The following is a 57,671-nucleotide window of genomic DNA, read 5'->3' on the forward strand; positions in this document are numbered from 1 at the left end:
CTTACTTTTCAGGAAGTTGTTTGTTGTTTGCGTTCACTGTATGGTTTTTGGATAACAATCCCGTAGGTTTGCGGTGATTATAGCGAGAGGGAAACGCCTGGTTCCATTCCGAACCCAGAAGCTAAGGCTCTTTGCGCCGATGGTACTGCACTTTTGAGGGTGTGGGAGAGTAGGTTATTGCCGCTTTATTGTTCAATAGCCCCGGCTTTGCCGGGGCTATTTTCGTTTGGGGAGGTCTAACGGCCTCCCCATTTGTCTTTAACATCCTATCGGTACGGGTGCACGGAAGGTGCTCTCTATACTAGAATGGTATGGCTTATGTTTAGGCATTAGCGGGTGTATCTAAAGCACCCCTCATAGAGTTGATGCCTCAGGCAGCGGTTCGCCCGAACCGACTGCATACCCTACCCGCCGACACTGGCGGATACCTCCCAAGGAGATTCATGTCTGAGACCCCCCGTCACGAGTCTAACGGCTCCGGCCCCCGCCATCACCGCAAGAACAGCGGAGGAAAGGACATCCGCTCCAAGAAGGGCGGCAAGAACTTTGGCGGTAAGGGCGGTTTCAAGCGTAATGACCGCGGAGGCAAAAAGTTTGACGGTCGTCGCTCCGATTCCCGATCCAAGGCACCTCGCTCCAACGGTCCCGAGGCTGAAGCACCTCGCGAAGAAGTACGCAGCATTGGTGGCCGTGCAGGCTACCGCCCCGCAAAGCCCAAGGCACCGGAAATTGACGATGACATCACCGGTCGCGAGCTGGACGGCGCAACCTTCCGTCAGCTGCGCGCCCTTGAGCCGCGCAACGCAGAAACCGTTGCAAAGCACCTCGCCATGGCAGGTCGCTACCTCGACATCGACCCCGAATTCGCACTAGAACACGCCGTTGCCGCATCCCGTAGCGCAGGCCGTATTGCCGCAGTACGCGAAGCTGTTGGTGTTGCCGCATACGTAGCAGAAGACTTCGAACTGGCACTGCGCGAACTGCGCACCCACCGCCGTATTAGCGGCTCCGTAGACCACCTGGCACTGCTGGCGGACTGCGAACGTGCGCTCGGCCGCCTACCCAAGGCAATGGAAATGATTGCAGAATCCAAGAAGGAAGAACTGCCCGCCAACGTGCGCGTAGAGCTCGCCATCGTTGAATCCGGCATCCTCAGCGATCAGGGCAAGAAGTCCGAGGCTGTCGTAGCACTGCAGATTCCTCAGCTGAACCCTAAGCGTGCCTTCGAATACAGCCCCCGCCTGTTCAGCGCGTACTCCGACGCGCTTGCTAACGCAGACCGTAACCAGGAAGCAGAACGCTGGGCACGCCTCTCATTCATGGCAGAAGCAGCATTGGGTCAGGGTAACTTCGCAGAACCCGAAATCTTCGACATGTTCGGTGAAGCAGGCCTCTTCGAACAGGAAGAGAAGTCCGTAGAACTCACTGAAACCGCAGAAGACGCTGAAAAGACCGCGGATGCTTCCGCAGAAGAGGAAGTAGCGGAGGACGAGAAGACCGAAGCTCCCAAGACTGAAGAAGCAGAAGAAACCTCCGCAGAATAAGACTGCGGAGAATCTAAGAATTCTAAATACGCGACCTAAGTGTCAGCGTGAAACCGCTGGACGCCACACCCAAGCAGGGAAGAGCGTCCAGCGGTTTTCCATATAATCGCCCGAAGGTGCCAACGCTAGAGTGTCTAACAGGTACGATTAATAGCGACAACCGCCAGAGACCCCGAGAGGAACACTCTATGACCAAGAACGCACTCCTATCCCGCTACGATGCCCTCCTCTCCGATCTGGACGGTGTAGTCTACGCAGGCCCCTTCGCCATCGAAGGCGCACCCGAAGCGCTCAACCGTGCCGAAGAAGAACTCAACGTACCGGTCATTTTTGTCACCAACAACGCATCGCGCTCCGTAGAATCCGTAGCAGAGCACCTGCGTGAACTGGGCGTGCACACCCGAGCAGGACGCGTCGTCAGCTCCGCACAGGCAGGCGCAGCACTGCTTGCACAGCATGTACCCGCAGGCTCCAAAGTACTCGTCACCGGCACCGAAGCACTTGCCGACTGTGTTCGTGCAGTAGGCCTCGAAACGGTACGCAAGGAAGAAGAAGGCCCTGTAGCCGTCATCCAGGGATTCGACCCCAAGATCGGATGGGAAGACCTCGCGGAAGCCGCCTACACCCTCGCAAACCCCGACATTCTCTGGATTGCAACTAACACTGACCAGAGCATCCCCAAGGAACGAGGCCAGGCACCCGGTAACGGCACCCTCGTCACAGCCGTAGCAACTGCCTCGCGCCGTACCCCGCTCGTCGCGGGTAAACCCGAAGCACCAATCTTCCACACCGCAGCGCAGGCAGTGAACTCCAGCCACCCCGTCATCGTGGGCGACCGCCTGGACACCGACATTCTCGGAGCCAACAACGCAAAGATGGACGGCGCCCTCGTCCTTACCGGCGTACAGACCTACCAGGACGTCATCGAGGCCGTGCCGAACCAGCGTCCGACCTATATTCTGCGCACCCTCGAGGACTTCTTCGCACCCTACCCCGAAATTGAGGTGCTCTACGAAGGCTACGAAGTCACCGCAACCGGCCCCACCTGGCAGGCACGAGTCCGCGGTGAAAACATGAGCCTGACCGGCCCCGAGATTGCAGATACCGAAGCATTCGCGGGTAGCGAGAGTGAAGCCGAAGCATGGCGCGTAGCCTGCGCGGCATGGTGGGCGGCAAACCCCGAACAGGGCGCACGCCCCAACATCCAGGGGATCCCCGGTGCCTAAAGAACCGGAGACTAACAGCACGGCAGAAGAAACCGCTGAGCTTGACGCCGAATTTGAGCGCCAACTCGCAGCGACCCTCGCCATGGACCCCGTAGAACGCGTCAAGCGCCTCGAAACGATGAGCGAGCAACTGGAGAAGGACCTCGAAAACCTCTCCTAGTTCGCGGCGGTGAACCCTCAGAACAGCAATGCTCTGAGGAGCACTAGATAGCCCGTCACCAGACGACGACAGAAAGAAGACAGAGACACCGTGCGCCTCGATAAATACCTGGTCGAAGCCGGATTCGTGAGCTCACGAACCCTCGCCGCAAAACTCATCGCGGCAGGAGACGTACAAGTCAACGGCAAGGTTGCACGCAAAGCGTCCATGCTCGTGGGCCCGGAGGATACCCTCTACGTGCGCCAGAGCGAACTGACCGAATACGTCAGTCGCGCAGGCCACAAGCTCGCCGGTGCCCTCGACGCATTCCCCGATATTGAGGTGGAAGGTAAGCGCTGCCTGGACGCGGGAGCCTCCACCGGAGGCTTTACCGACGTGCTACTTCGTCGAGGAGCTGCCCACGTAGCCGCCGTTGATGTAGGACACGGGCAGCTTGTGGAAACACTACGCAAAGAACCGCGAGTTGGCGTGTACGAAGGACTCAATGTTCGTTACATGAAGCCCGAAGATATTGGCGGGCAGGTTGAGCTGACGGTTTCTGACCTCTCGTTCATCTCGCTGACCCTGGTCATGGAGTCGCTAGCGAACGCCACCGAAACCGGTGGCGACCTGGTGCTCATGGTCAAGCCGCAGTTCGAGGTTGGCAAACACCGCATCGGACGCGGGGGAGTGGTGCACGAAGAATCCGCCCGCCGTGAAGCAGTGGAAAAAGTCCAGGCATCTGCGGTAAGCCACGGATTGCGCGTGATGGGTATGGAACCCAGCCCGCTCCCCGGACAGGACGGCAACGTAGAGTACTTCCTATGGTGCAAAAAATAAAGGGTCTTCGGAATATATAGTGGAATTACTTTCTTAATAGTTTAAAAACAACTGGTGTTTAAATCGGATTTTCTGGTGGGATGTTAGGATAATCAATAGTATTATATAAAAGTATCAATCACATACGAGTGATACTTTGGGAAAAAAATAAAATAGTCCAATTTACTTGACCGTGTACTATGGTACATGGTTTATAATATTCAGGGGGTGAAATAAGATGATTTATCGCATTAGTGAGTTTGCAGATAAATGTGGAGTTAATAAAGAAGCGATCAGATATTACGAGCGAAAAAATTTATTACAAGAACCTCACCGAACGGAAGCTGGTTATCGGATATATTCATATGATGACGTTAAGCGTGTTGGGTTTATTAAACGAATACAGGAACTTGGTTTCTCTTTAAGTGAGATTTATAAATTACTTGGTGTTGTAGATAAAGATGAAGTTCGTTGTCAAGATATGTTCGAATTTGTTTCTAAAAAACAAAAGGAAGTGCAAAAACAAATAGAGGATTTAAAACGAATTGAAACTATGTTATAATAGAAAAATTAACAAACGAAAGGAGCTTTTTTATGAATAAATTTAAGGTAAACATTTCAGGAATGACTTGTACGGGTTGTGAAAAACACGTAGAATCAGCACTTGAAAAGATAGGTGCTAAAAATATTGAGTCTAGTTATCGTCGTGGTGAAGCAGTATTTGAACTGCCCGATGATATTGAGGTTGAAAGTGCAATAAAGGCGATTGATGAAGCAAATTACCAAGCCGGAGAAATTGAAGAAGTATCATCACTAGAAAACGTGGCGTTAATTAATGAAGACAATTATGACCTTCTTATTATTGGTTCTGGTGCTGCTGCCTTTTCTTCGGTAATTAAAGCTATAGAATACGGTGCAAAAGTTGGAATGATTGAGCGTGGAACGGTTGGGGGAACCTGTGTGAATATTGGCTGTGTTCCGTCAAAAACTCTTCTTAGGGCAGGGGAAATCAATCATTTATCAAAAGACAATCCGTTTATAGGTTTACAAACATCCGCTGGAGAAGTGGATTTAGCTAGTTTAATCACGCAAAAGGATAAATTGGTGAGCGAACTTCGGAATCAAAAATATATGGATTTAATTGATGAATATAATTTTGATTTAATTAAAGGTGAAGCAAAATTCGTTGATGCTAGTACGGTTGAGGTCAATGGGACAAAGTTATCTGCAAAACGCTTTTTAATTGCAACAGGTGCATCGCCTTCGTTGCCCCAAATTTCAGGACTTGAAAAAATGGACTATTTAACTAGTACAACACTTCTTGAGTTAAAGAAAATACCAAAACGATTAACTGTAATTGGTTCAGGATACATTGGAATGGAGCTTGGACAACTATTTCATCATTTAGGTTCAGAAATAACGCTTATGCAAAGAAGTGAGCGACTTTTAAAGGAGTATGATTCTGAGATTTCAGAGTCAGTTGAAAAAGCGTTAATTGAACAGGGTATAAACCTTGTCAAAGGGGCAACTTTTGAGCGTGTTGAACAAAGTGGAGAGATAAAAAGGGTTTACGTAACAGTAAATGGCAGTAGAGAAGTCATTGAATCAGATCAGTTACTTGTTGCCACTGGAAGAAAACCAAATACGGATTCTTTAAATTTAAGTGCAGCAGGTGTTGAAACTGGAAAAAATAATGAAATCCTGATCAATGATTTTGGCCAAACAAGTAATGAAAAGATTTATGCAGCAGGAGATGTGACTTTAGGACCACAATTTGTATATGTAGCAGCCTATGAAGGTGGAATTATTACTGATAATGCTATTGGCGGATTAAACAAAAAAATAGATTTATCGGTAGTTCCTGCTGTTACGTTTACGAATCCGACGGTTGCAACGGTTGGTTTAACAGAAGAACAAGCAAAAGAGAAAGGGTATGATGTGAAGACATCTGTATTACCTTTAGATGCTGTTCCAAGAGCAATTGTAAACCGTGAAACAACCGGTGTATTTAAACTAGTAGCAGATGCAGAAACACTAAAAGTATTAGGGGTTCATATTGTATCTGAAAATGCAGGAGATGTCATCTATGCAGCATCATTAGCTGTTAAATTTGGCTTAACGATAGAAGATTTAACAGAAACCCTAGCACCATATTTAACAATGGCTGAAGGGCTAAAATTAGTTGCACTTACGTTCGATAAAGATATTTCGAAATTATCTTGTTGTGCAGGCTAAGGGAACTTTTTTACAACTCCCTATTCAACGGTGTCGAAAGTAAATTATAGTGCCAAAAATAAATAGTGCTAAGGCAGTCTGAGAAAACCGCTCGATAACGCAGGACGCGTTGAGGGCGGAGCTTTCTCAGGCTGCCGCGCTATTCGCAGGTATTTTTACAGGTATTTTAGAGATACCCCAGTTGTACGCTATTCGAAATAATTTTCTAAAAATATGGTATTTTAGAAAATCTTCGAGAACATATTCGGTATGATAGGTGTAGATACACCATCTCAACACCCAATGGGAGAGAATCCTTATGGCAGAACACGAAAGCCACGCCCCGCAGGAAGCAACCGCACAGGTGGCTGCTGTAGATGCGCGCGATGGTTCCGAACGTCGTGGTTCCGAAGACTCGGTGGAACAACGTCACCGTAAGATTCTCGTCTTCGCCCACGTGGGGCGCAAAGAAGCACGAGATGCCGCCCGACAGGCGTGCACTCAGCTCTACGAAGCGGGACTTGCACCCGTCATGACTCGCTCCGATCTGGAGACCCTGAGTGAAAACTGGGACGAGCCCATCCCCGTGCAGGTCGTCCACGAATCCGTGGCGCTCATTGATATTGAACTCGGCGTGGTGCTCGGCGGTGACGGCTCGATTCTTCGCGCCGCCGAAATGGTGCGCCGAACTAGCGTTCCGCTCATTGGCGTGAACCTGGGACACGTTGGCTTCCTTGCTGAATCCGAAGAGAGTGACCTGACTGAAACCGTTCGCTGCATCGTCAACAACGAATACACCGTTGAAGAACGCATGGCAATCGACGTGGAAGTCTGGAACGACGGCAAGCGAGTGCATAGCGATTGGGCACTGAATGAAGCTAGTGTCGAAAAGGGCAACCGCGAAAAAATGATTGAAGTTATTATCGAGGTGGATTGCCGCCCGCTCAGTAGCTTTGGCTGCGACGGCGTGGTCATGGGAACCCCCACCGGCTCGACTGCCTACGCTTTCTCCGGTGGCGGTCCGGTCGTCTGGCCCGAAGTTGAAGCAATTCTCATGGTGCCACTCTCGGCTCATGCGCTCTTTGCGCGCCCGCTGGTAGCAGCGCCGACCTCCACCTTGGCGGTAGAAATGATGCCAGGAAACGGTGCCTCCGGCGTGCTCTGGTGTGATGGCCGCCGAACCGTAGAGTTGGACCCCGGATCCCGTATTGAGGTGCGACGCTCCGAAAAATCGGTGCTGCTTGCCCGTATCCACCCGGCTCCCTTCTCGGAACGACTGGTGCGTAAATTTGAGCTTCCGATTCGTGGTTGGCGAGGTCCACAGGACGGCGAGAAGCGCTAAAGAAAAGGAATGAACGTTCGTGATTGAGGAAATCCATATTCGAGACCTCGGCATTATTACCGATGCAAGGCTCCCCCTCGAACCCGGATTCTCGGTGCTGACTGGCGAAACCGGCGCAGGTAAAACCATGGTCGTCACCGCCCTCGGCATGCTCCTGGGTGCCCGATCCGACGCATCCAGCGTGCGTAACGGTGCCAAGAGCGCCCTCGCCGAAGCAGTGATTCGCCTGCCCCGCGGACACCGTGCCCTTGAGCTTGCCGAAGAAGCCGGCGGCACTGCTGAAGACATCGACGAACAGACCTCCGAACTGCTTCTGGCACGCACCGTCAACGCTTCGGGGCGCTCCCGCGCCCACGTCGGCGGTTGTTCCGCACCCATCGGAACTCTGTCTCAGATTGGTCAGACTCTTGTTGCAGTCCACGGCCAGTCCGATCAGTTGCGCCTCAAATCAGCTGCAGAGCAGCGCCACTCCCTCGACCTGTACGCCGGTGAAGGGCTCGCCAACTTGCTTGAGAAGTACCGCGAAAACTACGAGCGTTACCGTGCCGCCGCCGCAGAGCTCAAGGAGGTACGCGAAAACTCTCGCGCACGCGCCCTCGAAGCGCAGACCCTGCAGGGCGCCCTCGAAGAAATTAGCACGGTCAACCCGCAGGGTGGGGAAGAAGAAGAGCTCAAAGCCGAAATGGTGAAGCTCATGAACGTTGAAGCGCTACGCATTGCCTCGGCAACCGCCTCCACAGCGCTCAGTGGTAGTGAATACTCTACCGGCGATGAGCAGAGCGTCATGAGCCTGCTCGATGCAAGCCGCTCCGCGCTACAGTCGCAGGCGGACGCTGATGAAGAGCTTGCCTCCCTCGCGGCGCGCGTCAACGAACTGCTGATTCTTGCCACCGATATTTCCTCGGATCTGTCCTCCTACATGGCCTCCCTGGACGTTGAAGGTCCCGAACGTCTGGCACAGGTACAGACTCGCCGCGCCCAACTGGCAACCCTCACCCGCAAGTACGGCGCCGATATTGCCGAGGTGCTCGAATGGGCCGAAGAATCCCGTGCACGCCTTGAGACCCTGGTGGACGACCCCCAGCGACAGGAAACCCTGGAAACCGAACTGGTACAGCTACGCAAGGTGCTCGGTGCCCAGGCAGAAGAGCTAACTGCCCTGCGCCGTGCTGCCGCACAGAAACTGGCGGATGCCGTCAGCGAGGAGCTCACTGCTCTTGCCATGCCGAACGCATCCCTGGTCGTGGAGGTTGCCGAAGCTGAAAAGTTTTCTGTGCACGGTCGAGACACCGTCACCTTCATGTTGGCCCCGCACCGAACCGCCGTGCCGCGCCCGCTCGGTAAGGGTGCCTCCGGTGGTGAGCTCTCCCGCGTGATGCTCGCCTTGGAGGTGGTGCTTGCCGAGGTGGACCCCGTGCCCACCTTCATCTTCGATGAGGTGGACTCCGGCGTGGGTGGTAAGGCAGCTATCGAAATCGGTCGCCGCCTTGCCATGCTCGCCCGACACGTGCAGGTTCTGGTGGTTACCCACCTGCCGCAGGTTGCCGCCTTTGCGGACCAGCACATTCTCGTGCTGAAAAATGATGACGCGTCCCTCTCGAAGGTCAAGGTACTTTCCGAAGAGGAACGCGTGGTGGAACTGGCGCGAATGCTCTCCGGACACGATCAATCAGAATCGGCACGAGAGCACGCCCGCGAGCTGCTGGCAGCCGGTCGAGACGTGCCGTAGGGACGCTGAAAGTAACATGCAAACCTACCGGGAAAAGGATTGGAAAGGTGCTGGTAAAAGCGCCGAAAGATGCCACCTTTCGGCGCTAAAGACCATCAAAGGGACTGAAGAGCGCGAGCATGCTTCGGAAAGTTGTCAGTACAGTCCAAGCCGGTGACCAACAGCGGTGCATGGAGCTCAGAGGATGTGAGATACTCTGTGAATGCTCCTACACCTGCTTCTACACGGCGCGGCGGGGATAATAAATCCCCGGCTCCGTTTACAGTGGTGATAAGGACAAATAGGGGAGGGAAAACCACCTGAGAGAATCCTCTTGTGGCAAAACCCTCTGCTTGGATAGCAGACAAGAAAATGGTAGGCTTAAATTCCGTGGTGAATGAAAAAAATAACGCTCTGAATGCGTCCTCTAACGACAAGGTAACCCGCCAGATTTTCGTGACCGGCGGCGTTGCATCTTCTCTCGGTAAGGGCCTTTCGGCCTCTTCCCTCGGTCAGCTTCTTCGCGCACGTGGCCTCTCTGTGACCATGCAGAAGTTCGACCCTTACCTGAACGTCGACCCCGGTACGATGAACCCCTTCCAGCACGGTGAAGTCTTTGTCACCGACGACGGTGCTGAAACTGACCTCGACATCGGACACTACGAGCGCTTCCTGGACGAAAACCTCGACCAGTCCGCTAACGTGACCACCGGCCAGGTCTACTCCTCCGTCATCGCGAAGGAGCGCCGCGGTGAATACCTTGGTGACACCGTCCAGGTCATCCCTCACATTACCGACGAAATCAAGGCCCGCATGCGTCACGCAGCGGAAATTGACGACGCGCCCGACATTATTATCACCGAAATCGGTGGTACCGTCGGCGATATCGAGTCCCTGCCCTTTATGGAAGCAGCACGCCAGGTACGCCGCGATGTTGGCCGCAAGAACGTCTTCTTCCTGCACGTCTCCCTGGTGCCGTTCATCGGCCCCTCTGGCGAGCTCAAGACCAAGCCGACCCAGCACTCCGTCGCAGCACTGCGCGGCCTGGGCATTCAGCCTGACGGTCTGATCCTGCGCTGTGAGCGTGAGGTTCCCGTATCGCACCGTACCAAGATTGGTAACGCATGCGACGTAGACAGCGACGCAGTTATCTCCTGCGCCGACGCACCCAGCATCTACGACATCCCCAAGACCCTGCACAGCCAGAAGCTCGACGACTACATCCTCGACTACTTCGGCATTGAGGCTTCCGCACCGGACTTCACCCAGTGGAACCGCCTGCTCGACGCAGTGCACCGCCCCGCGGCAGAGGTTAACGTTGGCCTGGTCGGTAAGTACATCGATCTGCCCGACGCATACCTGTCCGTCTCTGAGGCTCTGCGCGCCGGCGGCTTCGCAAACAACGTTAAGGTCAACATCAAGTGGGTTGCAGCCGACCTGTGCGCAACCGATGAAGATGCAGACCACCAGCTGCGCGACATGGACGCAATCCTCGTGCCCGGTGGCTTCGGCATCCGCGGCCTAGACGGCAAGATTGGTGCACTCAAGTACGCACGCGAGCACAAGATCCCGACCCTGGGTATCTGCCTCGGTCTGCAGTCCATGGTCATTGAGTACGCACGCAACGTACTGGGCCTGCGCGAAGCATCATCCACCGAATTCGAGCCCGAAACCTCCGTACCGGTCATCGCAACTATCGAAGAGCAGAAGCAGTTCGTCGAAGGTGCAGGCGACCTGGGCGGCACCATGCGCCTGGGCCTGTACAAGGCAAACCTCGTTCCCGGCTCTCAGGTTGCTAAGGCATACGGTGCAACCGAGGTTGCAGAGCGTCACCGCCACCGTTACGAGGTGAACAACGAGTACCGCGAGCAGCTTGAAGAAGCAGGTCTGCACATCTCCGGTACCTCCCCGGACTCCTCGCTGGTCGAGTATGTGGAACTGCCCGCAGAGACACACCCCTACTACGTGGCAACTCAGGCACACCCCGAGTATCGCTCGCGTCCGACCCGCCCGCACCCGCTCTTCGCCGGCCTGATTAAGGCTGCTCTGGAGCGCCGCGGCGCCTAATATCTAGGCATAAACGTTCAGCATCCCGCTCACCCCGCGCAGGGGAGAGCGGGATGCTCTTGTGTAAACCTGAACGTGCTTTAAACCGTGGCCGTACCTGACGCGCCAAATGTAGCGGGGCTAAGAAGCCGCCTACAATGAAAGAATGAGCAACAACCAGCAGATTATTGATGCACCCTCCGAACGTACCATCCGCACCCGCACCGTGAAGTACAGCGGCTACGTCATCGAAACGACCGTCGAAGAGTACGAACTCAATGAAAACACTGCGCTGACCCGCGATGTCGTGGAAATGCCCGGCGCCGTCGCCGTGGCGGTTCTCAACGACAACAACGAACTGCTGATGCTCAACCAATACCGCCATCCGGTGCGTATGAACCTCTGGGAAGTGCCCGCCGGACTGCTCGACATCGACGGTGAAGATCCCCTGGGCGCCGCGCAGCGCGAACTTGCCGAAGAGACAGACCTGAAAGCATCCACCTGGAACGCTCTGACCGACTACTTCAGCAGCCCCGGCGCAACTAGCGAAGCAGGCCGCGTCTACCTGGCGCGCAACCTCTCGGAACTGCCCGCCGAAGAACGTAGCGAACGCACCGATGAAGAATCCGAAATGACCTATCGCTGGGTACCCCTCGCCGACGCGGTGCAGCTGGTATTAGGCGGAAAGATTCACAACGCGCTCGCTATCCAAGCGGTACTCGCCACCTATGCGGCGGCGCAGAACAATTTTGAAGGCCTGCGCCCTGCCGAGGGTGGCTGGGAGTTCCACCCCTATATGGGGCAGCGCCGCGAAAAGCCGGAGAACTTCCGCAACCACTAAGAACGGAGCATTGGGCGGGGGAGTAGCTCCGCCTACGGCAAACCCACATATCAAGAGAACCGATAGAGGAGATAGCGTGAAGCAGGCAAAAAGTACGGCGAGCAAGACATTCTGCGGCGCGAGTCTGCTCGGCGTGTCCTCTTTTGCCGGTTCCTCCGTGCTGGGTTCTTCTACCTTGGGTTCTTCCCATCAGGAGGGGCAGACCCCGCTACAGAAAGCCATTGACCAGTACCTCATCCACCTGCGCGTGGAGAGAGGAAGCAGCGAACACACCATCGCCTCCTACGGGTGTGACCTGCGACGATACAGCGCCTACATGGCGACCCTCGGAGTCATCGACCCCGAACGCATCACCACCGCGCAGGTGCGTTCCTTCATGCGGGAACTCGCCGCCCCCACCGTGCCTCTTGCCGGATTCGAGGTGGGGGAGAAGAACACCCAAAACGCGCAGGAATCTCAGGAAGCACAGGAAGAAGTCGCAGAATCGCTGGCGCTGATGATTGCCTCCGAATCGGGGCGAGGTACAGGAAACGGGGGCGCTGGAAACGCACGTTCCGGGCAGCCGGAGAAAGCTGGAGCCCCTGAAAAAGAAATGCCAACCGCTGAAGGGGTGCCGAGCCTGCCCCTGCCGCTGGGACCGAACTCCATCGCCCGCACCATGGCGGCAGTCCGCGGAGTACATGCCTTCTGGGTCTCCGCGCTCATCGTGCCCACCGATCCGGCGGCACCGGTCACTCCGCCCAAGAACGTTAAGCGCCTACCCAAAGCAGTGAGTGTAGAAGACATTCAGCGGCTACTCGCCGTACCCGACTGCGAAACCGCCACCGGGCTACGCAACCGAGCCATACTCGAATTCCTCTACGCCACCGGCGCACGCGTGAGCGAAATGCTCAACGCCGATATTGACGACGTACACTTCGAGGGAACCCTCACAGACGAAGACAGCAACCAGATTATCCTGCCCGGCTATGTTCGACTCTTCGGCAAAGGAAACAAAGAACGGCTCGTACCTATCGGAAGTTACGCCCAAAAAGCAATCCAAGACTACCTGGTGCGTGCCCGCCCCACCTTCGTAGCGCACGGTAAAGGCACCGCCGCGCTCTTTGTCAATGGACGAGGCGGCAGACTCGGACGCCAAGGCGCTTGGCTCATCCTCAAAGAAGCCGCCGAAGCTGCCGGGCTCAGCTCAGACTTCTCACCGCACTCCATGCGCCACAGCTTCGCAACGCACCTACTGCAGGGTGGCGCCGATATTCGCGTGGTGCAAGAACTACTCGGGCACGCCTCCATCGCCACCACACAGGTGTACACCAAGGTCACACCCGAGGGGCTCATGGAGGTGTACCGCATGGCGCATCCGCGTGCCCACGAACGGGGATAAAACCCCGTCAAACCGCGGAACAGCCGCTCTTGAGGTAACCTTATAGACAACGCTTAAACTTTAAAACTTCGAATTCATTGATGAAGGTGAACCATTGACTGAAGCTCAGGCTCAAGAACTCGGCCCCACCGGTCGACCCCTGCGCGTATACCCCGACCCGGCTCCGCTGAGCAGCCACGGTCCCGCCCGAATTATCTCTATGGTGAATCAGAAGGGCGGCGTGGGTAAGACCACCTCCACCATTAACCTGGGCGCGGCACTGGCAGAATGCGGCCGTAAGGTGCTCCTGGTCGACTTCGACCCGCAGGGAGCACTTTCCGCCGGTTTCGGCGCGAACCCGCACGAACTGGACCTGACCGTCTACAACGTCATGATGGACCGTAAGGTCGACATCAGGGATGTCATCCTGCCCACCGGCGTGGAGAACATCGACCTGCTGCCCGCGAACATTGACCTCTCCGCAGCTGAAGTTCAGCTGGTCAACGAAGTGGCTCGCGAGCAGGTTCTCGCCTCGGCATTGCGCAAGGTCCGCGACGAATACGATGTCATCCTCATCGACTGCCAACCCTCCCTGGGCCTGCTGACCGTCAACGCACTGACCGCCTCCGAAGGCGTCATCATTCCGCTGATTTGTGAGTTCTTCGCACTGCGCGCCGTTGCACTGCTGGTCGACTCCATCGAGAAGGTTCAGGACCGTCTGAACCCCGACCTCGAAATCTCCGGTGTACTTGCCACTATGTTCGATGCCCGCACTATCCACTCTAAGGAAGTTCTGGCGCGCATCGTGGACGCATTTGGCGACAAGGTCTTCGACACCGTCATCAAGCGCACCGTGAAGTTCCCGGACGCATCGGTGTCCGCTGAGCCGATTCTCAGCTACGCCTCCAGCCACCCCGGTGCGGAAGCATACCGCCAGGTGGCACGCGAACTGATCTATAAGGGCGGCGCACGCTAAAGCCCTCTGCGCACCTATACGCCCTCCGCTGAGGTGACTCTCATCCTTGAGTCACACCGGCAGAGGGCGTATAATTGTGTGGATTCTAAAGACCCCGCACACTGCTTACGCCGAAAAATAGGCGAAATAGAAGCCGCATCTGAGACGGCACCAATAAAGCCGGGGAGAATAAACCTAAGGAGAATAGGTCGTTTATGACCACGAACGTCGCTGCCGTGAGGGTACCGACACCGAACGCAGACACCGCCACGAACGCCCGGACTGAGGGCCGCGGCCTGCAGAATCCGGAACGCGGTTTCACCCTCACCCTCAGTAATTTTGAGGGTCCCTTTGATCTTCTACTGACCCTGATTTCGCGCCGCAAACTCGATATTACCGAGGTGGCGCTCGCAGAGGTTACCGACGAGTTCCTCGCATACTTGCACGCCCTCTACGCTGAAGGCACCGAACGTGCACTCGACGAAGCCAGCGAATTTCTGGTCACCGCCGCAACCCTGCTGGAACTCAAGACCGCACGCCTGCTCCCGCAGCATCGTGAACCCCTCGAAGAGGATGTTGCGCTGTTGGAGGCACGCGACCTGCTCTTTGCCCGTCTATTGCAATACCGCGCCTACCGCGAAGTCGCCGATATTTTTGCTGAACGCTGGGCGCAAGAAGCACAGCGTTTTCCCCGTGCGGTAGCCCTCGAAGAACGATTCGCCCAGGCGCTACCCGAGCTGGTCTTTACCGGAGGCGCCGAAGAGTTCGCCCGCATCGCCGCAGCAGCGCTGAGCCGAACCCCCAAAGAACCCGAACCGGAACCCGAAGAAATCGTTGAACAACTCAACGAGCACCTGCACGTTCCGCTCACCACCATCGCGGCTGAAGAACACTATATTCTGCACAGCCTGCTCGATACCGCGGCTCGGGAACTGAGCTTTGCCGAACTGGTTCAAGGATCCGGCGAACTAGAAATCGCGGTGGTTCGTTTTCTCGCCCTGCTTGAGCTCTACAAAGAAGGCGCCCTGCACGTAGAACAGGACGCACTACTCGGAGCCATTCGGGTACGTGCGAGCGCGAGCGCGGCACAGTTCGTAATTCGTGAAGAAACAGACACTCAGGATGCGCACGAAACCAGTGAAGCGCCTGAATCACCCGAAGTGAACGAATCTGAAGCTAAAACGGAACCGGTAGAGGAGGATTATGAGTAACCACGGCTCACGCTTTGACCGTGAATTTACCCCTGACGACCTTGCCATCGTGAACATGGGCTACTGGGATCCGAACGCGGATGAGGGTTCGGAACAGGCTGACTCGGCGCCGGTAGAGGCTGAGAGCTCAAAGCCTGCTGGGGCGGACGCTGAGCCGGCTGAGCATGAGGTAGCTGCAACGCCTCTGAGTACTGAGGTTGCCGAAGAAGCTGAGGCCGCTGAAACGGTAGAGGACTCCGACAGCTCTGAGGAATCGCAGGAAACTGCGCCCCGCGAGTCGAAGAAACCGGAAGCGAAACCGGTAAAGATTCCGGAGGGAGGCCCCTCCACCGCACCCAGTGTAGCGGTCGATGCCGAAGCCGAATTCTCCAAGGTCGAGGTAATCCCAGGCGGCGTCAAAAGCGCCATCGAAGCAATCCTCGCCGTTGCCGAAGCACCCGTGAGCGTCAAAGAACTCTCCGCCGCTCTCATCGTTAGCGAACGAGCTGTTGAGCACGCGCTCGACCAGCTGTACAGCGAGTACAACGGCGAAGAAAGCGGCTACGGAGAAGAGGGGGTGGCACCGGAACCGCGCGGATTCCAGTTGCGGAACATCGCAGGAGGCTGGAAGCTCTACGCCCGCGACGACTTCGCCCCCTGGGTGGCACGCTTCGTGACCCGTTCCAAGAGCGCGACGCTGAGCAATCCCGCCTACGAGACACTGGCCGTGATTGCCTACCAGCAGCCGGTGACCAGGGCGAGGGTGGCCTCCATTCGAGGCGTGAATGCGGACGCAGCAATCCGTCAGCTACTCCAACGGCAGCTGATTCGTGAGGCTGGTCGCGAAGCCGGAAGCGGCGCGACCCTCTACGAAACCACGGAGTTGCTACTGACAAAGCTCGGGTTGAACTCCCTGAAGGAGCTGCCGGCGCTTGCGCCCTTCCTCCCCGATGATACGGAGGCGGCGGTCCTCGCCGAAGGTAACGACTAACCCGCCCGCTACAGCCGTTACGGCAATAACGAAACTTTCAACGGTTCTGCTGAAAACCTGCTGCAGAACTACCCCGGATAAGCGCCCCTGGCGCTGATATAAACACCACACATTCGGTGCTGGGGCACAAAGACTAACAAATACTACAACGATAGAAAAGAGAAGAATACCATGGCATATGGAAACTCCTCCCGCGGCGGCCGCTCTGCATCCGGTCGCCCCCAGAGCTCCCGCGGTGGCCGTCCCAGCGCCGGTCGTCCCGGTCAGGGTGGTAAGCCCGGCGCTAAGGGTGCATCCGCACGCGGCGGTCGTCCCGGTGCACCGAAGAGCGGCGCTGGTAAGGGCGGCGCAAAGGGCTTCGGCGAGAAGAAGTTCGGCGCAGGCCGCGCAGGTTCCGGCCGAGGCCGCGGCACCGAACTGCCCAAGCGCGAACGCCGCGCACCGGGCCGCCCCTACCGCTCCGGCGAAGCCTTCGCGAATGAGCGCGGTGAATACCGCGTCAGCAACTACGCTGGCCCTCACCGTCCCCGCCGCCCACGTAACGCCCCGGTAGACCACTACGAGTTCTACGACCACGACGGTGTGCGCCTGCAGAAGCTGCTGGCTCAGGCCGGTGTGGCATCCCGTCGCGTCTGCGAAGAAATGATTACTGAAGGTCGCGTCACCGTCAACGGTGAGGTCGTGACCGAGCTGGGTGTACGCGTGGACCCCTCCAAGGTGACTGTGCAGGTGGACGGCATGACCGTTCAAACCAACGACAAGCTCGTCTACATGGCATTCAACAAGCCCGCCGGCGTGGTCTCCACCATGGAAGACCCCGAGGGTCGCCCCTGCATCTCTGACTTCCTGCGTTCCTCCATGAGCGAGCGTGTGTTCCACGTGGGCCGCCTGGATGTTGAAACTGAGGGTCTGCTGCTGCTGACCAACGACGGTGAACTGGCGAACCGACTCACCCACCCCTCCTACGAGGTGCCCAAGACCTATCTGGTGCAGGTTCCCGGCCCGATGGAGCCCGGTGTCGGCGCAGCCATGAAGAAGGGCATTCGCCTGGAAGACGGCGTGACTCGTGTGGACGAGTTTAAGCTGGTGGACTCTACCCCCGGCCATGTGCTCGTTGAGGTGACCATCCACTCCGGTAAGAACCGTATTGTGCGCCGCCTCTTCGACGCTGTCGGATACCCGGTTGAGCGCCTGGTTCGCGTTGAGATGGGGCCGATCCGTATTGGTTCGCAGAAGCAGGGCACTGTCCGTAACCTCTCCAAGGTCGAGATTGGACATCTGCTCGCTTCGGTGGATATGTAATAACGCTAAGGAGTTGTCATGAGCTCGCCCGCTGAGCTTTCCGCATCTGAGCTGCACATGGACTCAACGCTGACCGGGCCGGTACTCATTATCGGCTCGGGTCTGCTGGGCGCCTCCATTGGTTTGGGATTGCGCGCGGAAGGATGCGAGGACGTGTACGTCCAAGATATTTCACCCACCGCCGAGGCTGTGGCGCAGGATATCGGTGCTGGTACAAGCTTCTCCACCCTGTCGGAGCAGGAGCGTGCCTCCCTCGCCCCGCAGCTGGTGGTGGTGGCTGCGCCTCCGGATAGTGCCGGTGCCGTGTGCGCTCGCGCACTGAACACCTATGCACCTCGGCCGGAGGTAGGATACCCAGGCGCCGTGGTGACGGATGTTGCCTCCGTGAAGGTGCAACCGCTAGCTGATGTGCTTGCCTCGGGTGCGGATGCGTCCCGTTATGTGGGTTCGCATCCGATGGCTGGGCGTGAGAAGTCCGGCCCGGTGGCTGCTCGCGGTGAGCTGTTCCAAGCGCGTCCGTGGATCATCTGCGAGCACGATTCGGTTCGTCCCGAGTGTGTGCGTCTGGTGCGTTCTGTGGCGGTTGAGCTGGGCGCGATTGTGACTTCTCTGAGCATTGAGGAGCATGATCAGACGGTTGCTCTGATCTCTCATGTACCGCAGGCGATGAGTTCGCTTCTGGCTTCGCGTCTGCAGGACACTCCGCTGTATGCGCTGTCCCTGGCGGGTCAGGGTTTGCGCGATACGGTGCGTATTGCAGCTTCGGACCCGACGCTGTGGGTACAGATTTTTGCAGCAAACGCTGACCCGATTGTGAAGACCCTCTACGGGGTGCGTGATGACCTGAATCGCCTCATCGCAACGCTGGAGAACCCAACGGCCTCCGGTGCTCGCCTGGATTTGGCGCAGCTGATGAGCGAAGGCAACGCGGGCGTTAACCGTATTCCGGGTAAGCACGGTACGGCCCCCGCCGCGTTCGCAAAGATGACGGTGCTGGTGGATGACACCCCCGGCACGCTGGCTCGTTTGCTTGCCGAGATTGGTGAGCTGGGCGCGAACCTTGAGGATTTGCGTCTGGAGCACTCGACGGGCGCCCCGGTGGGTATGGCTGAAATCTCGGTCAATCCGTCTATTCATGAGGCGTTGGTCCGCGATTTGTCGGCTCGCGGTTGGCGTGTTGTGAAGTAGAGTTAAAGCTATATTTTCCGGCATAAAGTTTGAGACGAATTTGAAGGAGTGCTGATGCACGAGAACCCTAAACTGACGATTGCTATTGACGGTCCCTCCGGTTCCGGTAAGTCGTCTGTGTCTAAGGAAGTTGCACGCCACTTTGGTCTGGCGTACCTGGACACCGGTGCAATGTACCGTGCCGCAACCTACCGTGTGCTGGAACTTGGCATTGACCTGAACGACACTGAGGCGATAGCGAAGGCTGTCGAAGAGATGCCCCTGGTGTTCGGTACGAACATTAAGGAAGAAGAGATTCTGATGGGCTTGACCGATATCCGTGAGGAGATTCGTAGCGAGCGCATTTCTTCGGCTGTTTCTGCTGTGGCTTCGGTTCCGGCGGTTCGTGAGCACCTGATTGGCCTGCAGCGTTGGATGATTGACCACGCTATTAACGGCATGGTCGCTGAGGGCCGTGACATCACCACCGTGGTCGCGCCCGACGCTGATGCGCGCATCCTGCTGACTGCTTCTGAAGAGGTGCGCATGGCGCGCCGCGGCCTGGAAAACGCGGAGAAGTCCGGCGCTTCGGGTGACTTGAGCAAGCAGATCGCTGAGCGTGATGCGAAGGATTCGAAGGTCAATAACTTTATGGAAGCTGCCGAGGGCGTGACCCGGGTGGACAGCTCGGATCTTGATTTTAATGCGACGGTCTCTGCAGTGATTAACGCTGTGAATGACCAGTTGAAGGCGAAGCGCGCGGGTTAGGCCCGCCGAAACGCTGGGGGAGTGGCGTATCCGCTCCTGAGAAGACGTTGAGCCGCGTTCGCGCGCTGACCATTGGGTTGGGCGCGGGGGCGGGTAGAGAAAGGAATGCGCATGGCTGAGGACGCTATCCGCGACGATTACGAAGATAAGTACCTGGGCGGTGGCGAGGACGACGTTACCGAGCGCCTCGCTGAGATTGATGATGAGACCGCTGAACAGCGTGCTCAGGCTCTGCTTGAAGGTCTTGAGGACTATGACCTGGATGAAGAGGACCGCGCCCTGCTGGGTGCCTGGGGCTTCGACATTGAGGAAGAAGAAGAGCAGCTCGCTGATCCGGTAGTGGCGATTGTTGGCCGCCCGAATGTGGGTAAGTCGACCATTATTAACCGTATTCTGGGCCGCCGTGAAGCGGTGGTTGAGGATAAGCCGGGTGTGACTCGTGACCGCGTGTCCTATAAAGCCGAGTGGCTGGGTAAGAGCTTCACCCTGGTTGATACCGGTGGTTGGGAGTCTGACGCCCGCGGTATTGATGCTCAGGTGGCTGAGCAGGCTGAGATTGCTGTGGAGCAGGCCGATGTTGTGGTCCTGGTGGTGGATGCCCGTGTGGGTGTGACCGCTTCGGACGAGCAGATTGTTCGTATGCTGCGCCGTGTGAAGAAGCCGATCATTCTGATCGCTAATAAGATTGATGACGCTCACCTGGAGCCGGAGATTTATAACCTCTGGTCGCTGGGTATGGGTCAGCCGTTCCCGGTGTCGGGTCTGCACGGCCGTGGCCTGGCGGATGCTCTGGACGAGATTCTTGAGGTCATGCCGAAGCACTCGCAGTTTGCTCAGCCGGAGGCGCTGGGCGGCCCGCGTCGTGTGGCTCTGGTGGGTCGCCCGAACGTGGGTAAGTCGTCGCTGCTGAACAAGTTGGCTGGTTCTGAGCGTGCCGTGGTGAACGACCTGGCTGGTACGACTCGTGACCCGATTGATGAGATTATTGAGCTGGGCGGCTACCCCTGGCGTTTTGTGGATACCGCGGGCATTCGCCGTCGTCAGCACATGGCTAAGGGCGCGGAGTTCTACTCTTCGCTGCGTACTCAGACTGCTCTGGAACGTTCTGAGGTTGCCGTGGTGCTGCTGGATGTTTCCGAGCCGATCTCTGAGCAGGATGTGCGTATCGTACAGACTGTGATTGATTCGGGCCGTGCGATGGTTCTGGCATTCAATAAGTGGGATACCCTCGATGAGGATCGCCGCGACATGCTCGAGCGAGAGATTGAGCGCGACCTGGCGCACGTGCAGTGGGCACCTCGCGTGAACATTTCGGCGAAGACCGGCTGGCACAAGGACAAATTGGTTCCCGCTCTGGAGTACTCGCTGGAGTCGTGGGATTCGCGCATTCCGACCGGTCGTCTGAACGCGTTCCTGGGCGAGATTGTGGCCGCGCATCCGCACCCGCTGCGTGGCGGTAAGCAGCCGCGTATTCTTTTTGGTACTCAGGTATCTTCGCGTCCGCCGAAGTTCGTGCTGTTTACTACCGGTTTCTTGGATCCGGGCTACCGCCGCTTCATTATGCGTCGTCTGCGTGAGACTTTTGATTTCACGGGTACTCCGATTGAGATTTCGATGCGTGTGCGTGAGCGCCGCTCTCTGGGTGAGCGTCAGAGCGCGAAGGCTAAGAAGGGCAAGGGCAGCCGCCGCTAGTAGCGGGACATATCTGCTTGATGCTGTGTTGCGGGGCTCGGCCCCCACGCGCTGGATTCTGTGCAGAAAATCTGCGCGAAAAAGATTTTTAAGATTTTTTCTAAAAACGGGGATTCTGGCTTGCGTGGGGGTTGAAAGCCCGGTATAGTTATTCGAGTGTTCGAGGGAAACCTTGAAAATAATATCGTGAATAACGAATCGGGTTGTGGCGCAGCTTGGTAGCGCACTTGACTGGGGGTCAAGGGGTCGCAGGTTCAAATCCTGTCAACCCGACAGATAAAGCTCCGGAAGGTTTTTCCTTCCGGAGCTTTTTGTGTTGTCTGTTGTTTTGGTGTCTATATATCAATTCAATGGTTTCTTGAATCTTCAGTGGATGTGAAGGATGGATGTAGAGATGGCGCGGGGTAGTAGAGTTTAGGTTAGCGTGCAATTATGAGCTTCGATTTAAATGTTGGAATATGACCGAATTTGTGGGGGACGAGTGGTACATTTGTAATCGAGGAACTGTGTTTTAGGAATCAGAAGCGTCGACTTTGGTACTGATTTTTTCCTTGATAAATCAAGGAATAATTAGGTTTCTATGACTAAAACACAGCTTCAAGCACACCAAATTTCATAGTCGTAAAATCAACACGAACCCAAGTAAAGGTAAATATTCCCGTGGGGTAGCCTCCCCAACGCATAAAGCAACGAGAAAATATACCTGAAGCATGCGGCATACACATGGCTACGCGCACCATTGGGCAGGCTTTACGGCACAACACAATCCCGTCCTTCATGGGCGCGGAAAGGAACACAAAACATCATGTGGCAGCAAGTCTACGACCCGCTGAACTCGAGCGCGCTCTCGGCACTCGTGGCAGCAGTCCCGATTATTTTCTTCCTTCTGGGCCTCACCGTCCTGAAGCTCAGCGGTATTAAATCTGCCGTTATCTCCCTCGTCCTAGCTCTCCTCATCGGTTGCGCTATCTTCGGAATGCCCGTCACCGCAGGTGCAGGCTCCATCCTCCACGGTTTCCTCTCGGGCATGTGGCCCATCGGCTGGATTGTTCTCATGGCAGTGTGGCTCTACCGCATTTCCGTGCGTTCGGGCGGCTTCGAAATTGTTCGCTCCTCCATCTCCTCCATCTCTACCGACCAGCGCATCCAGATGCTGCTGATCGCATTCTGCTTCGGTGGCTTCCTTGAAGGCGCTGCAGGCTTCGGTATTCCGATCGCTATCTGTGCTGCACTGCTTGTGTCCCTGGGCTTCAACCCGCTCAAGGCCGCAATGTTCGCACTGATCGCTAACGTGAGCTCCGGTGCATACGGCGCTATCGGTATCCCCGTGACCACCGCAGCAACCCGCGGTGGCGTGGACCTGCACGCACTGTCCATCGAAATGATCCTGGTACTCCAGATCATGGCGGCTCTCATCCCCGTACTGCTCGTCGCTATTCAGGACGGTCTGCGCGGTATCCGCGAGGTCGGTCTGGTAGCTCTCATGGTCGGCGTGATTTACTCCGGCGGACAGTCCGTTCTGCTCGCAGGCCTCGGTAACCCCGAGCTTGTCGACATCATCCCGCCGCTGCTGGCCCTCGTTGCTCTGGCACTCATCATGCAGAAGTGGCAGCCCAAGCACATCTTCCGCGAGCCCACCGCTCCCTCCCTGGAGGAAGTTGAGGCTCAGCAGAGCGTCAAGCACACCGGTAGCGAAATCCTCAAGGCATGGAGCCCCTTCATCTACCTGTCCGTCGTGATTCTGCTCTGGTCCACCGTGATGAAGCCGCTCTTCGCTAAGGGTGGTCTGCTCGCCTTCAGTAACTTGAGCTTCAACATTCCGTGGGTGCACCAGAGCATCCAGCAGACGGCACCGATTGTTCCTACCCCCAAGGCATTTGACGCGGTCTTCACCTGGAACATCATTGGTGCTTCCGGTACCGCAATTCTGGTGGCAGCACTTATTACCATCTTGACCTCCTCCATTAGCTGGGGTGAGGCTATTGAGGAACTCGGTGCAACCTGGAAGCAGCTGCAGACCCCGATTATCATGATCTGCCTGGTCATGTCCGTTGCTAACGTCATGAACTACGCAGGTATGATTACCTCCATCGCGCTGGCTGTTGCTGCTGTGGGTGCAATCTTCCCGCTGCTGTCCCCGATTATCGGTTGGATTGGCGTGTTCGTGACCGGCTCGGTGGTGAACAACAACATCCTCTTCGCTGGCCTGCAGGCTACCACCGCACAGCAGATTGGCGTCAGCCCGACCTTGCTAGTTGCATCGAACACCGCCGGTGGTGTGATGGCGAAGATTGTTTCTCCGCAGTCCATCGCAATTGCAGCTGCTGCTGTGAACAGCTCTGGTCAGGAATCCAAGATTACCTCCATGGCTATCAAATACAGTGCAGCACTGTTGGCTATCACCTGTGTTTGGGTTTACGTCCTGTCCCTGGTTGTTTCCTAAACAGCGTAAAGCTCCGATGCGCGTCACCTACCTTCTCTGAAAGGTGAGGTACCCGCGAGGCGGTTTACCAAAAGCCCCCTTCTACTTCGGTAGGAGGGGGCTTTCGCATTATGCACCAATATGTAACTTATCGGCTTGAAATAGTGCTAGAAGTGGGAATATCAGGACAGCTGCTGGTGCCGATAGGGAGTGCATCATAATGACTCTTAACTGTCGTTTCACACTGTAAAAACACTCAATGCAGGATAAAAGATTCATAAAGTGTAGTGATAAAATTTCCAGCGGGCATTGGCGCCGTAGGTGAGAGCACGAGCTTAAGGATTTTTAGCTTCTAGGCCTCCAACGAGAGAACCAACGCCCCGCACCGTGGAAACATCCTTCCCGCGCTCCTGCCTTCAGCCAAGGCTCCAACATATATTCATGATGTTGCTACGCCTTTCACGTTCAGAGATTCTTAGCGATAGAGGCGTCGTGAGGCTACGCCTCGTGCTACCCCATAGGGCAGGCGGACGCACCCTACAGCGGCATCCAAACCGCTGTAGGTACACCCTGCTGCGGGGAAGGACAAACTACTCTCATGTGGTCGCAAACCTACGATCCCCTTAACGCCTCAGTACTTTCTGCACTTGTCGCGGTATCCCCTATAATTCTTTTTCTGCTCTGTCTCACGGTTTTCAAGCTCAGCGGTATTAAATCAGCGCTGATTACCCTGGTCCTTACCCTGGCTATTGCAATGGGCGTCTTCCACTTGCCGTGGACGGCAGCAGCCGGGTCCATTCTCTACGGATTCCTCTCAGCGCTCTGGCCTATTGCATGGATTGTGCTCATGGCAGTGTGGCTCTACCGCATCGCGGTACGTAGTGGAAAATTTGCCATCGTGAGGGCCTCTGTCTCATCTATCTCTGCCGATCAGCGTATCCAGGTGCTACTCATCGCTCTCTGCTTTGCCGGCTTCATTGAGGGTGCGGCGGGCTTCGGCATTCCGATTGCTATTTCCGTGGCGTTACTTGCTGCCCTAGGCTTCAACCCGCTCAAAGCTGCGATGCTTTCACTGGTTGCTAACGCCACCGTGGGCGCATACGGTGCGGTCGGTATCCCCGTCACCACTGGTGCTGCTATTGGTAACGTAGATTTGGGCCATCTATCCAATCAGATGGTGTGGGTTCTACAGATTTTTGCAGCGCTAGTACCTGTTCTCGTGGTCGCTATTCAGGATGGCCTGCGCGGTATCCGCGAAGTTGGTCTGGTGGCTCTAGCTACCGGTATCGTGATTTCTGGTCTGCAGAGCATCATGCTGTGGGTTTTGCAAACCCCTGAGCTGATTGGTATTTTGCCTCCGCTGGTTGGCTTAGTATTCCTGGCCGTTGTTATGCGTTTCTGGCAGCCGAAGACTATCTACCGTGAACCCACTGCCCCCACGCTGGAGGAGCTGTCAGAGCAAGAAGAACCGACGTACAGCCTGCGTGAAATCGCGGATGCCTGGAGCCCCTTTATCTTCCTCTCCATCACCATTTTGCTCTGGTCTACTGTACTGCACCCTGTCTTTGATGTTGACGGACCGCTGGGCTTTATGAATTTGAGTTTCCATGTGCCCGGTATACACCACCAGATTGGTGACGGTGAAGGTTTGGCTATTCACGCGGTCTTCAATTGGAATATTCTGGGTGCTGCCGGTACAGCTATTCTGGTTGCTGCTCTGCTCTCGGCCGTGACCTCGAAGATTACTGCGCGTGCGGCTCTTGAGGAGCTCAACGGTGCGTGGCAACAGCTGAAGAAGCCCATTTATATGATTTGCCTGGTGATGTCTGTTGCAAACCTCATGAACTATGCAGGTATGACCTCGTCTATTGCTTTGGCAGTGGCTACGGCTGGTGCGCTCTTCCCGCTCTTCTCGCCCATCATTGGCTGGATTGGTGTGTTTGTGACCGGTTCGGTGACCAACAACAATGTGCTCTTTGCGGGGCTGCAGGCAAGCACTGCGCACCAGATTGGTGTGGATCCAGCGATGCTAGTGGCTGCCAATACTTCCGGTGGCGTGATGGGTAAGATCGTCTCCCCGCAGTCGATTGCGGTGGCGGTTGCCGCTGTTAATGAGGCGGGTCAGGAATCGAAGGTTACCTCTATGGCAATCAAGTACAGCCTCTTCTTGCTGGTGTTGCTGTGCATTTGGACGTATATGCTCACGCTTATCGTGCACTAGCTGTTTTCGCCTAGTTGCTTTCCTTATTGGGGGAAGAACCAAACAGATGTGTTGAACGCTCGTTGCGATGTCTTGTTGTGACGAGCGTTCAACCTATCTGCGGTATCCAACGTCATACGATGCGGATAATCCACGGGGCTGGAGTAGAATTAGTGTTTGTTCCCACACGCCGGATACGTAGATAGGAGAGGCTATCCGGCTGCTACTCGTGTGTTGCCGGCTGACCTGTTGGTGAGCCACACAGCTAACAGATGACCTACTACTCAAGGAGAAACAATGCAGACGCTCGCAACGGTCACCACCGTTTTTGCCTTTGTAGCAATCGCTATTCATGTGTACATCTGGATTATCGAGTCGTTCCTCTGGACTAAGCCTAGAGGCCGCGAAACCTTCGGAATGACCGAAGAGTTTGCCGAGTCCACCAAGGAAATGGCTGCAAACCAGGGCCTGTACAACCTGATGCTCGCCTGGATTGCCGCAACCGGTCTGCTCGCATTCTGGTTCGGCTCCCCGCAGGTGGGCGTGGCGCTCCTATTCGCAGGCCTGGGCTCCATGGCGGTTGCCGGTGCCTACCTGTTCCTCACCTCCCCGGATAAGCGCAAGCCGGCGCTGATTCAGCTGACCCCGCCGCTGCTGGCGCTAATTTTCCTCTTTGCGACGAATTTAATTCAGATTGGAACCTCTCAACGTATAGAAGCCGCGTGTTACTTCTACGAAGTACCACGCGGCTTTTCTCTGCCCGGGCACACCTTCGCGCCAGAGGCTCAAAGGCTTAGCTGAAAAGACCCGAACAGCCTCGTCTGTAGGCGCTAGAAGAGCCGCGCCTCCCGCACCTCTTCCGGCTCCTCCAAGTCAAGGAGGAACTGCTTACGCTCAACCCCGCCAGCGTAGCCGGTCAAGCTACCGTCAGCACCAATAACACGGTGGCACGGAATCATAATAGAAACCTTATTACGGCCGACCGCCTGACCCACAGCCTGTGCCGGAGCGCCGGGACCAACCGCACGCGAAATATCGCCGTAAGTGGTGGTGTACCCGGCAGGAACAGTCTTCAAATGCTCCCACACAATCAGCTGAAAATCGGTACCCTCAGGATCTAACGGCAGTGTAAAAGAAGTGCGCTTGCGCGCAAAGTACTCAGACAGCTGCACCGTAGCCAACTCAAGAAGCTGCGCCGCCGCATACTCGCCGGCAGGCTCATCATCTTCCGGCGTGCCGTGGTCCCGCAGGTAAGCCCCGGGATTCTCAACCAGTCCACCAAGCTCATGGGGGAGCGGAAAATGCGCCTGATCCTCGTACCAGATGCCAACAATCGCGTTCGCTCGGGCAGCAATATAGAGCACGCCGACGGGACTCGAATAGCGAGTGTACCAGCGCGTAAGTGCTTCCGGTGGCTGCGGCGAATCGGTCGCTTTGGTCATGCTCTTCCTCATTGGCTCGTGGGCGTGTACTGCAGATGGTATTAGGTGCAAATATTCCTTTCAACCATCATAGGGGAGGGGCACCTCCGTACCGTACCCGCAGCTGGTTTTTTCTATAACTGACCACTATGTATGAGATGTATATGCACCGTCGTTGAAATATTTCAGGATGCCCGGCAATTTTGATTGAGCCCGAAGAGCTGGCATTCTGTGAAGTACACACCGATACATCGCAATTCAATACTCCGGCTTCTCCACTTTATAGTGATGCCTTCCATAGTGGTACCAATCCTTCTGCTGTGGGAGCTCACAGCGCTGAGCACCTCAGACCACACCCGCGACCCGAGAGCCCTTATCTACCTGATTCCTATTGTTCTCATTACAGCGGTGCTCCTTCTGGGTAGGATGGCTTGTTGAACGACCCCCCAGCTGGAAATATAACGCTTTTGTAGTCCATGAGAACACAAAGGCAGAACTAGCCAGAGCCGAAGCACGTCAAAGTACTGGTTCAAACTGTTGAGAAATGGTTGCAGAACCGGGCTCTGAACCACGATTTAATATAAATGTGCCGCCTCACTGACACCGGTGAGGCGGCACATTTTATATTGTCTAGGGGAAAAGAAGCCCACTACTTAGCAACTACTCCGTCAGTGTTGCCCCCCGTGTGGTGCAGATGCGGCAGGCGGGTTGAGTGCAGGTCGTGGCCGAGTACATCGTGCGCATCCGGGTCCTCGTTCGGGAGCACATGCGAGTACTTGGAGTAGTCGCGGTACAGCGCGTAGGCACCAATTACGGTCAGTACGATAGCAATACCCAGAGCCCACGGCACAGCGGCGGCTGAATACAGGATAGAGAAGAGCACCAACAACCAGGAAAGAGCAGCAGCAAGAATTGAAATGTTCATAGCAATAATTGCATGCCTGCGGAGACGGACATCAACCATAATCGGTGCGGGATAACCCGCTTCCTCTTTCCGGGAGCGTATGCTCTGGTCTCATGCACACCAGTAGGTGCTAGAGGCGTAACCAACCACCATCTGCGGCGGCCAGAATAGAATCAATAAGCCTATATATCTATGATATGGCGCGTGAAATAGAGATAAAAGGCGTATATACGCCATAAGAGTAATCCCACATAACAGATGAATTGTTATCTCAACAAGAAGCATGAAATGAGTGCTTTTTACAGTAAGAACTGCCGCAAAAAAGCCACGGCTGCTTCAACCCCATAGCGGGGGAGAAGTAGCCGGGGCTTCGTTAGTACGCGGGCCGTGCCGTCAGGCAACGGTGCTGCGATTAGGCGGTCGGAACGTCCTCGTCGACCCACTCGAGGGTGCGCGAGACAGCCTTCTTCCAGAGGCGGTACTGGCGGTCAACCTCTGCGGGTTCCATGGAGGGCAGCCAGCGCTTGTCCTCAACCCAGTTGTCCACAACGTCCTGCTCCCCGGCCCAGAAACCAACAGCGATACCTGCAGCGTATGCTGCGCCCAGAGCGGTGGTCTCAACAACCTTCGGGCGGATCACGGGGACACCGAGGATGTCAGCCTGGAATTGCATGAGGAACTCGTTAGCGGTCATGCCGCCGTCCACGCGCAGCTCGGAGAGCTTAACACCGGAGTCAGCGTTCATTGCGTCCAGAACCTCGCGGGTCTGGAATGCGGTTGCTTCCAGTGCCGCACGCACGATGTGTGCACGGTTCACATAGCGGGTCAGACCAACGATGACGCCGCGAGCGTCGGAACGCCAGTGAGGCGCGAACAGGCCGGAGAACGCGGGAACAACGTAGCAGCCACCGGAGTCCTCAACGGAGGTAGCCAGTTCCTCAGACTCTGCAGCGTTCTCAATCATGCGCAGGTTGTCGCGCAGCCACTGAATCAGGGAGCCGCTCATCGCGACCGAGCCTTCCAGAGCGTAGACGGGAGCTGCGTCGCCAATCTTGTAGGCGACGGTGGTCAGCAGACCGTTGTTGGAGAAGACGGGCTCGTTGCCGGTGTTCATGAGCATGAAGTTACCGGTACCGTAGGTGTTCTTCGCCATGCCCTTCTCGAAGCAAGCCTGACCGAAGGTTGCAGCCTGCTGGTCGCCCAGGATACCCGCGATGGGGGTGCCTCTGAGTAGACCAGTCGCGCGGCCGAAGCCGTACACCTCGGAGGAGGACTTGATTTCGGGCAGCATGCTCATGGGGATGCCCATGTCTGCAGCAATCTGCGGATCCCATTCGAGGGTGCGGATGTCCATCAGCAGGGTACGGGATGCGTTGGTTACGTCGGTGACGTGAACGCCGCCGTCAACACCACCGGTCAGGTTCCAGACCAGCCAGGTGTCGGTGTTGCCGAAGAGCAGGTCGCCGCGCTCTGCGCGCTCGCGTGCGCCTTCAACGTTGTCCAGGATCCACTTGATCTTGGGACCGGAGAAGTAGGTGGAGAGGTTCAGGCCAACGATGTCGTGGTACTTACCAACGCCCTCTTCGCCTGCGAGTTCTTCAACGATTTCCTGGGTGCGGGTGTCCTGCCAGACGATTGCGTTGTAGACGGGCTCGCCGGTGTTCTTGTCCCACACGACGGTGGTTTCACGCTGGTTGGTGATGCCGACTGCAGCGATTTCGTGGTGGTTGACGTCGCCGTTTGCCATTGCGGTTGCTACGACCTTGCGGACGTTCTGCCAAATCTCGGTTGCGTTGTGCTCGACCCAGCCGGCCTTGGGGAAGATCTGCTCGTGCTCGAGCTGGCCTTGAGCCACGTTCTCGCCCGCCTTGTTGAACAGGATCGCGCGGGAGCTGGTGGTGCCCTGGTCGATGGAGAGGATGTACTTGCGCTCGACGTTGAGGGTTGCGGAGTGCAGAGAAGTCGTCATTGATTTTTCCTTAGAACTAAAAAGACGGGGTTTTGGAGAGGTTTAGAGGGGCAGGACTGCCGGAACGATTAGGCCGGCGAGGATAGCGCCGATGATCGGGCCAACAACCGGAACCCATGCGTAAGACCAGTTGGAGCCGGTCTTACCGGGGATGGGCAGGAAGGTGTAGGCGATACGGGGGCCGAGGTCACGTGCGGGGTTGATAGCGGAACCGGTTGCGCCACCAAGGCTCATACTGATAGAAACAACAACCAGGGCAACAGCCAAGGGGCCAGTCTGGGCGGGGGTCTTACCGGATGCGATGATCCAGCCAATCAGGACGAAGGTGCCGATAATCTCGGTGAGCAAGTTCCAGCCGTAGGACTTGATGGCGGGGCCGGTTGCGAAGATGCCGAGGCGGTCGCCCGGGTCCTCATCGAAGTGCTTCTTGTAGGTGAGGTACGCTCCGGTTGCGCCGGCCATTGCGCCGAGCATCTGAGCGACGATGTACAGGGCAATGTTGCCGGGGGTTGCGGGAACGCCGGTTGCCAGGTCCTTGCCTGCGGTTGCCAGGCCAACGGTCACAGCGGGGTTCAGGTGTGCACCGGAATGGAAGGAGAGGTACACGGCGGTGAACACTGCCAGACCCCATCCGAAGGTGATAACACCCCAGCCTGCGTCCTTAGCGTAGGACTTCTTGAGGGTCACTGCGGCACATACGCCGGCACCGAGCAGAATCAGGATGAAGGTGCCGAAGAATTCGGAAGCGAAGATTCCGAGGGTGGTGGGGGCACCGGATGCATCCACGAGAGCGGATGAACCGGCTGCAAGTACAGTTCCTGCGGAAGCAAGAAGAGACATTGATGCTCCTTGAAGACGAAGCGTCTGGAAGGCAAGCGAACCTTTGCTTGCGTGTTCCCGTGCGTCCTCACCGCACTGGCGGATCGGGGCACAACGCTGTGCTGAAATGTGTAGCGGTTGCTACGAAAAATTGATAGATGTTTTTGGATGAGAAGCAGATCGTACCAGTGGGTTAACCCTGTATTTAGCTCGCTGCTTCTTATGCAGGGGATTATCGTAAACGGTTATTTAACCTCTCGTCCACCCCTCACCGAAAATATGAGATAATCCATGCTCGGTGAGGGGTGAACGGTCGGTTCGTACCGGATAACCGGTCACGAAAGGTGCGTGGAATCTCTACGGATTAGAGCTTCACACGGGGTGCCACGGGGGTGACAGCCTCAATCTTTGCCGATGCCTCAGCGTCGGTGGAGGTGGACTCTGCCTCGCGCATTGCTGCAACGCGTGCTGCGTAGAGGTTGAGTTCTTCCTTGACCTTCTTGTCATCCCAGCCGAGCTCGGCACGCATGATGTCGAGGATCTCGTCTGCTGCCGCCAGCCCGCGGTCGCGCTGCTCGAGGTCGAGGCGTACACGGCGGACCAGAACGTCCTCCAGGTGTAGGGCACCTTCGTAGCGGATAGCGAAGACGACGTCTGCACGCAGGAACTGGGGTGCCTTAGCCAGGGGAGTGCCGAGGGAGGGGTCAGCGTCGATGAGAGCGCCGAGGTCCTCAATCTGTGCGCCGTAACGCTCCAGCAGGTGGGTGATGCGGTCCTCATCCCAGCCGTAACGCTCTGCGTAGCGTGCACGGTTAGCAGCGATTGCATGGTAGCCGTCTGCACCGACCAGACCGATAGTTGCGGTCACGGAGGGGTTCTGCTTAGCCTGCTCACCCAGTGCGAAGTCGACAGCGTCTGCAGCCATGACACGGTAGGTGGTGAGCTTGCCGCCTGCGATTGCGCTCATGCCGGGTGCAACCTCGGTCACGGTGTGCTCGCGGGAAACCTTGGTGGATGCTGCGCCGTCCTTGACCTTGGGCTGCAGTAGCGGGCGCAGACCGGTGTAGGTGCCGATGATATCCTCGCGAGTCAGCGGGTTAGCGATCAGCTTGTTAGCCTGCATCAGGACGTAGTCGATGTCCTTACTGGTTGCGACGGGGCGCTCGCGGTCCTCGGCGTAGGGGGTGTCGGTGGTGCCGATAATCCAGTAACGCTGCCAGGGAATGATGAAGAGAACGGATTTCTCGGTCTTGGTGAAGATACCGCTGGTTGCGTTGATACGGTCACGGGGAACAACGATGTGGATACCCTTGGAAGCCAGAACCTCCAGGCCAGCATTGGGGTTAGCCAGGGACTCGGACTCTTCGGTCCACACGCCGGTTGCGTTGATGACGTGCTTTGCACGGACGTTCAGGCGCTCGCCGGTCTCCAGATCGGCCAGCTCTGCGCCGATGACGCGGCCGGATGCGTCCTTGGTGAAGCCGACAACCTGGGTGCGGGATGCAGCCAGTGCACCGTAGCCTGCAGCGGTGCGGATGACGTCGATGACGAGGCGTGCGTCGTCAACACGTGCATCGTAGAACTGGATTGCGCCGCTGAACGCGGAGTCCTTGATGTCGGGGAAGACGGTCTTGGTGCCGGTCTTGGAGAAGTGACGCTGGGAGGGGACGCCCTTGTTGCCGCGGGAGCCGAGGAATGCGAGGGTGTCGTACATGCCGATGCCGATTGCCGAGTATGCACGCTCAATGACAGGCATCTTCAGCGGCCATAGGAAGGGCTGTGCGTGCACCAGGTGGGGTGCAATCTTGTTCAGCAGCAGGCCACGCTCGGTCAGTGCTTCAGTCACGAGCTTGAAGTCGAGGTTGTAGAGGTAACGCAGACCGCCGTGGACGAGCTTGGAGGACCATGCGCTGGTGCCTGCAGCCCAGTCACCTGCTTCGACGATGCCGGTGCGCAGACCGCGGGTCGCTGCGTCGAGGGCAATGCCTGCGCCGGTAATGCCGCCACCTACAACCAGGATGTCAAGTTCTTCATTGACCATGCTCTTGAGGGCCTGGGTGCGGGATTCGGCAGTCAGCTGAGACTGCTGTGCAAAGTGTTGGGAGCTCATGTAGTGCTCTTTCTGCTCGTGCCGCGTGTGCGGCATGGGGTTTCATCTTGCATTTAGTAAAACCCAATGGTGAAATAATAACCAAGTAGCATGAACGGATTTTCACTAGGGGTCTGTAGTCAATGAACGAACGCACTAATCACACCTATGAAGCGGCGCAGCTTTACTACATCCACAACATGACAATGGACGCTATCGCGGCCCGTCTAGGGGTTTCGCGCGCCACTGTCTCACGCCTGCTTAAAAGCGCTCGCGAGAGCGGAATGGTGCAGATTCGTCTGGACGAGTCCTTCCGTACCCGTAGTGAGCTGGAGCGACGTATTGGTGAGCGCTATAAGGTGCGTGTCACCCTCGTGAATGTGCGACCCGACGCAACCCCCATTGCCCGCATGAGCCAGGTATCTCGCACTGCGGCGGCGCTACTTGATTCCCTGGTTGACAACGGAACGAGTCTGGGTGTGGCGTGGGGTTCAACCATGACTGAGATTTCTCGCCACCTACCTCGCCGCCCGCTTACCGGTGTGACTGTGGTTCAGCTGAACGGCGCGGGTAACGCCCACCATTCCGGTATTCCGTACCTGGGTTCTCTGCTGGGGCATCTGGTGAACGCTTACGATGCGCACACGATTCACTTCCCGGTTCCTGCGTTCTTTGACTATGCGGACACCAAGACCGCCATGTGGCGTGAGCGTAGCGTGCAGAAGAATCTGCATGCCCAGCAGAATGTTGACCTCGCTATTTTTGGCGTGGGTGCTTTTGGCGGACCTATTCCTTCTCACGTGTATTCGGGCGGCTATTTTGAGGTGCAGGAGCAGCGTCAGCTGCGTGAGCTGGGCGTTGTGGGGGATATGTGCACGATTCTTCTGCGTGAGGACGGCTCGTGGGCTGATCTTGAGTTGAATAAGCGTGCGTCCGGTCCGACTCCGAAGGAGCTGGCTCGTATTCCGCGCCGTATTTGCGTTGCGTCCGGTACTCACCGTGTGCGTGCTTTGCGCGGCGCGTTGCGTACGGGTGCGATTACTGACTTGGTTCTTGATGATGCCCTGGCAAAGGCGCTCATGGAGAAATAGCTAAAAATAATCGCCGCGGGCATGAGGGCCCGTGAGTATGAAGGTCCGTGGTGATGGGTTAAAGGGGCACCTTGATCTGAAAGGGTAGTGCTGAGGGGTTTCCTGGTGAAGCTCTCAAGTGTCGCCTGAACAATGTTTCAAGGCGCCCTTTAGTGTCGTCAAAAACTGCACCGATAATGGCGTGAAGGTCGGTAGCGCCGGCCTGTTTACTACCGGTACCTCTGGCACTGAGAATTCCATATGGGTGGGGGTAACACGATGGTTGGTGTGAGCACCTACGGCTACCCCTACCCGAGGTACCCGGAGGGTGCCGTGCCGGTCCGTCGGTTCCTGAGAACACGCTTTTTGCTCCCGGTATGGAGCGTTGGGATATGACTGACCGCGGCCTACGTAAGATTTGGGACCGTAATGATGTGTACTCTTCGGCTGTTATTCGCTATTGCTCCGCTGATGGCCTGATGTACACCTGTGAGCGTTGCCGCGCTTCGGCTTTGGTGGCTCCTGTGGATGCTCTGAATCTTGATGCGCTGCGCTGTTGCGCGCAGACCGGTCAGGCTGGTACTGGCGACGAGAATGTTCTGGAGTTGAGTACCCCTATTCCTCGCGGTCATCGTCTGGATATTCAGCTGAATTATCAGGTGGCTTCGGGTGTTACCGGTTCTGCGTTGAAGCAGGTTCATCTGAGCGCTGTGCTGGATATGACGGCGGCTGGTTTGTCCTCTTCGTGCTACGAGGTGCAGAGCCGGACTGTGGTTGCTTCGCTGAACTAGCAGTTGAGCTGGCCCCGTGACGGATGTGCACGGGGGGGGGTGGCTCCACTGTTGCGTGCTTTTATAGCTCTACATATAGGCGCCTGTTGAAAAAGACATATTGAAAGGTCGAGGCCGTTTGTGGGAACGGCCCCGACCTTTGCGTTGGTCGGCTTATCGAGATGGGCGGCAACCAATTTTTCCTATGCGGTTTCGGTCTTGTTGTGTTCACTGAATGCCACCTGCACGGCGTGGTGTAGCGCTTGACGCACCATGGCAATGGCGGGGTTGGCGGCGGACTCTCGGCGTACCGCGGTAAAGATTTTGCGGGAGGGTTTACCGGGGAGCTCTACGATGCGTAGTCCCTCGGTGGTGGAAAGAGAGGAAAGGATGAAACCGGGCACGATGGTGACGGCGAATCCTGCCTTGACGAGGTTGGAGTTCGTGATCATGTCGTTGGCGCTGTAGCGGATGACCGGCTCGAATCCTGCGGTGCGGCACTGGTTGAGTGCCCAGCTGCGGGAGGTGTTCTGCTCCATCTCGAGGACCCATGGCAGTGCGTGCGCCTCCTCGATTGAGGTGATGGTGGAGGTACTGGGCACGATGAGGCTGAGCGGGTCTTCGGTGAGTAGCTCGGAATGCAGTTCGGGGTATTCGGGGATGTGGTGGTGCGGGTAGGCTTCGGAGAGCACCATGTCGTATTCGCGGCTTCGGGTCAGGGAGGTGCCGGTTTCGGGGTCGATTTGCAGTACCTGCAGGGTGAGTGAGGGGGCATGCTCGGCAAGGTAGGTGAGAGTTTCCGGTAGCAGCGCGAAGGCCGCGGACTGGAAGATGGCGAGGCGGACCATGCCTGCCGGTTCGCCGGTGAGGTTGGCGACGGAGGTTTGCATGCGGTCGAGTTCACGCAGGATGCTTCGGGCGCTGTCGACGATGATGAGTCCGGCGCTGGTGAGCTGTACGCGCCTGCCGATGCGCTGCAGCAAGGGGGTGCCGGTTTCTTTTTCGAGGGTGGCAATCTGCTGGGAGACGGCGGAGGGGGTGAGACTGAGTGCTTCAGCGGCGGCGATGACGGTGCCGCGTTCTTGGATTTCAAGGAGCATTTGCATGCGTCGGATGTCGTAGATTGACACGTTTTTCCTCCCTGGTGCACTCGGTTATTCGGGTAGGCTGCGCTTCCGAACTCTTCCGTGGTGTGTCTCTTATCGTGGACCCTTATCTATGGTACCGTGCGGGCTTCTGGCCGGTTCTTTTTGAGGCGCATGAAGTGGGGTGATGGCATGTTGGCTTGTGTAGCGAGTATTTTCGCGTTGATGGGACGATTCTTGGGTGTGAAGACTCCTCTGGGAATGGTTTTGAGGTGTTCGTTTGTTACGAAATTAGTTCGATATTTGCGCGCTGAAAGTGCTAGCCTGAGAGAGATGGATAGCAATGTCGCTACAAACCTTACCTTTGTCTCTTCGAACAGTAGGTTCGGAGGGGGCGCAGGGTGAAAACCTCACCACACAATCATTAAGAAAATCTAAATGAATTTTGGAAAAAACATTCAGTTTTTCTAATGAGGTATTTATTACCCTTTTGTGGTGAAATAGAGACATCGCTAAACGTGGTGTGCGCCGCACACAGTAAGATAGTTAGGAGTCAAGGATGACCCATCCTTTCGCATCTGAGCACTACCAGAAGATGGCTCTGGAAGCTCGTCAGCTTGTTCGTCAGTGGGTAAACGAGTCCCAGTCGATCAAGCCCACTTTCGCAGCTGAGCAGCTCGCCGGTGTTCTGAAGGACCCCAATGGTCTTCCCTTCACCGTCGGCTTTGTTGATGGCGTTATTCGCCCCGAAGACGACAACGTCTCCGGCCGCAACCTCTCCCGCATTTCCGGTCTGGCACCTTCCTTCCTGCCCTGGTACATGAAGTCCGCTGTTGGCTTCGGTGGCAAGCTAGCTGGCAAGGTTGCGTGGCCCACCGTTCCCGTTGCACGTCGCGTGCTGCGCGAGATGGTCGGTCACCTGATCGTTGACGCTTCTGAAGAGAAGCTGGGCGACGCTATCGCAGAGCTGACCAAGACCGGTAACCGCCTGAACGTTAACCTGCTCGGTGAAGCAGTTCTGGGTGACAAGGAGGCAGAGCACCGCCTGGCTGAGACCAAGCGCCTGCTGGCACGTGACGACGTTGACTACGTCTCCATCAAGGTGTCCGCTGTTTCCGGCCCCCACCAGCACTGGGCATTCGACGAGGTCGTTGAGACCGCTGTTCGCCGCCTGACCCCCCTGTATGAGCTGGCTGCATCCACCTCCCCCAAGAAGTTCATCAACCTGGACATGGAGGAGTACAAGGACCTGGACCTCACCATTGAGGTGTTCACCAAGATCCTGGACCAGCCCCACCTGAAGGACCTGGAAGCCGGTATCGTGCTCCAGGCATACCTGCCCGACACCCTGGCTGCAATGCAGCACCTGCAGGAGTGGTCCGCAAAGCGCGTTGCTGCTGGCGGCGCAGGCATCAAGGTCCGCCTGGTTAAGGGTGCAAACCTCTCCATGGAAATCGTGGAAGCTGTTATGCACGGCTGGCCGCTGACCACCTGGGACACCAAGCAGGCTGCTGACACCAACTACAAGCGCGTTCTGGACTACGCACTGCGTCCCGAGCACGTGAAGAACGTTCGCCTCGGTATTGCAGGCCACAACCTCTTCGACGTTGCTTTCGCTCTGCTGCTGTCCGAGGACCGCGGTGTTAAGGACCGCGTCGAGTTCGAGATGCTGATCGGTATGGCTGAGCAGCAGGCTGAGATTATCCGCCGCCGCGTTGGTCACCTGCTCCTGTACGTGCCCGTCGTGAACCCCAAGGAATTCGACGTTGCAATCGCATACCTGATTCGTCGTCTCGAGGAGAACGCATCCTCCGAGAACTTCATGTCCGGTATCTTCGACCTGGCAACCGACGAGTCTATCTTCAAGCGTGAAGAGGACCGCTTCATGCGTGCACTGAACTCCGTCACCGACGAGGTTCCCGCATCCAAGCGCACCCAGAACCGTCTGACCGAGAATGAGGACGACGTCTTCGTACCGGCTGGCCGTTTCGAGAACACCCCCGACACCGACCCCGCACTGGCTGGTAACCGTGAGTGGGGCCGCGCAATCCTTGAGCGCTCCAAGACCACTAAGCTGGGTATCGACACCCTCAAGGCTAACGAGCTGACCAGCGAGGCTGAGGCTGAGAAGCTGATCAAGGAAACCGAGGAAGCTGGCAAGGCTTGGGGCAAGCTCTCCGGTCACGAGCGTGCAGAGATTCTGCGCAAGGTCGGTAAGGCTATTGCACTGCGCCGCGGTGACCTGCTGGAGGTTATGGCAGCTGAGGCTGGCAAGACCCTGGAGCAGGGCGACACCGAGGTCTCCGAGGCGATTGACTTCGCATACTACTACGCAATGCTGGCTGAGGACCTCGAGAAGATCGACGGCGCAAAGCCCAAGTCTGTTGACCTGACCCTGGTTGTTCCCCCGTGGAACTTCCCGACCGCTATCCCCGCCGGTGGTGTTCTGGCTGGTCTGGCAGCAGGTTCTGCTGTCATCTTCAAGCCCGCAACCATTACCGCACGTACCGGTGCCCTGATCGCAGAGATCATGTGGGATGCAGGCGTCCCCAAGGAAGTTCTGAAGCTCGTCAAGGTTGTTGACCGCGCTGCAGGCAAGTTGCTCATCTCGCACCCCGAGGTTGACCGCCTGATTCTGACCGGTGGTTACGAGACTGCTGAGCTCTTCCGCTCATGGCGTGATGACCTGCCCCTGTTCGGTGAGACCTCGGGTAAGAACTCGATTATTGTCACCCCGAACGCTGACATCGACCTTGCCGTCAAGGATGTTGTTTACTCGGCATTCGGTCACGCAGGTCAGAAGTGCTCCGCTGGTTCGACCGTTATCCTGGTTGGCTCCGTGGCACAGTCCGAGCGTTTCCGCCGTCAGCTGATTGACTCCGTCAGCTCGCTGCACGTAGCACACCCGCAGGACATTGAGTCCGAGATGGGCCCCGTTGTTCAGAAACCGGAAGAGAAGCTGTTGCGCGGTCTGACCACCCTCGGCCCGGGCGAGCGTTGGCTTATCCAGCCGAAGGAACTGGACGAGACGGGCCGCCTGTGGAGCCCCGGTGTTCGTGAAGGTGTCAAGCCCGGTTCCGAGTACCACATGACTGAGTACTTCGGCCCCATCCTGGGCATCATGACCGCTGACACCCTGGAAGAAGCAATCGAGCTGCAGAACGCACCCGATTACGGCCTGACCGCAGGTCTGCACTCGCTGGATGCTGACGAGCTCGAGCTGTGGCTCTCCAAGGTCCAGGCAGGTAACCTGTACGTCAACCGTGCAATTACCGGTGCAATCGTTCAGCGTCAGCCCTTCGGTGGTTGGAAGAAGTCCACCGTGGGTTCCGGTACCAAGGCTGGTGGCCCCAGCTACCTGATTGCTCTGTCCGATTGGGAGCCCGCACAGGCAACCGCAACCGCTGTCACCCAGTCCGTGACCGTCCGCGAGACCCTGGCCACCATCGAGAACTCCGAGCTGGGTAAGCGTGAGGACTTCGGCTTCATCAAGCGCGGTGTCTCCTCTGACGCACACGCTTGGGATACCGAGTTCGGCTTCGGTCACGATCCCTCGAAGCTGGGCGTGGAGCGCAACATTCTGCGCTACGTACCCACCCAGGTTCTGGTTCGTGCTGACGAGTCCGCATCCGCAGCAGAGACCCTGCGTGTTGTGCTCGCCGGTCTGGCAGCTAACGCACCGGTCGCTCTGTCCGTCGGTAAGGACCTGCCGGTCGACGTCCGTGGTGTCCTCGAGAACAAGGGTATCAAGTACGAAGTCAAGTCGGACGCTCAGTTCCGTGAGTACCTGGCTTCGAACGCTAAGACCCCGGTTCGCGCACTGGCTGGTACCCCGCTGGAAGGCACCCGTATCCGCTACATCGGTAACGATGAGAAGTCCATCTACTCGGCACTGGGTGGTCGCCCGGACGTTGCAGTGTATTTCGCACCCGTCACCGAGGCTGGCCGTATCGAGATGCTGCCCTTCCTCCGCGAGCAGGCTGTTTCGATTACCGCACACCGTTTCGGTAACCCGAACCGCTTCTCCGAGCGCGTCATTTCTTCCCGCTAAGGCGCTGTGAGAGTTTAGCTCTCTAGTCTTAGGCTCAGGGCCCTACACCTTTATGGTGTGGGGTCCTGAGCCTTTTTGCGTACCCTGCACCTTTTACGCACTGTGCTGTACCCCTTTGTATACGCTGTATCCATTCCGTAGGTTCCATAACCTACGGGAGGTGCCCGGTAATCGGGGGAGTGGCTTGTAGAGTATGCGCGGCGGGGTGATTGATAAATAGTGGGACTATTCGGCTCTTGAGAATGGTTGGAGGGGGTGGGCACAGTATAGTAGATGAAAAATAGTGTCTTAGAAGTAGTACGGGAGTGTTTAGGCATGCCCCGCATTACTTCTTATGTGATAATTGGTGTAGGACGTTTCGCTATCCCACACGCGGAACGACACCGTGCGCGGGATAGTCCGCGCTACGCAAAATCACACTGAAAGGACACCGCTGCTATGAGCAACGTTCCCGCAGAACTCTCGTACACTTCTGAGCATGAGTGGGTTTCCGCTCTCACCGCTGAGGGCACTGTCCGTGTTGGTATTACCGACCACGCTCAGGATGCACTGGGTGATGTCGTCTACGTCGATCTTCCCTCTGTCGGCGACTCTGTAGTTGCTGAGGATAGCTTCGGCGAGATTGAGTCCACCAAGTCCGTCTCTGATCTTTTCGCTCCTATTGCCGGCGAGATTGTTGCAGTGAATGAGGGTCTGGAAGATGATCCCGCACTGGTTAACTCGGACCCCTACGGAGAGGGCTGGATTGTTGAGATTCGCCCCGAGAACGCTGATGATCTGGCAAATCTGCTGGATGCAGAGGCATACAAGGCTGAGCTAGATAAGCTCTAAGTCGGATAGATTCTAAGACCTTCTATAGGCCTCAGATAAGAGGTATGTAGTGGTGAAACGGCGAGACCTATTGGTCTCGCCGTTTTTCTTTTAAAATGCACACAAACGCAAGTAGCGGGGTGCATTTAAGGTTCTTCTTGAGGGTGTCTAAACCTGCTGAAGAGGCTTGAAAGATGGCTAAACCCTAAGTGGGAATTTCTTTCAAGTTAAATGTGATGAAAACTTCTACTACCGAGAGAAGATAAAATTTTCCTTGTAAAGCGGTCCAATGTGGGAAAAGCATGTTCACAACAGTGGAATTTTGTTAAAATTGGTACTGTCACTACTGGAAACTGCCTGAATCCGTGATTATTTTTGGGTTCAAAACGCCCCCGAAAAGGGCTATTTGAATAGCAAAATACCTTGTGAAACTATAAGATTGTCTCGAAGGTTTGCGGTTTATCATTTTGTGATAAACAACTAAATTTATCTATCACACTCTCAACACTAAGCAAAGATGTTCGGTACGCTGCGATAACCCCCTCACCAGGGGGAACGAGCCACTCATTCAAATTTCGGCTCGTATCGACATTGTCTGAACAAGTACCCGAAAGACGTAGATGACCTCACGCATCGATAAGAACCTCACTAACTCTGAGGTCCAACTAGAGGATGTGGAGAACGGTGACTCTGACCGTAACCCGCGTGACGTTAAAAGCCGGACCATTGGTCAGGTTCTTAGCCAGCTTGATTTGGAGTTCCCCGGAATTAGCGCATCCAAAATCCGCTTCCTGGAGGAACGCGGTCTCGTGCACCCCAGTCGTACCGAAACCGGTTATCGCAAGTACTCCCAGACGGATATTGAGCGCCTGCGCTACGTCCTCACCATGCAGCGCGACCACTACATGCCGCTGAAGGTAATCCGTCAGCACCTGGAGGACCTGGAAACCGGTCGCGTACTGAACTCCATGCCTGCCACCGTAGGCGAAGACGTGCTAGACACCGTCCTCGGCCCGAACGAGCAGGAAGGTCGCACCTACACTCTCCGCGAGCTGGCAGGATATGCTAACACCACCCCCGAACAGATTCGCGAGCTGATTGACTTTGGGCTGCTCGAAGATGGCTCAGGCGTGAAGTACACCGATTACGATGTGCTGATTGCCCGCGTTAGTGCAGAACTGACCAAGCACGGCATTCAGCCCCGTCACCTGCGCGCATTCAAGTCTGCGGCAGACCGCGAAATTTCCCTCGTGGAAATTGCGGTGGCTCCGCTGGCATCACGCCGCGACGCAGCCTCCCAGGCTCAGGCGCAGGAACGAGCCGACAAGATTCGCAAGCTGTGCCTGCAGCTGCACGCAACTCTCGTCGAATCGGCGATGCCTACCTACGAGTAGGCGCACGAAGATACAGGCTACCGATAGTCTGCCCCTCGTAAACTCCCAGCGGTTCTATCGCACCGCAAACGGGGATTTCCCTCAGGAAACCACCACTGACCATGGTGATCCCTCTATAGTCTCTGCCCCTTACCAACGGGTAGCGGTCTGTAGCAGTCTCTAAACTTGGACGAAGCCGACGCTGGCACGCTCGGATTTTCTGCCCTGTCGTCCAACACGAAGAGCTTTCTAGCCAGGGGGCTCCCGCCCTGCCAAGGCTGCTCAGTCAACTCAGCTGTAAATGCGTATGGACTACCTATCCGTACGCATTTACTTTTTAAACTCCCCATGGGGTCGATACCCAGGAAAAGCGAGGAGAATAGCGGGGGAGGAACGCATCTACAGGACGTTAAAGAGGTACAAATGAATTTGAAAAGATCATTCGCTTCGGTGGGTTCAATTTTAAGTAGAGCCCTCTATCAGATAAAATAGATTGAACAACCGCGCCTATCGCGCATCGGTCGCACTATCGAATCATGTTCTACGAACCGAATAGCCGGGCCAATGTGTAGTATTGAAAACCGCGTAGCCAACCTCGCAGAGGGAAGCCGCGCGAATCATAGATACAGATTCTAAGGTCTAGCCTTAGAATCTCACCCCGAAAATTGGGGCTGCACCGGAACGAAGTCGACCACATTGGATAGGGCGCGGTGAATCGCATTAAACGGGTTAACGAAAAGGAGGGACCGTGCTAGAGCAGCAGGTAGCCGAAAATGCAGGCGAGGCCGCAGGCACCCATGAGGCATCCCAGGGCTTCGACCAGCCCCTGGACGGCTTCGACACCCTCTTCCCCGTAGCGCCGCCTCCGCGCGGTGAACAAGGTGTACTCTTCACCGACCCGGTCTCTGTCGTCGAGGAAAACCTCGGTTACCGTGGCGCCGTCGCCTGCAAAGCAGTCGGCATCACCTACCGTCAGCTCGACTACTGGGCACGCACCGACCTGGTTGTACCCACCGTGCGTGGCGCCTCCGGATCCGGTACCCAGCGCCTCTACAGCTTCCGCGATGTGCTCGTACTCAAGATTGTGAAGCGACTGCTCGACACCGGCGTGTCCCTGCAGCAGATTCGCACCTCCATCGAGCATCTGCGTACCCGCGGCATTGACGACCTTGCGAACATCACCCTGATGAGTGACGGTACCACCGTCTACGAATGTACCTCCCCGAGCGAGGTTATCGACCTGGTTCAGGCTGGCCAGGGCGTCTTTGGTATCGCGATTGGCCGCGTCTGGCGCGAAATCGAAATGAACCTCAACGGTCAGCCCGGCGAAGAAATGCACGAAAGTTTCGAAGGCGACGAACTCGCCGCCCGCCGTGCCCGCCGTGCACAGGCATAAAGCATAGGTGTAAAACACACATCTTGAATCTGCCCGCGTTCACTACCTACCAGGTGGCGAGCGCGGGCAGAACTTTTAAATCTGAAGGAATATTCATTGCTTACTTGAGAAAAAACTCAAGATACACCCCTGTAAGACCCGGAAGAAAAGCGAAGATTCGCTAAAATAAAGGGGCATTACACCTCACTCAAAAAGGGATCTGCATGCCCCGTATCGTCAGTATCAGCAGTCTCAAAGGTGGCGTTGGCAAAACGTCCATCACTTTGGGGCTAGCCTCCGCGGCATTACACAGCGGACTCTCCACACTCGTTATTGACCTCGACCCCCACGGTGACGCCAGCACCGGCCTGGCAGTGGATGAAACCATCCCCGACGTCGCCTCTCTAATCGCTAGCTCCAATGAACGTGCCTTCACGGAAGAAGCTGGTAGCTCCTCCTGGAATGCTCTCGTCGGCAAACCCACCCTGCTGACCAATAACCCCGTGACCACAGGTAGCGTGAAGGTAGCACGCGGTTCGGCTCGTTCCACCCTCGTGGACCGCCAGGAAGCCGCACCGTTCATCCGCCGCTTCAAGCGCATGGTGGAGTCAGCAGCAGACGTCTACGACGTCATCCTAATCGACTGCCCGCCGTTCCTCGGAACCCTGTCTTCCATGGGCTGGGCGGTTAGCGAGCGCATCCTCTCGGTCGCAGAGCCCTCCCTCTTCTCCGTGGCGGGCACCGAACGAACCCTGCGTGCCATCGTGCGCTTTCAGCAGGAAAGCGGCATCAGTATTGACGGTGCGGGAGTAGTTATCAACAAGATGCGCCCCAACGACAGCGAACACCGCTACCGACGCGACGAAATGCGTTCCCTCTTCGGCGAGCTCGTGGCAGAACCCGTGCTCGCTGAAAGCCCCGTGCTGCAGCGCGCCCAGGGTGCCGCGTACCCGATTCATTTTTGGCCCGACGAAGAATCGGTTGATCCCGCCATTGACTTCACCCGCCTGCTGGCTGGACTTATGGCAGACTTCTAATCGCTGACCTCTAAGCGCAGACATCTACGCGTCACTAATCCGCGGGTTCACATAGTTTCAACGCTTAAGTGCGTCTTCTCAAAGAACCGCTGTGTTCTCAGTGCTGTGGTTCTTTGGGACCGCGCACTTTCGCTTATCTGTCAACATTGATGCCAGATAGCGGGAATAGCGTGCCGCCCGTACACGTTATAGTGGCAGTAACAGAAATATCCCCGCGATCGAGGGGCACGCTGGGAACGAGACCAGCCTCAACACTAACAACGAGAGGACCACATGAGCATCGAGAACGTAGAACGCATTGATGGCGTAGCACAATACGACCTCATCGTCATCGGCTCCGGATCCGGCAATAGCCTCATCGGCCCCGAATGGGACGATAAGAAAGTTGCCCTCATCGACGGCGGTATCTTCGGTGGCACCTGCCTGAATGTTGGGTGCATCCCAACCAAGATGTACGTCTACCCGGCGACTATCGCGCAGAAGACCCGCGAGGTCAAGCACCTGGGTGTCGACGCACACGTAGACGCCGTGCACTGGGCACAGATTCGTGACCGCATCTTTGCTTCCCGCATTGACCAGATCTCTGCAGGTGGTCGCGACTGGCGTGCCGGCCTGCCCAACGTCGACTTCTACGACCAGTACGCACGCTTCGTAGGCTCCCACACCGTTGAGCTGACCGACGGCACCCGCCTGCAGGGCCGCCAGATCGTCGTTGCGGCAGGTTCGCGCGCCGTGCTGCCTCCCGTGCCCGGTATCGACTCCTCCAAGGTCTACACCAACGACAACGTCATGCGCCTGGACGAACTGCCCGCCCGCATGGTCGTCATCGGCGGCGGCGTGATTGCGGCAGAATTCTCCCACGTTTTCTCCGCATTCGGCACCGAAGTAACCCAGCTGAACCGCTCCTCCCGCCTGCTGCGCGGCATGGACGAAGAGGCCGTGGCACGTTTTGAAGAAGCCGCAAGCAAGCAGTGGAACATCGTCAAGAATGCTGGTCTCTCCGAAATCCGTGAAAACGCCGACGGCAGCGTAACCGTCGTAGCGAAGCGCACCACCGAGAACGGTGAAGAACTGCTCGAAATCCCGGCAGACGCTGTGCTCGTAGCAACCGGTCGCCGCCCCAACACCGACACCCTCAACGCAAAGAACTACTTCGACGTGCAGGACGGCGGTCAGCTTAGCGTCGATAAGTACCAGCGCGTGCTCTACAACGGCGCACCCGTACCCGGCGTCTTCGCCCTCGGGGACGTGTCCAGCCGCTACCAGCTCAAGCACGTGGCAAACCACGAGGCACGCGTTGTGCAGCATAACCTCAGCCACCCCGAGGACCTGCGTGCTAGCGACCACCGCTACGTGCCCGGCGCGGTCTTCAGCAACCCGCAGATTGCCGTAGTCGGCATGACCGAAGAGCAGGCGCGCCAGGCGGCTGAGCGTGAAGGCTTTGAGATTACCGTCAAGGTACAGAACTTTGGCGACACCGCTTACGGCTGGGCAATGGAAGACAAGACCGGCCTGTGCAAGCTCATTGCTCGCAAGGACAACGGCGAGCTGCTCGGTGCACACCTGGTCGGTGAAGAGTCCTCCGTGCTCATTCAGCCGCTACTGCAGGCAATGAGCTTCGGCATGGATGCGCGTACTCTCGCACGCGGCCAGTACTGGATTCACCCGGCGCTGACCGAAATCGTTGAGAATGCGCTGCTCGGTCTGGAATTCGACGAGCCCGCAAACTAAGAATCTGCCATCTAACGACGGCTAGATAACGTCCGGAAACCGAGGTCTCTGGCGAACAAACAGAGAGGAGGGGGTCGTACCTAAGTGGTACGACCCCCTCCTCTCGTTAATAGTGGCCAGAGCCGGTTATACCTTGTCGCTGTCAGACTTCTGAGGGCTCTGCTCTGCAGTCTTCTTCTCAGCCTGCGCGGGCTTCTCAATGGGAGTCTCGGCGGAAGAAACCTCAGCGGAGGAATCCCCAGCCTTCTCGTCATGAGGCTTCTGCATCATTTCGGCGGTCTGCTCACGCAGCTCCTCAAACTTCTCAGCCGCCTGCTCACGCAGCTCGGCAAGACGCTCCGCCTGATGATCCGCGTATTCTTGCAGACGCTCGGCAGCCTGCTCACGCAGCTCAGCGAACTTCTCAGACTGCTCCGCCGCGTACTCCTGTAGACGAGCCAAAGAATCCGACGTACTATCGGAAACCTTGCCGTACATCTCATCCACGTAGGAGGAGAAGTCCTGCAGAATCTTCGCGCGGCGCAGCTTCTGCGAAGGAGTCAGATAGCCGTCCGCCTCGGTCAGGTCGCGGTTCATAATGCGGAACTCGCGAATACCCTCAGCACGGGAAACTAACTGATTCGCCTCGTCCACGAGCTTCTGAACCGCAGCACGAACCGCCGGGTGAACAGCAGCCTCCGGGATGGAGAGCGAACGTGGCAGACCCAGGTGCTCCAACTGCTCGGGCAGGGTATCCGGATCCAGGGTCACCAGAGCCGCAATGAATGGCTTCTCATCGCCTACCAGCATCGCCTGAGAAACCAGGGGAGAGGTACGCAGATGAGTCTCTGCAATACCCGGAATCACGTTCTTACCGCCGGCGGTGACAATGATTTCCTTCTTGCGGCCCACAATCTTCAGGTAGCCGCGCTCATCGAAACGAGCCAGGTCACCGGTACGGAACCAACCATCCTTAGTGAACGCCTGAGCGTCCTCTTCGGGGTTCTTGTAGTAGCTGCTAATCACGCCTACACCACGAACCAGAAGCTCGCCATCCTCAGCAATATAGCCTTCGGAACCGGGGATGAGCGGGCCAATCATGCCAATCTGGTACGGGTTGATACGGCCAGCCGCAATCGGGGCGCAGGTCTCGGTCAGACCGTAACCCTCAACCACCTGAACACCTACCGCGTGGAAGAAGTGCGCCGTGCGCTCGCCGAGGGGTCCACCGCCCGAAACCGCGTAACGTAGCTCGCCGCCCAGAGCCGCACGCAGCTTCGAGTAGACCAGCTTGTCGTATAGAGCGTACTGTGCCGCCAGCTTGACGGGTATGCGGCCTTCAACCTTCGCCTGCGACCAGCGCACCGCAATGTCAGTGGAACGCTCAAAGAGCGACTTATTGAACTTACCGCCCTTAGCCGCCTTCGCCATGGCGCCCTCGTATACCTTCTCAAAGACGCGAGGAACCACCAGCAGCATGGTCGGCTTGAAGCTATCCAAGTCAGCAGCCAGGTTCTTAATATTGGGGGAGTGGCCGATAACCAGGCCAGCGTCCAGCGCCAGTACCTGAATCAGACGCGCCAGAACGTGCGCCAACGGCAAGAAAAGAATAGAGGAGTTGCGGGAATTCGCAATCTCGGGTTCGACCATTTTGGTGTTGACACTTAGGTTTAGGAAGTGGCCGTGAGTCAGTGCGCAACCCTTGGGACGGCCGGTCGTGCCGGAGGTATACACAATGGTCGCGAGGTCATCACAACCGGCAGCGGAACGTACCTGCTCCAGTTGCTCCTCGCTCACCTCGGACGCGCGAGCGCTCAAAACGTCAAGATCGCCGTTCTCAATGACCCAGCGGTGCTTGAGTTGGCATGGCTCAGGAGTAGAAGCGGCGTAATCTTCAGCCTCAGCCACACGATTCAGGAGCTTCTCATCCTCAACAAAAATAGCAACAGCCTCAGAATGGGACAGTGCCCACGCCGCCTGGGCGGCAGCGTTCGTTTCATACACCGGCACGGAGACAGCGCCGGCATACCAAATCGCAAAGTCAATGACAGTCCACTCAAAACGGGTACGGCTCATAATACCCACACGGTCACCCGGGCGGATACCAGCGGCAATCATACCCTTAGCCAGGTCGGTCACCATCTGGTGGAACTGTTGGGCTCGAACCGGCTGCCAGTTACCTGGAGACATCTGACGGCGGTACAGCACCGGATTGGAGCTATCGGCACGGTGGCGCTCAACAATGCTTGTCAGATTCAGTGAGGGGTCGACAATAACCTCAGCGGGAGTGGAGAAGACTTTCATAATGCGCCTTTCAAATCAGGGCGTGAGCCCGTGGCGGATTCGGTGCCGCGGGCTGTCCTCGATGGCTCGAGGTGCCGTGATGGCTTTCTGAATGTTCTGCCCACCGCGGCGGGTGATGCATTCGCCAACGGGTGGAACCTTCAGAATTTAATGGTTTAGGGATGCGACAAAAGCTTGAACAGTGGAGAGAAGATACTCGGCGTCGTAGTCGAGCGTTGCCACATGGTAGCTGCGGGTCAGCCACCTAAATTCTACAGGAGCTGAACAATGTTCGAGAAAATATTTGTGAGAGCTATCTGACACAGTATGATCACCCAGTGAACGCAAATATAGAACCGGTGACTTCAATTGCGGAATCAGAGCACGAGTCTCTGCACCCAAAAGATGCAACTGATACACCGCCGCCGTCGGAACGATAGAATACGCGCCCTCACTCACGCCTGGAACCGCAATATCGGAACCGATTGCCTTGAGTATCGGCAGAACCTTAGCCACTTTGCCAGTATGGCGCATCATCGGGTTCACATTTACCATGTAGGGGTTAATCAGCACCGTGCCCACCACCGGCAGATGCGCCGATAGATGAGTTGCCACCGTGCCACCCATCGACATACCAATGACCACCACCTGCAGACCCTGATCAGTCAGGCGGCGGTACCCCTGCTCGGCAGAAGCCAGCCACTGCTGGTACGTACTATCACGCAAATCTTGCCAACGGGTCGCGTGACCAGTCAGTACAGGCATCTCCACCGCATACCCGAGCTCCATAAAATGCTGCGCCACCGGGCGCATACTGTGCGGTGAACCCGTAAAGCCATGCACCAGCAAAATACCCACAGAATGCTGCGCCAAATCAGGGGTAAAAGAAACAGGAGAATGGTCGAAGGCATCCTGCTCTTCCCCGAGCCAACGCGCCAAAGATTCCTTAACATTTTGGGTCGCAAGAAGCCTGCGCTCGCGAGCCTTACACCGAATTCTTTTAACCGGTTCCAGCGAATTATCGAAAATGCTCATGGTCCTCCTTCGCCTACCTGCGGTGCTATTAGCGCAGGTGCAGGCTCTATAGCGCACCCGCTCAGAACACCTGAGGTGCAGCAACTCACGGTCTTATCGCCTCAAGTGCATCGATACACCGGTGCGCAGAAAAATCGTTCTCTTTCTTTTATTATCTCGCTACGCTCCAGACAGGATAGAATTGACCCGGGAATATTCAGAGAGGAGACCCCAATGCCAAACACCGCCCTCTATTCAACGCTCAAGGTTCTTGGCTCACCCCTGCTACAGGGACTGTACCACCACGACGTGGATGGCCTGGAAAACCTGCCCGAGGGACCCTACATTGTCGCCAGCAACCACCTGGCATTCTGCGACTCCATTTTTATTCCTCTCGCCATGCCTCGCACCGTGAACTTCCTCGCCAAGAGCGACTACTTCACCACCCCCGGCGTGAAGGGTCGTGCCATGGCGGCATTCTTCCGCGGTGTTGGCCAGCTTCCCATGGACCGCTCCGGCGGCCAAAAGAGCCAGGAATCCCTCAACGCCGGCGGGCAGGTCCTCAAGGATGGCGGTATCATCGGCATCTACCCCGAAGGCACCCGTAGCCCCGACGGACGCGGCTACCGCCCCAAGGTCGGCGTAGCCCGCCTCGCCCTAGAAACCGGCGTACCCGTAGTACCCGTCGGCCAGATCGGTACCGACCTGATTCAGCCCTCCGGCTCAAACCGTGTCCGTCTGCGCCACGACGGCAAGCCCATTCAGGTGCGCACGATTATCGGCAAGCCCCTCAGCTTCGAAGAATACACCGACGGCTCAGACATGAGCCACCGAGTTCAGCGTGAAATCGCCGACCGTATCGGCTCCGAGATCCGTGCTCTGAGCGGCCAGGAATACGTGGACGTGTATGCCGACCGCGTCAAGAAGATCATGACTGATAAGAACATGAGTGCTGATGCGGCAGTCGCACACCTGCAGCACTAAACAATAAGACAGCACCCCCGGGTGCACACCTACGACAGAGGGCGGGATGCGGTACATGCCGTATCCTGCCCTTTCGTATGGCGTTCTGCAACGGTGCTCATCAACCCTCCTATCGCCGACACCTGGGGCGCTATCTAAACATGTGAGATATACCTGAGTGCAGGGTTAGGTGTTGAAGCAAGCAAGAGTACAATTAGGTCTATTCAGCTTGAAAAATCGCAAGCCAGCACGCCGTACGCTGCGCGCCGGGCGCCCGAAACGGGGCTGAACCAGAAAACGCACAAGACCATCCCGATGGAGTGAAGATGAGCAATCAAAACCTCGGCACCTCGCAGACCCCCGACCACGGCCTGGACACCTGGCGTCAGCTGAACATTGACCAGCAGCCCACCTGGAGCGAACACGAAGATTTTGAAAGCACCATCGCCGAACTGAACTCGGTACCGCCGCTCGTCTTCGCCGGTGAGGTCGACGCCATGCGCCAGGCACTCGGTGAGGTTGCTGAAGGCCGCGCATTCCTGTTGCAGGGCGGGGACTGCGCAGAAACCTTCGCGGGCGCAACCGCTGATAAGATCTCCGGCCGTGTCAAGACTATCCTGCAGATGTCTGCAGTGCTCACTTACGGCGCCTCCATGCCCGTGGTGAAGATGGGCCGTATGGCGGGTCAGTTCTCCAAGCCGCGTTCCGCAGACATGGAAACCCGCGGCGACGTTACCCTGCCCTCCTTCCGCGGTGAAACTGTCAACGGCTTCGAATTCACCCCCGAAGCCCGCGTACACGACCCCAAGCGCATGTTACAGGGCTACCACACCAGCGCCTCCACCCTGAACCTGATTCGTGCCTTCACCAAGGGCGGCTTCGCAGACCTGCGCGCCGTACACCAGTGGAACCGCGGCTTCACCTCCAACCCCGCGCATGAGCGCTACGAGAAGACCGCCCGCGAAATCGGTCGCGCCCTCAAGTTCATGGAAGCCTGCGGCGTTAACTTCGAAGCACTCAAGACCACCGATATGTACGTCGGCCACGAAGCCCTGGTAATGGACTACGAGCGTGCCCTCACCCGCATCGACTCGCGTACCCAGCTGCCCTACGACACCTCCGCACACTTCCTGTGGGTTGGTGAGCGCACCCGCGGCATCGACGATGCACACGTGGACTTCCTCTCCAAGGTCCGCAACCCCATCGGCGTGAAGCTGGGCCCGACCACCACCGCGGAGGATGCACTCGCACTGATCGATAAGCTCGACCCGAACCGCGAACCCGGCCGACTGACCTTCATCACCCGCATGGGCGCAAAGAACATCCGCGAGAAGCTACCCGCAATCGTTGAGGGCGTGCAGGCTGAAGGCGCAAAGGTTGTCTGGGTTACCGATCCGATGCACGGCAACACTATCTCTGTGCCTTCCGGCTACAAGACCCGCCGCTTCGACGACGTACTCGACGAGGTTCGAGGCTTCTTCGAGGTGCACGAGGTGCTGGGCACATTCCCCGGCGGTATTCATGTGGAGATGACCGGTGACGACGTGACTGAATGCCTGGGTGGCTCCGACGCCATCGACGAGGCAGCGCTGGCAAGCCGCTACGAGTCCCTGTGCGACCCTCGTCTGAACCACTCGCAGTCCCTGGAAATCGCGTTCCTGGTCTCCGAGTACCTCAAGAACCGCGCATAAAAACGCTCATGCTTTTCGCCGCTAGAGTTGGCGGTGAGCAGCAGACACAACAATGCCCGGGTCTTCACCTGACAAAGATGAAGACCAGGGCATTGTGTTTAACCTACGCTCGGCAGAAGAGTGACGCGGCAGGTGCTAGGTACCGCAGATGTTAAGCACAGCAGACGCTAGAAGGTCAGGAACGCCTCAATATTACGCCACCACGCCGACTGCACCAACGAAGTAGCAAGCCACCAGCCGGTAAAGCTCGCGCCCATACCCATCAGAATCAAGGCCAGAGCCCAACCGCCCACCGCCATACCGGAAGGCGGAGTCCTAAACTGCTTAGCAGGCAGACGAGGATTCTTCTTCGAAGACTGAGCGGAATCATTAGAAATACCCGTAGACTCCTCAGCCTCAGAATCGCTCCCCGCCCCCTTAACCCTTGAACGGCGCGAACCCGAGGGGCTCAACGAACGTTCCGCCTGAATCGGGGCGTACTCGCCGTTAGCTGAGATAAACTCCTGCTCCGTCTGCGGACCAATACCAACGGACTGAGTCTGCGGGACCTTCGCGCCCGCACGGTGGTCAAGGAAAGAACCCAAACCGAGCTTAGCGGACTTTTGGCCCTTCTCCGGCTCGCTCTCAGAATCCTCGTTATAGGGAGCGGAACTGACCAGAGGCGGAATACCTTGGCAGTTCAGCACCGAGTCCTCAGCGTCAACGTCGGCAAGGTGCACACCCTGACCAGCCTCCGATGTATCGTACACGAGGCTGTCGGGGGAGTAGACATCGTAGACCAGCAGATCGCGGGCATCGCTAAAAGCACTAATCGGGGTGTTACGCACCATCTGTGCAGCGCCGCTACGCTCCGCAATATCGGCAACAGCCTCCCAGAGGGGAAGCTCCGGCTCTGGGTACGAGGGGGCACGCCAAGCGCGCTCGGACTCACCCAATGACTCAGAAATCTCCAGCAGAGCAGTGAACAGGTCAGTTGCATCCTCGGGACGGGCATGAGGCTGCTTGCGGGTACACCACGAAACCAGCCCCGCAATATCGCGGTCCGCACCCGGCGCAACATCGGTCAGCGCGGGCATCTCAATGTTGGCGTTATGGTAGAGCACCTGCTGGTCATTCTCCAGACCCACAAAGGGTAGACGACCCGAAAGCATGCGGTACATCATCACGCCGAGCGCAAAAATATCAGCCTGCGCGCCGACCTTCACCTCCGGATCAAGGACCTCCGGTGCAACGTAGACGGGGGTGCCCATGGGTGCGCCCGCATCCACCTGATCATCACGACGGGAAAGACCAAAGTCCGTGAGCTTCACCTGACCGTTAGCGTCGAGAAGAATATTGCCCGGCTTAATATCGCCGTGCAGGTAGCGGTTCGCATGCACCTCCGAGAGTGCCTCCACCACTGGAATGAGGATATCCAGAGCCTCACCCAGGGACAGAGCCTCACGCACACGCAGCAGCTGGCTCAGTGTACAACCGTGCACGTACTCGAGCACGATATACATGACCATCTGACCCAAAAAATATTCGGTACCCGAAGAGATCACACCCACCGTATGTCCGCCACCACCTACCTGACGCATTGAACGCTCTTCACGGTGGAACTTCTGGCGGTTTGCCGCGTCTTCAGCCAGAGCGGGGGAGAGGACCTTGAGCGCAACCGGGTTATTTGACCACAGGTCCAGCGCATAATAGACCTCGCTCATGCCGCCGCGGCCAATGAGTGAACCCACCTGGTAGTGACCCTCAATAATGGCGCTACTAAGCCACTGCGAAGAACCGATAGCGGTATCCGGGGCAGCGGGACGAGTGGCGGGAGGAACAGAAGTCTTTGAAGATGAGAAAGCTTGGGGGTTCACGGGAGAAGTTTGGCGTGTGCTGGGAGTATTCATACGTTTCCTCATTTTAGCCCGCCCACCTGGATAGAAGCGATGCCAAAGAGAACCGAGCAGGTGAACACTCAGCGAATTCTTAAGAAGCACCGAGGGCTCCGCACCCAACTCAAGAACCGTAGACAACGAACAAAAACGAAAGGTGCGTAGGAGAGCTCCCGTGCCAGATACGGGTCAAAAGTGGTAAATACGTGCCAGCTCTGGCACTCTTAAAAGGTGACTAACGAAAATATTGCTCAGACCTTCGCCCTCGTTGGCGATTGGGTAACTATCCCCGAAATTGCGCACGCCCTCGACCTGAAGGTGACCCGCGTGCACAACCTGATTTCTGACGGTACGCTTATCGCGCTGCGCGACCCGGAAACCAACGTGCGCAAGGTACCCGCACTGTTCATGAACGGTTCGCGAGTTCTGGAATCCCTCAAGGGCACCCTCGCTGTCCTGAAGGACTCCGGCTTTAGCGATGAAGAAGCCATTACCTGGCTGTACACTAACGACGAGTCCCTGCCCGGCCGTCCCATCGACGCACTGATTGACGGTCGTAAGACTGAAATCCGTCGCCGTGCGCAGGCACTGGCTTGGTAATACTAGCTTGGTAACGCCGGTCCGGTAACATCTGCTTGGTGACACCTGTCCGGAACGATAGCTCAATACGTTGAGGCGGCATACCGGAGTATGCCGCCTCAACTTGTTTAACGTTTATAACTGCATTGAACCCCTACGCCTTACGAAGCAGCGCACGGCCCACAATATCGGTCAGCGCCGCATGCGTCAGCTCGTCCAAGTTCATTGCCTCCAGAGCCTCAAACACAGCCTGAGACTTCTGCTCAATTAGCTGCTCATGCTTGGCGAAAGCACCCGAAGAAACCATTAGCTCACGGATGCGCTCCACCTGCTCATCGCTCAGCTCGGACTCGCCTAAGCTATTATGCAGAAGTGCCGCATCCTTCTCGTCGAGGGCGGCGGAGGTGAGTGCCACCAGCACGGTACGTTTCCCCTCACGCAGGTCATCGCCGGCGGGCTTACCAGTCACCTCGGGCTGACCGAAGACACCCAGCTCGTCATCACGCAGCTGGAAGCCCTCGCCCAGGGGCAGACCGAACGCGCGGTAACCGGTAAGTACCGGGTGCTGCTCGCTCACGGCACTGGTGCTGTTCTCCAGTGCGGTAGCCTGCAGAGCCAAAGCACCACCAATCGTGAAGGGATGCTCGCACGAGTACTTGGCGGACTTGAAACGAATTACGTTCAGGGCACGTTGCAGAGCCGCTTGAGCGTCCTCGGTTTCGAGAACCTCGGAGTAGACGTCCAGGTATTGACCCGCCAGAACCTCGGTGCGCATCCGGTCAAAAATAGTACGTGCAGGGGCGCCATAGATTGCCCCCTCACCCAGGGAAGTAAAAACCTCGGCAGACCAAGCCAGGGTCAGATCGCCAGCAAGAATGCCGCCGGTCAGCCCGTAGTTGAAAGCATCACCGCGCCAACTATTCTGCTCGTGTGCCGCTTCGAAACGCTTGTGTACGGAGGGGGCACCGCGGCGGGTATCGGACCGGTCGATAATGTCGTCGTGAATCAGCGCGGAGGTCTGGAACAGCTCCACCGCCATGCCAGCCTTCACAATGGACCAGGATGCGCGGTTCTCGGTTACGGGTGCGCCACCCGCACCGCGCCAGCCCCAGTAGCTCAGCAAGGCACGTAGACGCTTGCCGCCGGTGGAGAGGGACTCAATAGCCTCAAGTAGGGGTAGAGTTTCGGTAGAAATGCCCTCGAGTAGCTTGCGCTGGCTTGCAAAAAACTCAGCCATGAGAGTGTCAAAAGCGTGCAGGTAGGCTCGCTGCTCTTCAGCAATGCGCTCAGCGAGGTGCGCAGAATCCGCCGGGATATTCGGTGCCGCTACGGTGAGGCTCTCGGTCGCTCGGGGAGTGGGTGCTCCGGAAGGAGAAGGGGGAGTCATACTATCCTCGCTGATGGTCGCTGTGTACGGTCCTGATACGGTGCGGTGTGCACTTCTTCTAGCTTAGTGGAGAAAAGTCCAAGAGAATGCATTTGCGAACACGTTTACGATAGGATGCCTCTGTTTTTCGTAGAAATATGCTATATTTTTCGGTAGGTGGGTGTAGAAGCTATAAGAGGAGGCGACATGGGGCAGACGCGAACCGGTAAGAATAGTGGCGCAAGGAACGGTCGCGTCATGATGCACCTGGACATGGATGCCTTCTTCGTCAACGTCGAACTCCTCGAAAACCCCGCTCTGCGCGGTGAACCCATCATCGTGGCGCCCCTGGGCCCCCGCTCGGTCGTCTGTTCCGCCTCCTACGAGGCGCGCGCCCACGGAGTGCGTTCCGGTATGCCGCTTAGTCGCGCTCGAAACCTCAGCCCCAATGCCACCGTCCTGCCGCTACGTGGTGACTACCGGCACTACTCCCGCGCCGTCATGGCAATCCTGAACGATCTGAGCCCCTACGTTGAGCAGGTTAGCGTGGATGAAGCCTTTGTGGACCTAACCGGCGCCTATCTGCACGGCCAAGATCCCGTCGCCCTGGCGCAGCATGCTCGCGACCGCATCGCCCAGGAACTTTCCCTACCCTCCTCCGCGGGGGTTGCGCCCAATAAACTACTCGCCAAAATGGCGTCCACCGGTAGCAAGCCGAACGGGCTGTGGGTTATTCCGCCCGAGCGCGTTCAAGAATTTCTTGACCCGAGAAAAGTCTCCGACCTGTGGGGAGTGGGTGCGAAAAGTACCGAGCAGCTCTCCCGATACGGTATTCACACCATCGCCCAGATGAGGGCCATGAGCCTGGACTGGCTCAAAGAACGCTTCGGCACAGCCCAAGGTGAGCACCTCTGGGCTATGGCGCGCGGCATTGATGAACGCCCCGTGACGATCGAACGTGAAGAAAAAAGCATGGGGGGCGAGCATACCTTCGAGGTGGATGCGACCGATGCCCAGGAGATTAGCGCTGCTATTCGGGAGCTGAGCCTCAAACTGGGCAAGCGCCTGCGCACAGCCGGGAAACTCGCCGGAGGGCTCAGCCTCAAAATCCGCTACAGCACCTTCGAAACGCACACCCGCGCTATTGCCCTGAACGTGCCTGTAGACTCCGGCATGCAGATTGCCTCCCTGGCATTGGAAGCCCTGCATGCAGATGGAATCTTGGTAGGGCAGGCGGCGCCCCGCCCCCTGCGACTCATTGGAGTGCGCGCTGAGAAACTAACCCGTGCAGAAGACGGGGTGCAACAGACTCTCTTCGACTCCATTGAGAACAGGGCAAGCTCACGCTCCATGCAAACTGGCTCCGCAAGAATCCTCTCCGCAAAAACCATCTCCATACAATGGGGCGGTGGGGGAGCCGGTAATAGTCAGCGGAACGGTACTCACACAGGGTCTGGTATTCGCTTGGGGTCTGGCGCTCGCCTCATGAAAA

General features: G+C 57.0%; 43 protein-coding genes, 1 tRNA gene and 1 rRNA gene (1 of these 45 running past the window's edge). 35 read left to right on the plus strand and 10 right to left on the minus strand.

Going from position 1 to position 57,671, the window contains the following annotated elements:
• Nucleotides 1-69 precede the first annotated feature (69 nt).
• The 23 genes from rrf to QFX05_RS01760 all read left to right on the plus strand — a co-directional run bounded on the left by rrf (nucleotide 70) and on the right by QFX05_RS01760 (nucleotide 26,727).
• A 5S ribosomal RNA gene (gene rrf, locus QFX05_RS01650) occupies nucleotides 70-186 on the plus strand.
• 257 nt (nucleotides 187-443) lie between these two features.
• The gene (locus QFX05_RS01655; RefSeq protein WP_279740368.1) at nucleotides 444-1,544 is read left to right on the plus strand and encodes a tetratricopeptide repeat protein; all 1,101 of its coding nucleotides are present in this window, start codon (nucleotides 444-446) and stop codon (nucleotides 1,542-1,544) included.
• 188 nt (nucleotides 1,545-1,732) lie between these two features.
• Nucleotides 1,733-2,770 (plus strand): HAD-IIA family hydrolase, encoded by a 1,038-nt coding sequence (locus tag QFX05_RS01660; protein ID WP_279740370.1) that lies wholly within the window; start codon nucleotides 1,733-1,735, stop codon nucleotides 2,768-2,770.
• Nucleotides 2,763-2,930, plus strand: coding sequence for a hypothetical protein (locus QFX05_RS01665; RefSeq protein WP_005506658.1), 168 nt, complete (start codon nucleotides 2,763-2,765; stop codon nucleotides 2,928-2,930). The genes QFX05_RS01660 and QFX05_RS01665 overlap by 8 nt, the downstream gene beginning before the upstream one ends.
• Before the next feature lie 90 nt (nucleotides 2,931-3,020).
• Nucleotides 3,021-3,749: a TlyA family RNA methyltransferase gene (locus QFX05_RS01670; RefSeq protein WP_279740376.1), complete on the plus strand. Its 729-nt coding sequence runs from the start codon at nucleotides 3,021-3,023 to the stop codon at nucleotides 3,747-3,749.
• A gap of 217 nt (nucleotides 3,750-3,966) precedes the next feature.
• Nucleotides 3,967-4,290 (plus strand): Hg(II)-responsive transcriptional regulator, encoded by a 324-nt coding sequence (gene merR / locus QFX05_RS01675; RefSeq protein WP_458391021.1) that lies wholly within the window; start codon nucleotides 3,967-3,969, stop codon nucleotides 4,288-4,290.
• Between the two features lie 32 nt (nucleotides 4,291-4,322).
• Nucleotides 4,323-5,963: a mercury(II) reductase gene (gene merA / locus QFX05_RS01680; protein ID WP_279740377.1), complete on the plus strand. Its 1,641-nt coding sequence runs from the start codon at nucleotides 4,323-4,325 to the stop codon at nucleotides 5,961-5,963.
• A 298-nt stretch (nucleotides 5,964-6,261) separates the two neighbouring features.
• Entirely contained in the window at nucleotides 6,262-7,284 is a 1,023-nt protein-coding gene (locus QFX05_RS01685; RefSeq protein WP_279740379.1) for an NAD kinase, read from the plus strand.
• Between the two features lie 19 nt (nucleotides 7,285-7,303).
• Nucleotides 7,304-9,013 carry a DNA repair protein RecN gene (recN, locus tag QFX05_RS01690; RefSeq protein ID WP_279740380.1) on the plus strand — a complete coding sequence of 570 codons (1,710 nt, stop codon included), beginning with the start codon at nucleotides 7,304-7,306 and terminating at the stop codon, nucleotides 9,011-9,013.
• Between the two features lie 351 nt (nucleotides 9,014-9,364).
• Nucleotides 9,365-11,059, plus strand: coding sequence for a CTP synthase (locus QFX05_RS01695; protein ID WP_279740381.1), 1,695 nt, complete (start codon nucleotides 9,365-9,367; stop codon nucleotides 11,057-11,059).
• Between the two features lie 145 nt (nucleotides 11,060-11,204).
• Nucleotides 11,205-11,879 carry an NUDIX hydrolase gene (locus QFX05_RS01700; protein ID WP_279740383.1) on the plus strand — a complete coding sequence of 225 codons (675 nt, stop codon included), beginning with the start codon at nucleotides 11,205-11,207 and terminating at the stop codon, nucleotides 11,877-11,879.
• Nucleotides 11,880-11,955: 76 nt separating this feature from the next.
• Nucleotides 11,956-13,260, plus strand: coding sequence for a tyrosine recombinase (locus tag QFX05_RS01705; protein WP_279740385.1), 1,305 nt, complete (start codon nucleotides 11,956-11,958; stop codon nucleotides 13,258-13,260).
• A 94-nt stretch (nucleotides 13,261-13,354) separates the two neighbouring features.
• A complete protein-coding gene (locus QFX05_RS01710; RefSeq protein ID WP_279740386.1) occupies nucleotides 13,355-14,215 on the plus strand; it encodes a ParA family protein in 861 nt (286 codons plus the stop codon).
• A 194-nt stretch (nucleotides 14,216-14,409) separates the two neighbouring features.
• Entirely contained in the window at nucleotides 14,410-15,405 is a 996-nt protein-coding gene (locus QFX05_RS01715; protein ID WP_279740387.1) for a segregation and condensation protein A, read from the plus strand.
• On the plus strand, nucleotides 15,398-16,375 hold the full coding sequence (gene scpB, locus QFX05_RS01720; protein WP_279740388.1) for an SMC-Scp complex subunit ScpB: 978 nt from the start codon (nucleotides 15,398-15,400) through the stop codon (nucleotides 16,373-16,375). The genes QFX05_RS01715 and scpB overlap by 8 nt, the downstream gene beginning before the upstream one ends.
• A gap of 171 nt (nucleotides 16,376-16,546) precedes the next feature.
• The gene (locus tag QFX05_RS01725) at nucleotides 16,547-17,677 is read left to right on the plus strand and encodes a pseudouridine synthase (protein ID WP_279740390.1); all 1,131 of its coding nucleotides are present in this window, start codon (nucleotides 16,547-16,549) and stop codon (nucleotides 17,675-17,677) included.
• An 18-nt stretch (nucleotides 17,678-17,695) separates the two neighbouring features.
• Entirely contained in the window at nucleotides 17,696-18,865 is a 1,170-nt protein-coding gene (locus QFX05_RS01730) for a prephenate dehydrogenase (RefSeq protein ID WP_279740391.1), read from the plus strand.
• A 54-nt stretch (nucleotides 18,866-18,919) separates the two neighbouring features.
• On the plus strand, nucleotides 18,920-19,612 hold the full coding sequence (gene cmk / locus QFX05_RS01735) for a (d)CMP kinase (protein ID WP_279740393.1): 693 nt from the start codon (nucleotides 18,920-18,922) through the stop codon (nucleotides 19,610-19,612).
• Between the two features lie 111 nt (nucleotides 19,613-19,723).
• Nucleotides 19,724-21,304, plus strand: coding sequence for a ribosome biogenesis GTPase Der (gene der / locus QFX05_RS01740; RefSeq protein WP_279740394.1), 1,581 nt, complete (start codon nucleotides 19,724-19,726; stop codon nucleotides 21,302-21,304).
• A 199-nt stretch (nucleotides 21,305-21,503) separates the two neighbouring features.
• Nucleotides 21,504-21,577: transfer RNA gene (locus tag QFX05_RS01745), tRNA-Pro, on the plus strand.
• Nucleotides 21,578-22,109: 532 nt separating this feature from the next.
• Entirely contained in the window at nucleotides 22,110-23,747 is a 1,638-nt protein-coding gene (locus tag QFX05_RS01750; protein WP_279740396.1) for an L-lactate permease, read from the plus strand.
• 577 nt (nucleotides 23,748-24,324) lie between these two features.
• A complete protein-coding gene (locus QFX05_RS01755; RefSeq protein ID WP_279740398.1) occupies nucleotides 24,325-25,947 on the plus strand; it encodes an L-lactate permease in 1,623 nt (540 codons plus the stop codon).
• A 276-nt stretch (nucleotides 25,948-26,223) separates the two neighbouring features.
• Nucleotides 26,224-26,727: a DUF1304 domain-containing protein gene (locus tag QFX05_RS01760; protein ID WP_279740400.1), complete on the plus strand. Its 504-nt coding sequence runs from the start codon at nucleotides 26,224-26,226 to the stop codon at nucleotides 26,725-26,727.
• Nucleotides 26,728-26,756: 29 nt separating this feature from the next.
• Here the strand turns inward: QFX05_RS01760 and QFX05_RS01765 are convergent, their stop codons facing one another.
• The 5 genes from QFX05_RS01765 to QFX05_RS01785 all read right to left on the minus strand — a co-directional run bounded on the left by QFX05_RS01765 (nucleotide 26,757) and on the right by QFX05_RS01785 (nucleotide 33,149).
• Complete coding sequence (locus QFX05_RS01765; protein ID WP_279740402.1) at nucleotides 26,757-27,368, minus strand: methylated-DNA--[protein]-cysteine S-methyltransferase; 612 nt, start codon at nucleotides 27,366-27,368, stop codon at nucleotides 26,757-26,759.
• A gap of 628 nt (nucleotides 27,369-27,996) precedes the next feature.
• Entirely contained in the window at nucleotides 27,997-28,272 is a 276-nt protein-coding gene (locus tag QFX05_RS01770) for an N-acyl-D-glutamate deacylase (protein WP_279740403.1), read from the minus strand.
• 391 nt (nucleotides 28,273-28,663) lie between these two features.
• On the minus strand, nucleotides 28,664-30,220 hold the full coding sequence (gene glpK / locus QFX05_RS01775; RefSeq protein ID WP_279740405.1) for a glycerol kinase GlpK: 1,557 nt from the start codon (nucleotides 30,218-30,220) through the stop codon (nucleotides 28,664-28,666).
• 42 nt (nucleotides 30,221-30,262) lie between these two features.
• Nucleotides 30,263-31,060: an MIP/aquaporin family protein gene (locus QFX05_RS01780; RefSeq protein ID WP_279740407.1), complete on the minus strand. Its 798-nt coding sequence runs from the start codon at nucleotides 31,058-31,060 to the stop codon at nucleotides 30,263-30,265.
• A gap of 343 nt (nucleotides 31,061-31,403) precedes the next feature.
• A complete protein-coding gene (locus tag QFX05_RS01785; RefSeq protein ID WP_279740409.1) occupies nucleotides 31,404-33,149 on the minus strand; it encodes a glycerol-3-phosphate dehydrogenase/oxidase in 1,746 nt (581 codons plus the stop codon).
• A 122-nt stretch (nucleotides 33,150-33,271) separates the two neighbouring features.
• On the opposite strand from QFX05_RS01785, the gene QFX05_RS01790 reads away from it, so the two are divergent.
• Nucleotides 33,272-34,219: a sugar-binding transcriptional regulator gene (locus QFX05_RS01790; protein WP_279740411.1), complete on the plus strand. Its 948-nt coding sequence runs from the start codon at nucleotides 33,272-33,274 to the stop codon at nucleotides 34,217-34,219.
• Nucleotides 34,220-34,590: 371 nt separating this feature from the next.
• Nucleotides 34,591-34,989, plus strand: coding sequence for a hypothetical protein (locus QFX05_RS01795; RefSeq protein ID WP_279740413.1), 399 nt, complete (start codon nucleotides 34,591-34,593; stop codon nucleotides 34,987-34,989).
• A gap of 182 nt (nucleotides 34,990-35,171) precedes the next feature.
• Here QFX05_RS01795 and QFX05_RS01800 read toward each other — a convergent pair whose 3' ends face one another.
• Nucleotides 35,172-36,098, minus strand: a complete 927-nt coding sequence (locus QFX05_RS01800; RefSeq protein WP_279740414.1) for a LysR family transcriptional regulator — start codon at nucleotides 36,096-36,098, stop codon at nucleotides 35,172-35,174.
• Between the two features lie 514 nt (nucleotides 36,099-36,612).
• On the opposite strand from QFX05_RS01800, the gene QFX05_RS01805 reads away from it, so the two are divergent.
• From QFX05_RS01805 to QFX05_RS01830, 6 genes are all read left to right on the plus strand, one after another.
• Nucleotides 36,613-40,104, plus strand: a complete 3,492-nt coding sequence (locus tag QFX05_RS01805) for a bifunctional proline dehydrogenase/L-glutamate gamma-semialdehyde dehydrogenase (RefSeq protein WP_279740416.1) — start codon at nucleotides 36,613-36,615, stop codon at nucleotides 40,102-40,104.
• A 438-nt stretch (nucleotides 40,105-40,542) separates the two neighbouring features.
• The gene (gcvH, locus tag QFX05_RS01810; protein ID WP_279740418.1) at nucleotides 40,543-40,935 is read left to right on the plus strand and encodes a glycine cleavage system protein GcvH; all 393 of its coding nucleotides are present in this window, start codon (nucleotides 40,543-40,545) and stop codon (nucleotides 40,933-40,935) included.
• A 599-nt stretch (nucleotides 40,936-41,534) separates the two neighbouring features.
• Nucleotides 41,535-42,308, plus strand: coding sequence for a transcriptional regulator FtsR (ftsR, locus tag QFX05_RS01815; protein ID WP_279740420.1), 774 nt, complete (start codon nucleotides 41,535-41,537; stop codon nucleotides 42,306-42,308).
• A gap of 727 nt (nucleotides 42,309-43,035) precedes the next feature.
• The gene (locus QFX05_RS01820; RefSeq protein ID WP_279740422.1) at nucleotides 43,036-43,683 is read left to right on the plus strand and encodes a MerR family transcriptional regulator; all 648 of its coding nucleotides are present in this window, start codon (nucleotides 43,036-43,038) and stop codon (nucleotides 43,681-43,683) included.
• A gap of 203 nt (nucleotides 43,684-43,886) precedes the next feature.
• Entirely contained in the window at nucleotides 43,887-44,699 is an 813-nt protein-coding gene (locus QFX05_RS01825) for a ParA family protein (protein WP_279740424.1), read from the plus strand.
• Nucleotides 44,700-44,972: 273 nt separating this feature from the next.
• On the plus strand, nucleotides 44,973-46,430 hold the full coding sequence (locus QFX05_RS01830) for a mycothione reductase (protein WP_279740426.1): 1,458 nt from the start codon (nucleotides 44,973-44,975) through the stop codon (nucleotides 46,428-46,430).
• Between the two features lie 126 nt (nucleotides 46,431-46,556).
• Here QFX05_RS01830 and QFX05_RS01835 read toward each other — a convergent pair whose 3' ends face one another.
• Nucleotides 46,557-48,713 (minus strand): AMP-binding protein, encoded by a 2,157-nt coding sequence (locus tag QFX05_RS01835; RefSeq protein ID WP_279740428.1) that lies wholly within the window; start codon nucleotides 48,711-48,713, stop codon nucleotides 46,557-46,559.
• A gap of 147 nt (nucleotides 48,714-48,860) precedes the next feature.
• The gene (locus QFX05_RS01840; protein WP_279740430.1) at nucleotides 48,861-49,727 is read right to left on the minus strand and encodes an alpha/beta hydrolase; all 867 of its coding nucleotides are present in this window, start codon (nucleotides 49,725-49,727) and stop codon (nucleotides 48,861-48,863) included.
• Nucleotides 49,728-49,940: 213 nt separating this feature from the next.
• Between QFX05_RS01840 and QFX05_RS01845 the strand changes: the two genes are divergently transcribed.
• Together QFX05_RS01845 and QFX05_RS01850 are read left to right on the plus strand one after the other, a co-directional pair.
• On the plus strand, nucleotides 49,941-50,690 hold the full coding sequence (locus QFX05_RS01845) for a lysophospholipid acyltransferase family protein (protein WP_279740432.1): 750 nt from the start codon (nucleotides 49,941-49,943) through the stop codon (nucleotides 50,688-50,690).
• A 305-nt stretch (nucleotides 50,691-50,995) separates the two neighbouring features.
• On the plus strand, nucleotides 50,996-52,360 hold the full coding sequence (locus QFX05_RS01850; protein ID WP_279740434.1) for a class II 3-deoxy-7-phosphoheptulonate synthase: 1,365 nt from the start codon (nucleotides 50,996-50,998) through the stop codon (nucleotides 52,358-52,360).
• Between the two features lie 167 nt (nucleotides 52,361-52,527).
• Here QFX05_RS01850 and QFX05_RS01855 read toward each other — a convergent pair whose 3' ends face one another.
• Nucleotides 52,528-54,216 carry a serine/threonine protein kinase gene (locus tag QFX05_RS01855; protein WP_279740436.1) on the minus strand — a complete coding sequence of 563 codons (1,689 nt, stop codon included), beginning with the start codon at nucleotides 54,214-54,216 and terminating at the stop codon, nucleotides 52,528-52,530.
• A 249-nt stretch (nucleotides 54,217-54,465) separates the two neighbouring features.
• Here QFX05_RS01855 and QFX05_RS01860 point away from each other — a divergent pair, with 249 nt between their 5' ends.
• Nucleotides 54,466-54,834, plus strand: a complete 369-nt coding sequence (locus QFX05_RS01860; RefSeq protein WP_279740437.1) for an Rv2175c family DNA-binding protein — start codon at nucleotides 54,466-54,468, stop codon at nucleotides 54,832-54,834.
• 133 nt (nucleotides 54,835-54,967) lie between these two features.
• Here the strand turns inward: QFX05_RS01860 and QFX05_RS01865 are convergent, their stop codons facing one another.
• Nucleotides 54,968-56,200, minus strand: coding sequence for a polyprenyl synthetase family protein (locus QFX05_RS01865; protein WP_279740439.1), 1,233 nt, complete (start codon nucleotides 56,198-56,200; stop codon nucleotides 54,968-54,970).
• A gap of 186 nt (nucleotides 56,201-56,386) precedes the next feature.
• Here QFX05_RS01865 and dinB point away from each other — a divergent pair, with 186 nt between their 5' ends.
• Nucleotides 56,387-57,671: the 5' portion of a DNA polymerase IV gene (gene dinB, locus QFX05_RS01870; RefSeq protein ID WP_279740441.1), read on the plus strand. Its footprint extends 140 nt past the window's final position; the window shows 1,285 of its 1,425 coding nt (coding positions 1-1,285); the start codon lies at nucleotides 56,387-56,389; its stop codon lies off the right edge, out of view.

Origin of the sequence: Rothia similimucilaginosa, assembly GCF_029850875.1 — a bacterium.
In the GTDB taxonomy this organism is placed as follows: Bacteria; Actinomycetota; Actinomycetes; order Actinomycetales; family Micrococcaceae; genus Rothia.

Bases quoted from the DNA above. Each gene is read 5' to 3' on its own strand.
- QFX05_RS01725 (WP_279740390.1), top strand. From the start codon at position 16,547: ATGGCATATGGAAACTCCTCCCGCGGCGGCCGCTCTGCATCCGGTCGC.
- QFX05_RS01765 (WP_279740402.1), bottom strand. From the start codon at position 27,368: ATGACCAAAGCGACCGATTCGCCGCAGCCACCGGAAGCACTTACGCGC.
- QFX05_RS01755 (WP_279740398.1), top strand. From the start codon at position 24,325: ATGTGGTCGCAAACCTACGATCCCCTTAACGCCTCAGTACTTTCTGCA.
- QFX05_RS01790 (WP_279740411.1), top strand. From the start codon at position 33,272: ATGAACGAACGCACTAATCACACCTATGAAGCGGCGCAGCTTTACTAC.
- QFX05_RS01660 (WP_279740370.1), top strand. From the start codon at position 1,733: ATGACCAAGAACGCACTCCTATCCCGCTACGATGCCCTCCTCTCCGAT.
- QFX05_RS01835 (WP_279740428.1), bottom strand. From the start codon at position 48,713: ATGAAAGTCTTCTCCACTCCCGCTGAGGTTATTGTCGACCCCTCACTG.
- der (WP_279740394.1), top strand. From the start codon at position 19,724: ATGGCTGAGGACGCTATCCGCGACGATTACGAAGATAAGTACCTGGGC.
- QFX05_RS01805 (WP_279740416.1), top strand. From the start codon at position 36,613: ATGACCCATCCTTTCGCATCTGAGCACTACCAGAAGATGGCTCTGGAA.
- merA (WP_279740377.1), top strand. From the start codon at position 4,323: ATGAATAAATTTAAGGTAAACATTTCAGGAATGACTTGTACGGGTTGT.
- QFX05_RS01845 (WP_279740432.1), top strand. From the start codon at position 49,941: ATGCCAAACACCGCCCTCTATTCAACGCTCAAGGTTCTTGGCTCACCC.
- QFX05_RS01715 (WP_279740387.1), top strand. From the start codon at position 14,410: ATGACCACGAACGTCGCTGCCGTGAGGGTACCGACACCGAACGCAGAC.
- QFX05_RS01730 (WP_279740391.1), top strand. From the start codon at position 17,696: ATGAGCTCGCCCGCTGAGCTTTCCGCATCTGAGCTGCACATGGACTCA.
- merR (WP_458391021.1), top strand. From the start codon at position 3,967: ATGATTTATCGCATTAGTGAGTTTGCAGATAAATGTGGAGTTAATAAA.
- QFX05_RS01760 (WP_279740400.1), top strand. From the start codon at position 26,224: ATGCAGACGCTCGCAACGGTCACCACCGTTTTTGCCTTTGTAGCAATC.
- QFX05_RS01655 (WP_279740368.1), top strand. From the start codon at position 444: ATGTCTGAGACCCCCCGTCACGAGTCTAACGGCTCCGGCCCCCGCCAT.
- QFX05_RS01825 (WP_279740424.1), top strand. From the start codon at position 43,887: ATGCCCCGTATCGTCAGTATCAGCAGTCTCAAAGGTGGCGTTGGCAAA.
- QFX05_RS01685 (WP_279740379.1), top strand. From the start codon at position 6,262: ATGGCAGAACACGAAAGCCACGCCCCGCAGGAAGCAACCGCACAGGTG.
- ftsR (WP_279740420.1), top strand. From the start codon at position 41,535: ATGACCTCACGCATCGATAAGAACCTCACTAACTCTGAGGTCCAACTA.
- QFX05_RS01850 (WP_279740434.1), top strand. From the start codon at position 50,996: ATGAGCAATCAAAACCTCGGCACCTCGCAGACCCCCGACCACGGCCTG.
- gcvH (WP_279740418.1), top strand. From the start codon at position 40,543: ATGAGCAACGTTCCCGCAGAACTCTCGTACACTTCTGAGCATGAGTGG.
- QFX05_RS01795 (WP_279740413.1), top strand. From the start codon at position 34,591: ATGACTGACCGCGGCCTACGTAAGATTTGGGACCGTAATGATGTGTAC.
- QFX05_RS01770 (WP_279740403.1), bottom strand. From the start codon at position 28,272: ATGAACATTTCAATTCTTGCTGCTGCTCTTTCCTGGTTGTTGGTGCTC.
- QFX05_RS01700 (WP_279740383.1), top strand. From the start codon at position 11,205: ATGAGCAACAACCAGCAGATTATTGATGCACCCTCCGAACGTACCATC.
- scpB (WP_279740388.1), top strand. From the start codon at position 15,398: ATGAGTAACCACGGCTCACGCTTTGACCGTGAATTTACCCCTGACGAC.
- QFX05_RS01865 (WP_279740439.1), bottom strand. From the start codon at position 56,200: ATGACTCCCCCTTCTCCTTCCGGAGCACCCACTCCCCGAGCGACCGAG.
- QFX05_RS01780 (WP_279740407.1), bottom strand. From the start codon at position 31,060: ATGTCTCTTCTTGCTTCCGCAGGAACTGTACTTGCAGCCGGTTCATCC.
- glpK (WP_279740405.1), bottom strand. From the start codon at position 30,220: ATGACGACTTCTCTGCACTCCGCAACCCTCAACGTCGAGCGCAAGTAC.
- cmk (WP_279740393.1), top strand. From the start codon at position 18,920: ATGCACGAGAACCCTAAACTGACGATTGCTATTGACGGTCCCTCCGGT.
- QFX05_RS01785 (WP_279740409.1), bottom strand. From the start codon at position 33,149: ATGAGCTCCCAACACTTTGCACAGCAGTCTCAGCTGACTGCCGAATCC.
- QFX05_RS01750 (WP_279740396.1), top strand. From the start codon at position 22,110: ATGTGGCAGCAAGTCTACGACCCGCTGAACTCGAGCGCGCTCTCGGCA.
- QFX05_RS01695 (WP_279740381.1), top strand. From the start codon at position 9,365: ATGGTAGGCTTAAATTCCGTGGTGAATGAAAAAAATAACGCTCTGAAT.
- QFX05_RS01830 (WP_279740426.1), top strand. From the start codon at position 44,973: ATGAGCATCGAGAACGTAGAACGCATTGATGGCGTAGCACAATACGAC.
- QFX05_RS01840 (WP_279740430.1), bottom strand. From the start codon at position 49,727: ATGAGCATTTTCGATAATTCGCTGGAACCGGTTAAAAGAATTCGGTGT.